General features: G+C 45.8%; 49 protein-coding genes and 4 tRNA genes. 13 read left to right on the forward strand and 40 right to left on the reverse strand.

The annotated features are described in order from the left end of the window. On the forward strand, window positions 1-292 hold a 292-nt coding region (locus ACE41H_RS20535; protein ID WP_375357430.1), incomplete at its 5' end, for a MerR family DNA-binding protein. Window positions 293-892: 600 nt separating this feature from the next. Here ACE41H_RS20535 and ACE41H_RS20540 read toward each other — a convergent pair. The 5 genes from ACE41H_RS20540 to ACE41H_RS20560 all read right to left on the reverse strand — a co-directional run bounded on the left by ACE41H_RS20540 (window position 893) and on the right by ACE41H_RS20560 (window position 4,928). Then, entirely contained in the window at window positions 893-1,552 is a 660-nt protein-coding gene (locus ACE41H_RS20540) for a nitroreductase family protein (protein ID WP_375357431.1), read from the reverse strand. Between the two features lie 161 nt (window positions 1,553-1,713). Continuing rightward, on the reverse strand, window positions 1,714-2,160 hold the full coding sequence (locus ACE41H_RS20545) for an RrF2 family transcriptional regulator (protein ID WP_375357432.1): 447 nt from the start codon (window positions 2,158-2,160) through the stop codon (window positions 1,714-1,716). Window positions 2,161-2,253: 93 nt separating this feature from the next. Next, a complete protein-coding gene (locus ACE41H_RS20550) occupies window positions 2,254-2,862 on the reverse strand; it encodes a flavin reductase family protein (protein ID WP_375357433.1) in 609 nt (202 codons plus the stop codon). 22 nt (window positions 2,863-2,884) lie between these two features. Next, window positions 2,885-3,823 carry a ring-cleaving dioxygenase gene (locus ACE41H_RS20555; protein WP_375357434.1) on the reverse strand — a complete coding sequence of 313 codons (939 nt, stop codon included), beginning with the start codon at window positions 3,821-3,823 and terminating at the stop codon, window positions 2,885-2,887. 385 nt (window positions 3,824-4,208) lie between these two features. Continuing rightward, window positions 4,209-4,928: an MBL fold metallo-hydrolase gene (locus tag ACE41H_RS20560; RefSeq protein ID WP_375357435.1), complete on the reverse strand. Its 720-nt coding sequence runs from the start codon at window positions 4,926-4,928 to the stop codon at window positions 4,209-4,211. 197 nt (window positions 4,929-5,125) lie between these two features. Between ACE41H_RS20560 and ACE41H_RS20565 the strand changes: the two genes are divergently transcribed. Continuing rightward, entirely contained in the window at window positions 5,126-6,010 is an 885-nt protein-coding gene (locus tag ACE41H_RS20565) for a TetR/AcrR family transcriptional regulator (protein WP_375357436.1), read from the forward strand. A gap of 7 nt (window positions 6,011-6,017) precedes the next feature. Here ACE41H_RS20565 and ACE41H_RS20570 read toward each other — a convergent pair whose 3' ends face one another. The 3 genes from ACE41H_RS20570 to ACE41H_RS20580 all read right to left on the reverse strand — a co-directional run bounded on the left by ACE41H_RS20570 (window position 6,018) and on the right by ACE41H_RS20580 (window position 7,979). Next, entirely contained in the window at window positions 6,018-6,593 is a 576-nt protein-coding gene (locus tag ACE41H_RS20570; RefSeq protein ID WP_375357437.1) for an NAD(P)H-dependent oxidoreductase, read from the reverse strand. Window positions 6,594-6,736: 143 nt separating this feature from the next. Then, the gene (locus tag ACE41H_RS20575; protein ID WP_375357478.1) at window positions 6,737-7,042 is read right to left on the reverse strand and encodes an ArsR/SmtB family transcription factor; all 306 of its coding nucleotides are present in this window, start codon (window positions 7,040-7,042) and stop codon (window positions 6,737-6,739) included. A 70-nt stretch (window positions 7,043-7,112) separates the two neighbouring features. Further along, window positions 7,113-7,979: an aldo/keto reductase gene (locus ACE41H_RS20580; protein ID WP_375357438.1), complete on the reverse strand. Its 867-nt coding sequence runs from the start codon at window positions 7,977-7,979 to the stop codon at window positions 7,113-7,115. Between the two features lie 357 nt (window positions 7,980-8,336). Here ACE41H_RS20580 and ACE41H_RS20585 point away from each other — a divergent pair, with 357 nt between their 5' ends. Further along, on the forward strand, window positions 8,337-9,260 hold the full coding sequence (locus ACE41H_RS20585) for an AraC family transcriptional regulator (protein WP_375357439.1): 924 nt from the start codon (window positions 8,337-8,339) through the stop codon (window positions 9,258-9,260). Between the two features lie 164 nt (window positions 9,261-9,424). On the opposite strand, the gene ACE41H_RS20590 is transcribed toward ACE41H_RS20585, so the two are convergent. The 3 genes from ACE41H_RS20590 to ACE41H_RS20600 form a co-directional block, all read right to left on the reverse strand. Beyond that, entirely contained in the window at window positions 9,425-10,450 is a 1,026-nt protein-coding gene (locus tag ACE41H_RS20590; protein ID WP_375357440.1) for a zinc-binding alcohol dehydrogenase family protein, read from the reverse strand. A gap of 38 nt (window positions 10,451-10,488) precedes the next feature. Beyond that, a complete protein-coding gene (locus ACE41H_RS20595; protein ID WP_375357441.1) occupies window positions 10,489-11,748 on the reverse strand; it encodes an MFS transporter in 1,260 nt (419 codons plus the stop codon). A gap of 305 nt (window positions 11,749-12,053) precedes the next feature. Continuing rightward, entirely contained in the window at window positions 12,054-12,755 is a 702-nt protein-coding gene (locus ACE41H_RS20600; RefSeq protein WP_375357442.1) for a GntR family transcriptional regulator, read from the reverse strand. Window positions 12,756-13,031: 276 nt separating this feature from the next. Here ACE41H_RS20600 and ACE41H_RS20605 point away from each other — a divergent pair, with 276 nt between their 5' ends. Continuing rightward, on the forward strand, window positions 13,032-13,337 hold the full coding sequence (locus ACE41H_RS20605; protein ID WP_375357443.1) for a hypothetical protein: 306 nt from the start codon (window positions 13,032-13,034) through the stop codon (window positions 13,335-13,337). 462 nt (window positions 13,338-13,799) lie between these two features. Here the strand turns inward: ACE41H_RS20605 and ACE41H_RS20610 are convergent, their stop codons facing one another. The 12 genes from ACE41H_RS20610 to ACE41H_RS20665 form a co-directional block, all read right to left on the reverse strand. Beyond that, entirely contained in the window at window positions 13,800-14,780 is a 981-nt protein-coding gene (locus ACE41H_RS20610; RefSeq protein WP_375357444.1) for an aldo/keto reductase, read from the reverse strand. Between the two features lie 237 nt (window positions 14,781-15,017). Continuing rightward, entirely contained in the window at window positions 15,018-15,779 is a 762-nt protein-coding gene (locus ACE41H_RS20615; protein ID WP_375357445.1) for a GTP cyclohydrolase II, read from the reverse strand. 203 nt (window positions 15,780-15,982) lie between these two features. Then, entirely contained in the window at window positions 15,983-17,026 is a 1,044-nt protein-coding gene (gene rhaS / locus ACE41H_RS20620; RefSeq protein WP_375357446.1) for a rhamnose ABC transporter substrate-binding protein, read from the reverse strand. Between the two features lie 105 nt (window positions 17,027-17,131). Beyond that, window positions 17,132-18,124, reverse strand: a complete 993-nt coding sequence (locus ACE41H_RS20625) for an ABC transporter permease (protein ID WP_375357447.1) — start codon at window positions 18,122-18,124, stop codon at window positions 17,132-17,134. A gap of 4 nt (window positions 18,125-18,128) precedes the next feature. Further along, window positions 18,129-19,181, reverse strand: a complete 1,053-nt coding sequence (locus ACE41H_RS20630; protein WP_375357448.1) for an ABC transporter permease — start codon at window positions 19,179-19,181, stop codon at window positions 18,129-18,131. Between the two features lie 23 nt (window positions 19,182-19,204). Then, window positions 19,205-20,713 carry a sugar ABC transporter ATP-binding protein gene (locus ACE41H_RS20635; protein WP_375357449.1) on the reverse strand — a complete coding sequence of 503 codons (1,509 nt, stop codon included), beginning with the start codon at window positions 20,711-20,713 and terminating at the stop codon, window positions 19,205-19,207. 111 nt (window positions 20,714-20,824) lie between these two features. After that, window positions 20,825-22,480, reverse strand: a complete 1,656-nt coding sequence (locus ACE41H_RS20640; RefSeq protein WP_375357450.1) for a response regulator transcription factor — start codon at window positions 22,478-22,480, stop codon at window positions 20,825-20,827. Continuing rightward, window positions 22,449-24,197, reverse strand: coding sequence for a cache domain-containing sensor histidine kinase (locus tag ACE41H_RS20645; protein ID WP_375357451.1), 1,749 nt, complete (start codon window positions 24,195-24,197; stop codon window positions 22,449-22,451). The genes ACE41H_RS20640 and ACE41H_RS20645 overlap by 32 nt, the downstream gene beginning before the upstream one ends. 109 nt (window positions 24,198-24,306) lie before the next feature. Then, complete coding sequence (locus ACE41H_RS20650; protein ID WP_375357452.1) at window positions 24,307-25,344, reverse strand: autoinducer 2 ABC transporter substrate-binding protein; 1,038 nt, start codon at window positions 25,342-25,344, stop codon at window positions 24,307-24,309. 361 nt (window positions 25,345-25,705) lie between these two features. Next, complete coding sequence (locus tag ACE41H_RS20655) at window positions 25,706-27,511, reverse strand: ABC transporter ATP-binding protein (RefSeq protein ID WP_375357453.1); 1,806 nt, start codon at window positions 27,509-27,511, stop codon at window positions 25,706-25,708. A 293-nt stretch (window positions 27,512-27,804) separates the two neighbouring features. Then, the gene (locus ACE41H_RS20660) at window positions 27,805-28,413 is read right to left on the reverse strand and encodes a hypothetical protein (protein WP_375357454.1); all 609 of its coding nucleotides are present in this window, start codon (window positions 28,411-28,413) and stop codon (window positions 27,805-27,807) included. Window positions 28,414-28,425: 12 nt separating this feature from the next. Beyond that, window positions 28,426-28,941, reverse strand: coding sequence for a MauE/DoxX family redox-associated membrane protein (locus ACE41H_RS20665; protein WP_375357455.1), 516 nt, complete (start codon window positions 28,939-28,941; stop codon window positions 28,426-28,428). A 284-nt stretch (window positions 28,942-29,225) separates the two neighbouring features. On the opposite strand from ACE41H_RS20665, the gene ACE41H_RS20670 reads away from it, so the two are divergent. The 3 genes from ACE41H_RS20670 (at window position 29,226) to secF (ending at window position 32,190) form a co-directional block, all read left to right on the forward strand. Next, window positions 29,226-29,891 (forward strand): winged helix-turn-helix domain-containing protein, encoded by a 666-nt coding sequence (locus ACE41H_RS20670; protein ID WP_375357456.1) that lies wholly within the window; start codon window positions 29,226-29,228, stop codon window positions 29,889-29,891. Between the two features lie 156 nt (window positions 29,892-30,047). Continuing rightward, window positions 30,048-31,298 (forward strand): protein translocase subunit SecD, encoded by a 1,251-nt coding sequence (gene secD / locus ACE41H_RS20675; protein WP_375357457.1) that lies wholly within the window; start codon window positions 30,048-30,050, stop codon window positions 31,296-31,298. Continuing rightward, window positions 31,288-32,190 (forward strand): protein translocase subunit SecF, encoded by a 903-nt coding sequence (gene secF / locus ACE41H_RS20680; protein WP_375357458.1) that lies wholly within the window; start codon window positions 31,288-31,290, stop codon window positions 32,188-32,190. Before secD ends, secF begins: the two co-directional genes overlap by 11 nt. Window positions 32,191-32,556: 366 nt before the next feature. On the opposite strand, the gene ACE41H_RS20685 is transcribed toward secF, so the two are convergent. After that, window positions 32,557-34,308 (reverse strand): SgrR family transcriptional regulator, encoded by a 1,752-nt coding sequence (locus tag ACE41H_RS20685; protein ID WP_375357459.1) that lies wholly within the window; start codon window positions 34,306-34,308, stop codon window positions 32,557-32,559. Window positions 34,309-34,524: 216 nt separating this feature from the next. On the opposite strand from ACE41H_RS20685, the gene ACE41H_RS20690 reads away from it, so the two are divergent. Further along, on the forward strand, window positions 34,525-34,722 hold the full coding sequence (locus tag ACE41H_RS20690) for a hypothetical protein (protein WP_375357460.1): 198 nt from the start codon (window positions 34,525-34,527) through the stop codon (window positions 34,720-34,722). Between the two features lie 148 nt (window positions 34,723-34,870). On the opposite strand, the gene ACE41H_RS20695 is transcribed toward ACE41H_RS20690, so the two are convergent. Then, the gene (locus ACE41H_RS20695) at window positions 34,871-35,776 is read right to left on the reverse strand and encodes a PhzF family isomerase (protein WP_375357461.1); all 906 of its coding nucleotides are present in this window, start codon (window positions 35,774-35,776) and stop codon (window positions 34,871-34,873) included. A 156-nt stretch (window positions 35,777-35,932) separates the two neighbouring features. On the opposite strand from ACE41H_RS20695, the gene ACE41H_RS20700 reads away from it, so the two are divergent. After that, window positions 35,933-36,523: a LysR family transcriptional regulator substrate-binding protein gene (locus ACE41H_RS20700; RefSeq protein WP_375357462.1), complete on the forward strand. Its 591-nt coding sequence runs from the start codon at window positions 35,933-35,935 to the stop codon at window positions 36,521-36,523. Between the two features lie 79 nt (window positions 36,524-36,602). Here ACE41H_RS20700 and ACE41H_RS20705 read toward each other — a convergent pair whose 3' ends face one another. Beyond that, window positions 36,603-37,643, reverse strand: coding sequence for an NAD(P)-dependent alcohol dehydrogenase (locus ACE41H_RS20705; RefSeq protein WP_375357463.1), 1,041 nt, complete (start codon window positions 37,641-37,643; stop codon window positions 36,603-36,605). Between the two features lie 186 nt (window positions 37,644-37,829). On the opposite strand from ACE41H_RS20705, the gene ACE41H_RS20710 reads away from it, so the two are divergent. After that, complete coding sequence (locus ACE41H_RS20710; protein WP_375357464.1) at window positions 37,830-38,375, forward strand: TetR/AcrR family transcriptional regulator C-terminal domain-containing protein; 546 nt, start codon at window positions 37,830-37,832, stop codon at window positions 38,373-38,375. Between the two features lie 174 nt (window positions 38,376-38,549). After that, window positions 38,550-38,774, forward strand: a complete 225-nt coding sequence (locus ACE41H_RS20715; protein ID WP_375357465.1) for an SDR family oxidoreductase — start codon at window positions 38,550-38,552, stop codon at window positions 38,772-38,774. A 30-nt stretch (window positions 38,775-38,804) separates the two neighbouring features. Here ACE41H_RS20715 and ACE41H_RS20720 read toward each other — a convergent pair whose 3' ends face one another. Together ACE41H_RS20720 and ACE41H_RS20725 are read right to left on the reverse strand one after the other, a co-directional pair. Continuing rightward, window positions 38,805-39,638: a helix-turn-helix transcriptional regulator gene (locus ACE41H_RS20720; RefSeq protein WP_375357466.1), complete on the reverse strand. Its 834-nt coding sequence runs from the start codon at window positions 39,636-39,638 to the stop codon at window positions 38,805-38,807. Window positions 39,639-39,814: 176 nt separating this feature from the next. After that, window positions 39,815-40,804, reverse strand: a complete 990-nt coding sequence (locus tag ACE41H_RS20725) for a quinone oxidoreductase family protein (protein ID WP_375357467.1) — start codon at window positions 40,802-40,804, stop codon at window positions 39,815-39,817. 313 nt (window positions 40,805-41,117) lie between these two features. Here ACE41H_RS20725 and ACE41H_RS20730 point away from each other — a divergent pair, with 313 nt between their 5' ends. After that, window positions 41,118-43,421 carry a glycosyl hydrolase gene (locus ACE41H_RS20730; protein ID WP_375357468.1) on the forward strand — a complete coding sequence of 768 codons (2,304 nt, stop codon included), beginning with the start codon at window positions 41,118-41,120 and terminating at the stop codon, window positions 43,419-43,421. 243 nt (window positions 43,422-43,664) lie between these two features. Here ACE41H_RS20730 and ACE41H_RS20735 read toward each other — a convergent pair whose 3' ends face one another. Next, window positions 43,665-44,093 (reverse strand): MerR family transcriptional regulator, encoded by a 429-nt coding sequence (locus ACE41H_RS20735; RefSeq protein ID WP_375357469.1) that lies wholly within the window; start codon window positions 44,091-44,093, stop codon window positions 43,665-43,667. A 169-nt stretch (window positions 44,094-44,262) separates the two neighbouring features. On the opposite strand from ACE41H_RS20735, the gene ACE41H_RS20740 reads away from it, so the two are divergent. Next, window positions 44,263-45,384 (forward strand): NADH-dependent flavin oxidoreductase, encoded by a 1,122-nt coding sequence (locus ACE41H_RS20740; RefSeq protein WP_375357470.1) that lies wholly within the window; start codon window positions 44,263-44,265, stop codon window positions 45,382-45,384. Window positions 45,385-45,882: 498 nt separating this feature from the next. Here the strand turns inward: ACE41H_RS20740 and glmS are convergent, their stop codons facing one another. From glmS to ACE41H_RS20795, 11 genes are all read right to left on the reverse strand, one after another. After that, the gene (gene glmS, locus ACE41H_RS20745) at window positions 45,883-47,715 is read right to left on the reverse strand and encodes a glutamine--fructose-6-phosphate transaminase (isomerizing) (protein ID WP_375357471.1); all 1,833 of its coding nucleotides are present in this window, start codon (window positions 47,713-47,715) and stop codon (window positions 45,883-45,885) included. Between the two features lie 578 nt (window positions 47,716-48,293). After that, window positions 48,294-49,634 carry a phosphoglucosamine mutase gene (gene glmM / locus ACE41H_RS20750; RefSeq protein WP_375357472.1) on the reverse strand — a complete coding sequence of 447 codons (1,341 nt, stop codon included), beginning with the start codon at window positions 49,632-49,634 and terminating at the stop codon, window positions 48,294-48,296. A gap of 41 nt (window positions 49,635-49,675) precedes the next feature. Beyond that, complete coding sequence (locus ACE41H_RS20755) at window positions 49,676-51,127, reverse strand: CdaR family protein (RefSeq protein WP_375357473.1); 1,452 nt, start codon at window positions 51,125-51,127, stop codon at window positions 49,676-49,678. Further along, window positions 51,124-51,957, reverse strand: coding sequence for a diadenylate cyclase CdaA (gene cdaA, locus ACE41H_RS20760; protein WP_375357474.1), 834 nt, complete (start codon window positions 51,955-51,957; stop codon window positions 51,124-51,126). The genes ACE41H_RS20755 and cdaA overlap by 4 nt, the downstream gene beginning before the upstream one ends. A gap of 227 nt (window positions 51,958-52,184) precedes the next feature. After that, the gene (locus ACE41H_RS20765; protein ID WP_375357475.1) at window positions 52,185-52,799 is read right to left on the reverse strand and encodes a zf-HC2 domain-containing protein; all 615 of its coding nucleotides are present in this window, start codon (window positions 52,797-52,799) and stop codon (window positions 52,185-52,187) included. 138 nt (window positions 52,800-52,937) lie between these two features. After that, window positions 52,938-53,504 carry an RNA polymerase sigma factor SigW gene (sigW, locus tag ACE41H_RS20770; protein ID WP_375357476.1) on the reverse strand — a complete coding sequence of 189 codons (567 nt, stop codon included), beginning with the start codon at window positions 53,502-53,504 and terminating at the stop codon, window positions 52,938-52,940. Window positions 53,505-53,626: 122 nt separating this feature from the next. After that, on the reverse strand, window positions 53,627-56,419 hold the full coding sequence (gene ppc, locus ACE41H_RS20775) for a phosphoenolpyruvate carboxylase (protein WP_375357477.1): 2,793 nt from the start codon (window positions 56,417-56,419) through the stop codon (window positions 53,627-53,629). A gap of 381 nt (window positions 56,420-56,800) precedes the next feature. Beyond that, window positions 56,801-56,874 (reverse strand) — tRNA-Gly (locus tag ACE41H_RS20780). 10 nt (window positions 56,875-56,884) lie between these two features. Further along, window positions 56,885-56,958: transfer RNA gene (locus ACE41H_RS20785), tRNA-Pro, on the reverse strand. A 17-nt stretch (window positions 56,959-56,975) separates the two neighbouring features. Next, a tRNA-Arg gene (locus ACE41H_RS20790) sits at window positions 56,976-57,052 on the reverse strand. 6 nt (window positions 57,053-57,058) lie between these two features. Next, window positions 57,059-57,133 (reverse strand) — tRNA-Gly (locus ACE41H_RS20795). Window position 57,134 lies beyond the last annotated feature (1 nt).

Consider the following 57,134-nt stretch of genomic DNA (forward strand, 5'->3'; position numbering starts at 1 on the left):
TTCGGAAGAGGCTGTCGAGCGGTTGAGGCTCATCAAGAATTTCCAGTCCATCGGCTGTTCGCTGGCCGAACTGAAGGTAGCTTTGCAGGATTGCGACACCAATATGAGCACCACTCTGCAGATTATAGATTGGATTCGCGGCAAGAAAAAGGAGATCGAAAGTAAGAAGGAAGAATACGACCACATGCTGGACACCCTTAACAAGATGCTGGAGTACAAGACTCTACTCATAGACGATCCGCAAAAAGCGCAAGAGATGCAAAGGACTTGGTATGCCAGCTCATCCAATTGAGCTGCTTTGAAGTTTCCCCATTAATCCATGCGGAACAACTGAAACAGGAATGCATACAATCGATTACGTTTGGCGACTCGGAATCGCAACATCGGAGGGTATGGTACGAAGCTGGGGTATTTCCCGGCTTCTGGGTAGGAAGGCCGGTGGATTGGGCTGCAGATCAACGTCCGCTGTCTTTGCACCATTATCCCGTTTGGTCAGGTCACAGAGAAACAGACAAACTTGGGAGAAGAACCATATTGGGTGAAGGAGCAGATCGGTTTGGGATCATGAGACGGGTTTAGGACAAATAAGAGGATTCGAGAGAAAGCATACTATCCAGGATAAAAAAACATATTTCGGATCCTTTATCCTATCCCCTGACCTTAGCCACCATCCCTGAACGAAAGGGATAATCGTACAAGGCATTGCGTAAGGACAGCAAGACACGTAACCCTGGCGACCCGCCGCTACTCCCTGATCAAAAGGGATCATCGTGCAAGGCATCGCGCAGGGCCACCTCAATCTGTCTAACTTATTTCGTCAAGCACTGATTTTAGTTTTGAGTCAGAAATATAAAACATTCAGAAATTTTCTTTGCATAATGTTCAATCACTCTTAGTTAGCAGGCATTTCGTTGAAGAAAGTGATGTCGTCGATCGGCAGCCGAGTTGTCGGATGGCCCGGTTTTGCCGCTTTGCCGAGTGCGATCAGCATGATCGGAACGTAGCGTTCACTAATGTTGAAGGCTTTCTTAAACTCGGCCTCGTCGTATCCAGCCATCGGAACGGTGTCATAGCCGTGAGCGCGTGCAACCAGCATGAGCTGTTGGGAAACGATACCGCCGTCAATATGGAGGACCTTGTGCATTCTTTCCTCCGGCAGCGAAGCATACGTATTAATCGATCTCTCTACGAACGGTTTAGCGGTGTCTTCCGTCATATAACCGCGTTTTACAGATTCGCCGAAAATCTCGCCGAGCTTCTTGTACCCTTCCATATCCCCCAGCACAGCGATCACCGCCGCAGCTTCAGTAACCTGAGATTGATTGTAGGCAATCGGCTGCAACTTCTCTTTCAATTCCTCCGTCTCGATCACCAGAAAACGCCAAGGCTGAACGTTGCTGGAGGAAGGAGCAAGCGTTGCTTCCTTCAGCATCTCCTTAATTTCCTCATGAGACAGACGAACCGACTTGTCATAAACACGCACAGAACGGCGTTCGCGGATGACATCGGCGAATAAAGCGGAACTTTGACCAATTTGAGTTGAAGTTGACATGATAAATCCTCCCTTGGATGAATACTGGTATAACTGTGTTCTTTCAAACACAGTAGATCTTAAAAAAATAACACCCATCGCGGCTTGAACTGAACTGTTTCTTATATTGCACAGTATAAAATCTAAGCAAGCCGCTGTCAACTGTTTTTTTCCAGGCTCACCTAAATCTTTGCTTCCAGTTGTTTGGCAATATCTGCAATCGTATATTTGCTTAATACGCCGCGCATGCTGTCTTCCATTTCTTGCGTAATATCCTTAAACGCGGATTTCATGCTTTTACCAAGCGGGTGTGTGCCTGCTGTCTCGATAATACCGCAGGAAATGCTGCTGCTTGCACGAAATACATCATATACATCAATCAGACGAATCGACTCTGCCGGTTTTCTGAGACAGTACCCGCCGTCACGGCCTTCCCGGGTCCCAATCAACCCTTCCTTGGCGAGAACGGAGAGTATACGACGCAGCAGAGAAGGCTCTGACTGAAGATATTTAGCAAGTTCAATGCTCGGACAAGTTCCTACGTCCTCCTGCGACAATATAACAAGTGCTTGAACAGCCAGTCCGAACCATTTTGGGTGCTGAGTCGGCGTACAATATTCATGCTTCATCCTTTGCTCCCCCCTTCAGTTTACTCTTGGATAGTATGAGTAAATTGTACCGAATTCCCTTGTACGCCGCAATAGAGGAGCTTTTAACCTTCTTTAGACAGGTCGCTCAATCGTGAAAATTTCTCCAATTTTCGCATAATCATGTCCGGCTAACCTGCTGACGGCCGCCAGGCGTCTTGGGTCAATTCTTCCCTGTTCATAAATGTCGTTCTGAATGTGAAAGTGAACTATTCTGCCTATAATAAGGTCGCATCCGTTTGAATCTGTCCCGCCCAGTTCAAGCGAATGCTCCAATACGCACTCCATACGGATTTTGGCCTCTGCTACACCTTGGACTTTGATTTTAACGCTATCTGTTGGAGTCAGATGAGCCAATTCAACTTCACTTTGATCAGGCGGCAGCTTTGCCGCTGTCTGATTGATTTGACGAACATTGTCCTCATCAACGATATGAACGATAAACTCTTTTAAGTCGCTGATGTTTCTGGCTGTGTCTTTTTGCATCCCCTCCGAGCGTTGAATAGACAACGAGATCATCGGAGGGTTGGCGGATACAATATTAAAATAACTGAAAGGCGCGCCGTTCAATACGCCATTCTTGGAGAGCGTCGTAACGAAAGCAATAGGTCTGGGAACAATGCTGCCTATAAGCAGCTTATAATTTTCCCGTTCCGTATTTGCTGCAGGATCTATGGAAAGCATACAGATCAACCTCTTTCGCAGTTTAGTCAAGCTCTCTTACTTCAAACGGAAGCAGAACTCCTTCAATGTCAGCTCTATGAGGCTCATACTGTGCAGGCAGCTTTAAAGCTTGCCCCATCGTTTCAAACGATTCATCATGAGCAAATCCCGGAGGATCCGTAGCGATTTCAAACAAAATTTCGCCATGCTCTCTAAAGTATATCGCATTAAAATAGTTCCGGTCCCGCACCGCTGTCACTCCATAGCCATTTTCTGCAATATATTTTTGCCATTCCAATTGATCCTGGTCATCTTTGGCCCGCCATGCAATATGATGAACCGTTCCGACCCCCATCTGACCATGACCTACTGAAGAAAGTTTAAGATCTACAATGTTGCCGATATCAGCGGAAGAGCGGTAACGGGCAATATCTCCTTCTTTTGCTATAAATTCAAGTCCCATTACTTTCTCCAATAATTCAGCCGTTTGTTCAGGGTGTGCAGATAACAGCGTTGCTCCCCCAAAACCCTTGATGGCCACATCGGAGGTGATGCCCCCGAAGTTCCACGAGTTTAGTTCTCCTTCTTCCCGTTCCACAATTTCCAGATGAAGTCCATGCGGATCATCAAATTCCAGATACTGCTCGTTAAAACGCTCCATTTTTGAAAACGGAACTTTAAAATGCTCAAGCCGCTCCTCCCAGAACTTCATTGCCCCTTTAGGCACAACAAAAGAGATAACTCCCACTTGGCCATCGCCAATGGTTCCCTTGTAAGCATTAGCCCAGGGGAAGAACGTAATAATCGTCCCAGGCTTACCACCTTCATTACCGAAATAAAGGTGATACGTACCCGGATCATCAAAATTGACGGTTTGTTTAACCAGACGCAGCCCCAATACTCCGGCATAAAAATCAACATTTTCCTGTGGATGTCCAACGATCGCTGTGATGTGGTGAATTCCCATTGTTTTTTTACTCATTTCAATTCACTCCCGTTTTTATTAGTGTTTGTGCGGAATTACATTTGTTCTTTATTACAACCTTCAATTTACTTATCTTTATTTAAAGTATTTTTAATATGAGATAATAATATTTCTTTATATCCATTTTGTCAATACTATTCTTTATTCGCGCATATGAATTGGGCAAACCGCAAGCTATTTGAAGCATTGCATCCGTCCGGGACATTTTGCTGCACGTCGCTCTGCACTTGGATTACATCCTGTACGCGCGACTCAGCGACAACGCCTGATCCCAATCGGCTGACTTCTATTATTCCTCAAGTTCCCGTTAGCGTATTCTATTACAAAAAACGACGCTGCCTCGATGTTTTCAATCAAGGTAGCGTCGATCCGGAAAAACAGATTACAGTCTTTCGGCCAATTCCGCGATCAGCTTATTGATGTCTCCTTGCATCAGTCCACCATGGTAACAGACGACCCTTTCGATTTCGAACGGTTTGAATTTCTCCAGCGAGCGGATCGCTTGCTCCATGTCGATGGTTGAGTAGGGAGACGAGCATTGTAGTTCACCGTTGTTGATCACCAGGGCGTCCCCGGCGATCAGTGTTTTGCTCGTTTGGTGGTAAAGGCTGACATGGCCCGGCGTATGGCCTGGCGTGTGAATGACCGTCAGACCACCGCCGATGGACAACGTCTCCCCATCCACCAACAGCCGCGTCACGTTCGGCTTTGACGGACGGAGGAAAATATTCTCGAACGCAATACGCACCTCGTCCTGCAGGGTTGCCAGCTCGGCCTGCAAGCTGTCCGCAGGAAATTTCAGCAGCGGCGCTTTGCCGTCGATCGTGTCCCTATCAGCTTCATGAGCGTATACCTCAAACGGTGCTGCGTTCGCTTTCTCCAGAAACTCCGGCAAGCTGCCGATGTGGTCGATGTCCTGATGCGTCAAAACGATAGCACGCAAAGGCCGACCGCTGATTCCCGCTTGCCCGGCATAAGCGAGAATCCGGCCTGATAAGCCCGGAGTGCCCGTATCGATCAACGTCCAATCCTCCTTGTCGGCAATGATGACCGGGTGAATCATCATTGAACGCCCGCCAAGCTTCATCTCCAGATCCAACATTTCTAATCCTTCCGCAATACGCATTATCACCGCCGTCCCCGGCACAAGGGCCGATCGCCGGCACACCTCCTTATATCGACATATCGACTTGTAAAAACTTATAAGTTCAATATAAAACTATATAGTTCCCACGTCAAATGGAGGTATGTTGACCTCATTTGCATCTCATGTCAATATAGGGTTGGGTGATCTGTTGAATGGAATACACGAAAAAAGATAAAATCCTCGACACGGCCATGGATTTATTCCGGAAGAAGGGCTTTAGCGCTGCTTCCATACAGGACATCGCCGAAGCCTGCGGAGTGGCAAAAGCGAGTATTTACAAATTTTATCCGTCCAAAGAGGAGTTGTTTACAGCGGCGTTCACAGCCTGTCATCAGACGCTGCTGGAGCAAGCATCTGAACTTAATCGTTCCGGTATGTCCCTTGGCTTGTCTCTGAAGAAGAAGCTGAGCCGCAAGATCGAATTCTATTTATACTATATCCTCGAGAATCATGCGCTGATGACCGCTTTTCATGAACCTCCCCTTATGCAGAATATGCCGTTCCTGGAGGCGCAGAGAAAAATGACAGGGGCCCTGCTAATCTGGCAAAAGGAAATGCTGATCGAGACATTCGGCGAAGGACTTGAGCCATATGTGTGGGATGCCGTCCTGATCTTTCAGGGCATCCTCCATGAATATATGAACGGTATTTTGCGAAAGGTGATTTCGCAGCCAATCGCGGAAATTGCGGACTTTATCGCGGATCGAATGGAGGCTGTCGCCCAGGATTTGATCCGGACAGCCCCCAGATCGATTGGCGGCGAAAGGATCGTCCGTTCTCATCCTGTGGAACGAAGCGATGAGGCGGCACGGAAAGGTACGGTTCGCGACTTCCTGGCGGCGATGGAGGAACGGATTCAAGCACTCCCCTTGCCGGAACCCTCTCGCATGGAATTGAGCGAGGTTGTAGCTCTGCTCCAGCAGGAAGTGCTTGCGGAGAAGCCGAACCTTACCCTGCTGCGCGTGCTGAAGTCCCATCTTGAGGCTGTTCCTGAGCTGCGCTCGTATTTGCGCCAGCTCAAGCTGCTGCTGACCTAGATTGCCGTTAACCTTTTGTACCTATGACGGCAGGCTGGCCCTCCACATAGCCGGCGTATTCCACAGCATATTTTTCAAGCTGTTCATCGGTCACTTCGCGAATTCCGCCTACTATAAAAGGGCTGTGGTAGATCATTCCGGTGTAATTGGCGGTTTGCTGGAACGGCCGCAGCAGCTCGCCGTAGGAATAATTGTGCAGTCCGCCAGCCTGGAACATGCTCGCAGTTCCTCCCGAAGAAATAGCAACAAGGAGTTCCTTGCCTTTCAGCTTATCGCCGCCTCTGCCGTGCGCAAAACCAAGTTCAAATACTTCATCCAGCCATTTCTTCAGCAAAGAGGGAGAACTATACCAGTGTAATGGAAATTGAAACACGATACGGTCATGGGCCAGCAACAGCGCCTGCTCATGGGCAACGTCGATCTTTTCGTCCGGATACGTCTCGTACAGCCGGTGCACGGTAACATTACCTCTGCGCTCAAGCTCGACCGCCAAACGCTGGTTAATCCGGGATGCTTCCAGATCAGGATGGGCAACGATGACGAGCGTTTTGACACTGTCGGATGCATTGGAATGATTGGACATTTAGAACAGCTCCTTTTTGTGGATGAATTTATGATAATTCGAAATATGTCGATTTGTTTGACAAAAAAATTAACATATCCCGAATTATCGATATATATAATCGATAAGAACTGAATTCATTGATAGAATCCAGTTCTTATCGCTTATAGGTCATGCTGAATATAGGAAGCAATTTGTTGTATTGCTTCTTCATCTCTTCTGTAATATGTCCATTTTCCCACCCGGGTCGCATGTACAAGCCCTGCCCGCTGCAGTATGGACAAATATTGAGATGTTGTCGATTGCGTCATCTTCAACTTGGCAGTGATCTGACTGACACATACCCCAACGTCGAGAAGGCCAACCCCTTCCTCGATTCCAGCAAAATGAGCTTGGGGATCTTTCAGCCATTCCAGGATTTGCAGACGAGCCTCATTAGATAGTGCCTTGAACACTTCAATTGGATCAATTGGTTTCATGTCACCATTATATCGATATTTTCCGATATGTCAACACAATGGCATAACAGTTGCGAAGAGATTAAACATCGAGTTTCAAACTGTCCAGCTTAATACTGCTTAGCATTTTCACCGTTTCCGGATCATGATAGGAGAGGAAGCTGCTTTGCTTCGTATCCAGCTTGGCGATTGTCTCCATATCCTCCTGGCTTAATTCAAAGTCGAAAATATTGAAGTTTTCGATAATTCTTTCTTTATGGACCGACTTTGGAATGACGACGACTTCTCTTTGTGTCAACCAGCGCAAAATCACCTGAGCTACGGATTTATGATGCTTTTCAGCCAGCGACAGCAGAACTTCGTTCTGGAACATATTATTTCTGCCTTCCGCAAAAGGTCCCCAGGACTCGATCTGCACATTGTATTGCTTCATAAGAGCAGCACTTTCAATTTGCTGACAGAAAGGATGTGTCTCCACCTGATTGACGGCAGGGGTGATTTCGTGATGAAGAATCAAATCTACGAGACGGTCCGGGTGGAAGTTGCTCACACCGATGGCTCTGATTTTCCCCTCATGATACAGCTCCTCCATGGCACGCCAGGAACCATACACATCACCAAATGGCTGGTGAATCAGATACAGATCCAAATAATCCAATTGCAATCTTTCCAGTGACTTCGCAAAGGCCTTCTTTGTGCTATCATAGCCCGTATTCTGTATCCAGAGCTTGGTCGTAACAAACAATTCTTCTCTCGGCACGCCGCTGCGCTTGATGGCTCTGCCGACGGCTTCTTCATTTTGATAACCGGAAGCGGTATCGATTAAACGGTAGCCTGCCATAATAGCGTCATAAACACTTTGTTCACATTCCTGCGCATCATTAATCTGATAAACGCCAAAACCAATGATCGGCATTTCAACACCATTGTTCAGCATTACTTTCTGCATTTGAAACCCTCCAATTTTAAATATGTTTTGGGTACAGCCTTATTATGCGGCAAATGAAAACAAGGCCGGTACCATGATTGTCTTGAATGATTGCCTTATTCTCTTATTACCACTAACTTTGCAGACCAGTAATACCTTATAATTAAAAAAGGATAAAGCTATAAGTGCGTGTTCAAAAAGTCAGGTTTTCAGCACCGAGAAGGTTGGATGAAATTAGGGACTGAGGAGCGGAGCGTACTTGGGGTACGTGAGCACCGGAAGGCCCGGTTGAATTCAAGATTCGATGTCGAGTCCGCTTCCTGACTTACTTCGTGATCAAAAGATGACTTTTTGAACTACCTCTATAAGGAGGATTCTATGCTTGAGGAAATGCTGAAACAGCAGGAGGAGCTCGCCAAATTGATTGAGCGTCATTCAGACCGGGACGGAGTTCATGAAACAGCTATCCCGTCTCTGTTTTTTATGCGTTTCACAGATGTAACCGAGCCGGTCTACAGGATTTACAATCCTGCATTCTGTGCCACTGCTCAAGGTATGAAAGAAATGCTGCTGGCGCAAGAGCGCTTTGAATATGGTGCTGCAAACTACCTCATTACATCCATGAAGCTGCCGCTGGTTAGCCAGGTGATCAAAGCTTCTCCCGACGTTCCCTATTTGGGCTTCAAGATTGAATTTACGCGGTCGCAAATTTTAGAAGTTTTAAATGATACAGCTATTCAAGTTAACCAGAAGGAAAATGCCAAGCTGGCTGTGTTTATTGGCCGAATGGAGTCATCTCTTATGGATGCGGTGCTCAGATTAGCCCGATTACTGGATAAGCCGCAAGATATCCCGTACCTTGCTCCCCTCTATACCAAGGAAATTCTGTACAAGCTTCTGCAGGGAGAGTTTGGAGTGACGCTGGGGCAAATTGCCATGGAGCGAAGCAGCACCTACCGCATCAGGGAAGCTATTGAAGAAATTATCCGTAATTACGATAAACCTTTGCGGATCGAGGAGCTTGCAGACATGGCCAAAATGAGTGTCTCGTCATTTCATAGAAACTTTAAAGAAGCAACTGCTATGAGCCCTATTCAGCTGCAAAAGCAGTTAAGATTGCAGGAAGCGCGCCGAATCCTGTTATCCGAGTCGGCAGAAGCCGCAGATGTCGCATTCCGGATGGGCTATGAGAGTGCATCCCAATTCAGCCGCGAATATTCACGAATGTTTGGTTCTCCACCCAGAGCAGACATTAAAGCATTGAAGGAAAAATACGACGAGACACTAAACCCGTCGTTCTAGGATCTTTTGGAAGCAGCGAGTAAAATCCAATGAACAGAAAAAGCCTCCTCGTGGTCATAAGAACAAACGGTTTGGTCCATAGACGTTCCAGCACTCCCCTATGAAAAAACGGGCTGGGGAGCGTCTGCCAACCCGTATGCATCAGTTTTGACTCCAGACATTCTCTAATTCGTATGAAGCTCCAGGACTACTTTCCGAACCTGGTCAGGGTTGGTTTCGATGAGCTTGATTGCTTCATGAAAATTCTCCAACGCAAAACGATGACTGACAAAAGCATTCACATCGATCTTCCCGCTGTTAAACCATTCTATCACTTCAGGAAATTTGCCCGATTGCAATCGGGATCCCGCTATCGTTAATTCCTTCTTGGTAATGAGGAACTGCGGTATTTGCGACGGGGTTACGCCAAAGCCGAGAACGACGACCCGTCCAGCTACAGAGGTCATTTCCACCGCCTGCTCGAAGGTTTTTTCCGTACAAACCGCATCAATCGTTACGTTCGGACCTAATCCGCCCGTAATGCGATTGATCTCGTCGGCTATATTATCCGTAAGCGGATTCAATGTATAGTCGGCACCAACTTTCTTGGCGTAAGCAAGCTTCTCATCGCTCAAGTCGGAAATCATGCATACCGCGCCTTTGATTTTGGCGACCTGCAGCGCACACAAGCCAATCGGGCCCGCTCCCATAATAAAAACATAATCTCCGGCCCGGACATCACCACGCCAGTTGGCTTGAGCGCCAATCGTGAACGGTTCGACCAAAACCGCCTCCTCCCAGGCCAAGCGATTGTCCACTTTATGCACTAAATGCTCGGGAAGAACAATATATTCCTGAAAGGAGCCATCTTTGTGAACTCCGTAAACCTGCAGCTTGACACACACATTTGGGCGCCCTGCTTTGCAGGCATAACATTGCCCGCAGGTTTCGATCGGCTCCATGACAACCTTATCTCCAGGTATCAGCCGGCTGACATCTGCGCCGATTTCTGCGATTTCCCCAACCATCTCGTGTCCGATGACGCGGGGGTAGGTAGCCACCGGAGAGGTCCCGTGATAAATGTGCATGTCGGAGCCGCATATGCCTACCATGCGAACCTTAATCAGCACCTCGTTACCGTGAACAATACGCGGCATTTCTTTCTCAATCAGTTCCATTTTCCCTGGTTCTACAACTTGTATCGCTTTCAATCCACTCACTCCATCATTTATGATTTAGGTTTATTTATTTAAGCCATCGTTTGTTCTGCGGCAGAATTCACTTTTTCAACCTTAATGGGCTTAACGAAGAAAGCAACACACAACGCCCCGATCACCGCCAAGCCTCCTGCCAAAATGAAAGCGCTTGTAAAATGGCCTGTCGTTTGAACGAGCAATCCCGTAGCCGTCGGCCCTATGATGCCGGATGTATTCGCCAGAAAATGCATGAAACCACCGACGCCGCCGACCCGTTCTTTTTCAACCGTATCTTGAATAATTGCCCAGTATGTAATGGCTGTAAGATACAGGAAGAATACTGCCGCTGCCATCAATGAAACCGCGGCGGCCGTTGTGTTAACAAGACCGGCAAAACCGATACTGAGCGCAGCGCCAAGCAAACAAGTGACCAATACGACCTTGCGGGAGAACATGGCATTTCCCGTCTTTTTGTAAAGAAAATCGATAATAAAACCACCCAGGGCAAAACCAAGAAAACCAACCGTCCACGGAATCATCGTGGCAAAGCTCATTTCCTTGATGTCAAGCCCTCTGGCCTGGATTAAGTAACTTGGAAACCAGGTCAAGAAGAAAAACAAGATATAGTTGTAGGCAAAAAACGCTACTGACGTGAACAAAACCGTCGGATGCTTCAAATAGTATGAGAGCGGTGTTTTAGTTTTGCCGGTCGGAGCATGCTGCACCTCTTCTTCATCGTCTGCAACGTTCTTTGGAGCATCCTTAACGCATTTGACCCAGAACACAGTCCAAATCAAGCCAATAATCGTAATCAGGACAAAAGATACTTTCCAGCCCCACGTCAAGGCTATGATCCCGACGATTGGACCCGAAATAGCTCCGCCCAGCGCGGTTCCGGCCATGGAGATCGATAAAGCTCTGGCCCGGTATTTCTTCGGAAACCAGTTATTGACCATTTTGCTTTGCGATGAGGAGAGCGGGCCTTCCCCCATCCCGAACAATACACGCGCAACAAACAAGGAGGAGAAGTTGAAGGTAGCGGCGGTTAAACCGGCAAAAAGCGACCATAATGTCATGGAATAACCGAGTACCTTTTTCGGGCCGAATTTGTCGGACAAGAAACCGCCTATAAAGTTAAAGAGAGCGTAACCAATAAAGAAGCTGCTGAATAATAGGCCCATTTGCGCCGCATCCAGCTGAAAATTTTCCTGAATTAATGGAGCTGCAACGGAGAAGGCCGAGCGATCCAGATAATTAATAACCCCCGCCAGAAACAGCAAAATCAGAACGATGCCACGCCCTTTAGATAACATGAGCTGTTAACTCCCTTCAATATGGATTTTGCGATAAAGTTCATCGACGTACAATGCAAACCGCAATTCGTTCAGCAATATCCTATTCTCCTCGATGATCCTCCTTGCAGTTTGTTATTGTTCTTTCCAATTAAAATAAAGCGCTTTCTTTTTCTGGAATTTTTCATCCGTTAAACCTTTGGGTCGACCACAAAAGAAATACTAGCATACATTATGCTAGTATACAAGATATAATTTGCTGTAATTTTGTTGCCGACGCATCTCTTCGCAAAACAAAAAATCGTAAAATGATTAGGGAAATCATTTTACGATTGGAAATACTGCGAGTACTTGTTAATTAAATCTGGCGTAAAATTTTCAAGTGATGTAATGTGCTCTCTGAGTAACCGTTCCGTTTCCTCTTCGTTATTAGCTGTTATGGCTTCGAATATAGACTCGTGTTCGTTTACAAGCTGATTCATATGCTTCGTTTCCAGCAACTCCAAATACCGCATACGGTTTAAATGACCGCGCATTTGATTGATGATCGACACCAGGGTGGAATTTCCCGTAAGCTCCAAAATTGTACTGTGGAAGCTCTCATCAAGCTGAAGGAACATATCGAAGTTATGTTGATCAATTATTTTTCGATGCTCCTCCAGAATACCCTTGATCTGCTGATACGGCTTCTCGAAGCTGGCATCGTTTGCTCTCCACTTCCGGGCCACTTCTTTAAAAACGCTCACCTCAAGACTCACACGTACAAAGCGAGCCTCCTCGATCTTCTTCTTAGACATATATGCGATGCGGGCCCCACGCTGCGGCAGGATCTCGATTAACTCTTCTGTCAACAAACGGCGGAAAGCCTCTCTTATCGGTGTGCGGCTTACCCCTAATGTATTGCCCAATTCCGATTCAAATACAAGCTGTCCTGGTTCCAACTGCAACGTAACAATAGCCCCCCGAATAACCTGATAGGCATGATCGGATAGGGTGTTCCTTTTTTTGGAGATGTTGGGTAAATTCATTTTCTCACCTTACCTAATGTGCTGCGAATAAGACCATTATACTTGTATGCAAGTGTTGGAATCAAACGTTTTATCCCAAGCCGGCGCTCCGTACAAGATATACTTTTTTAAAACCACCAAGTATGCCTGCCTTATTTCCCCCACTGAAAGAGGTTAGAAATTTAGAACAACCCACTCTGTGACACATTAACGTATTCAAGCTGCTTCATACGGTTGAGAAAAGTGGGCTTCCGCTTGATCAATGTTATAATGAATACCAGTAAATGGAGGTGTTTTATGGAAAACAGTAAAAATTACCTAGTTGTTTTTAGAAATACAATAAGAGTAATTATTGTATTATCGATTTTAGGAACACTTTATTATTTTAGCGGTTCCAATACTTACGAAAGCGCAAAGTTAGTTGATATCAAAAGTGATCACTTGATTATTGAAAGAAACAATACAACAAGAGAAAGAAGAACTATTTATATTCATTCACATTCCGAAATTCCCGTTCTAAAAGTTGGAGAAGAATATTTTTTCTCGTACGGGAATAGGCTTTTCCAAAGACCAGCTATTAAATCAGTAGAATCAAAATATTAACATGGAAAAAGAGACGAAGATTTTATCTACTTCGTCTCTTTTGTTTAAACGCTCTCGCAAAAATAAAAGACCCAGGTCCTCGTTGCCGCTTTAATCTAAATATTTCCGATGTCCTCGTTCATACTGACCTACACCGATCCAGCCACCACTCATCTCACTCTGGCTACTAGACCCTGATGAGGCCGAATCCCCTTCTTGCAAGAAAGCTAGCAAAAAGCGGTCTGCTTTGATTCAGCGTCAACCCCAGCAGCGCAGCCAGACGCTCTGATAGCTTTGGCTGGCTACCGCAATGCGCCTTACTTTTCATCCAGTTTCAAACATAGCGTAGGTTTGTCTCCCCTGCAGTTTCGCAAGCAATATATGAATTGACGCAGCGTGTACACACGCAAGAAAGCCTTTAGCCATCCATAAAAGGGGGCTAAAGGCAATCGTCATGGACATGCCGTCCACCGTCCCTCAAGATTACAGAGCGCCTACTACGGGGTGAGGAATATATGGCTCCTCCAGCAAAGCGATTTCTTCCGCAGTTAACTTAACCGACAGGGCAGCTGCCGCGTCTTCGAGATGGGATATTTTCGTAGCACCGATAATAGGAGCAGTGACCGGCTCTTTCTGCAGCAGCCAGGCAATGGCGATATGGGCACGCGGCACGCCGCGTTTTTCTGCAATTTCTGCAACTCTTTCCACGATCAATCGGTCAGTATCGGCGGTGGCATCGTATTTCGATTTCTGAACCTGATCGGTTTCGGAACGATGCGTTTTTTCCGACCAATCCCGTGTCAATCTTCCGGATGCGAGCGGGCTGTAAGGAATCACGCCGATTTTTTCGGCCTTGCAGAGCGGCATCATCTCGCGCTCTTCTTCACGGTAGATGAGGTTATAATGATTCTGCATCGATACGAACCGGGTCCATCCGTTTTTCTCCGCTACATGAAGCGCCTTCAGGAATTGCCAAGCATACATGGCGGAAGCTCCGATGTATCTTGCTTTGCCAGCCTTCACCACATCATGCAAGGCTTCCATCGTTTCTTCAATGGGCGTATTGTAATCCCAGCGGTGAATCTGGTACAGATCCACATAATCGGTCCCCAGTCTCTGCAAGCTCTTATCAATTTCACTCATAATGGCCTTGCGCGAAAGCCCTGCACCGTTTGGACCTTCATGCATAGGGAAATAGACCTTTGTCGCGAGCACAATTTCATCCCGGTTGGCAAAATCCTTTAATGCGCGTCCAACGATCTCTTCGCTCGTTCCGTCGGAATAAACATTCGCCGTATCAAAAAAGTTGATGCCCAGCTCCAGCGCTTTTTGGATGATGGGCCGGCTGTTCTCTTCATTAAGCACCCATGGATGCACCCACCGCTCTGCTACACCGAAGCCCATACAGCCAAGACAAAGCCGTGATACGTCCAAGCCTGTATTACCGAGTTTTACATATTCCATTCTTCGATTCGCTCCTTTGCTTAAATGGGGTCACCTTACACCAAGAGTCTAATGTCTGGAGTTAACTCCAAGTCAATACAAATTTTGATGAACAAATAATGCCTGAGCTTATTAAAACATCATGAATCTCATGACGCTAAAATAAACTCAGGCATTGCCCGCTTCATCGGTCACAATCCTTCGAACACAGTTATTGTAAACTTGAAATAAAGCGATTACAATCACTTTTTTTTAATATTAGTCATTATTACAACAGCCTTCACCTTCATTCAAGTGTCCGGACCGTTCGATTTTCGTTTTCAAATACTTCTCGTTATACTCGGAGACATCACCCCACAGCTGCCCCCGTTCTTCTACATCCAGCCCCGCCTGACTAAGCGCCTCTAATTTTCTTGGATTGTTGGTCATTAGTGTGATCGGCTTAGTCCGCAGTGCCTTTAACACCTTTGTCGCATCACTATAATCCCGGGAATCATCAACAAATCCAAGTTTAAGATTAGCATCGACCGTATCATATCCGTTTTCCTGTAGAATATAGGCAAGAGCTTTACTAAAGAGCCCGATACCTCTTCCTTCATGGTTTGCCAAATAAAATAACGCTCCGTTGCCATACTCGGCAATATGCTTCATTGACTGTTTGAGCTGGTATCCGCAGTCACATCGCTTGCTGCCGAAGATATCACCGGTGTGACAGATAGAATGGAACCGGATCAACGCATGATCCGCATTTTGAAAATCTCCATGGACGAGTACACTTGATTGTTGAAATTCCGCCAAGTTGGCAGACGATAATTTACCGATAATACGCTCAAAATCTTCTGTCACCTCGTCGCAATTAAGCCAACAGTACCACTTGAATTCAGCGGTTTCCCCAAGTAAGTTGACCGGCAGTTTAATGGGGCCGACAAGATATATGCCCCCTTCGTCCGTTTTGATCATTTTTATTTTCTTTTGTAAAAGCGAAATCATTCCAGGATCAAAGTTCTGTACCATCGGCATGACAATACTCCTTTGTTAGTCTGAATTGGATTTTCCAACAACCAACTTATGTAGTAGTATATTGCACAAAAAACGCCCTGGTATGCAGTTTATTTTACAACTAGAAGAAAAACGTCTAACGACGTACATCCACAGCAGACAACCGCCATTAAGCCCCCGGTTGCAACCGGGGGCTAACACTTTTTCTGTTTTTTTCGGTGATTCTAATACACATCTTTCCATTCTCCAATATTCGATGCGTCAAACTTAAACGGATCGCCAAGCATGATTTGTGTGCCATCTCCATCTGCTACGATTTCCTTCTCGCCAAGGTCGCCTGCTGTAAACTTCTCGCCAACCGCTCCCGTAATTTCGCCGTTTACAAGTGCATTTGCCGTATAACCCGCCATGTACCCGACATCAATCGGGTTCCACAGGTACATCCATTGGCTAACGCCGCTTTCGATATACTCGGCCATTTCGCTTGGCAGACCAAGACCTGTAAGCTGTACTTTACCTTGGAGTCCTTTATCCGTTAATACTTTACCGGCTGCAGCAATACCTACAGTTGTTGGGGCGATAATGCCTTTCAAATTCGGGTACGATTTCAGCAGTGCCTCCGTCTCGGATACGCTCTTGTCGCGAAGATCGTCGCCATAGGCTACTTTCACCAGCTCAATTTTGCTGTATTTGGGGTCCTCCAGCTCTTTCTTCATCCACTCAATCCAGGTGTTCTGGTTTGTCGCCTGGCTGGTTGCGCTCAGAATCGCAATTTGGCCTTCACCCCCGATCATTTCGGAAATTCCTTGAATCAGTGTCCGGCCGATACGCTCCGGGTCGGCTTGGTTAACATGTACCTTACGGCTCGCCGCGTTCAAGGCGGAGTCAACGGACAGTACCTGAATGCCGGAATTCATTGCCTTCATCAAAGCAGGCTGAAGCGCATCCTGATCGTTTGCGGCAATCGTTATACTATTCACCTTTTGCGAAATGAGTTCTTCAATCATTTGAATCTGTGCCTCAGCCGTTGGTTGGTCTGGCGCCTTTACAATAGCTTCGTTGCCCTGAGCCTCTACTGCGTTTTTGAATCCCTCCATTAATTTCTCGCCGTACGGGTTACCCGTATTTTTGAAAATAATTGCATGTCTCTTATTCCCTGAACTGGTATTAGACTGAGCGCTTTCGCCTGCTCCGTTTCCTCCCCCGCATGCAGCAAGCATTGTGATCATTAGAGCCGTTACCAAACAAATTTGAAATAGCTTCTTCATGTCTTGTTTCCTCCTTTAATCGATACCTTCTCATATATACAATCCGGCAGTTAGTGCCGGGATGTGCCGGATTCACCTCACGGTTACTGGAATGTGTTTGCAATTCTACGCCGTCTTATTTAATTTCCCTTGACCCAGCTTAAGCTTCGGAACAGCGACAGCGAAGATCAGCAGCAGACCGATAATAATGAGCAAAGCCTGCGCCTGCACATTGACAAGCCCTAACCCGTATCGCAGAAACCCGATGAGGAAGATCGCCAGAACCGCGCCAATCATTCTTCCTTTACCGCCAGCTGTACTGATACCGCCAAGCACGACCATGGCGATGACATCCAGTTCATACCCGTTAGCCATATTCGGTCTCGTGCTTCCCATTCGTGAAGTCAGAAACAGCGCGGCTACAGCAGACATCAGCCCGGCGAGTGTGAATACAATGATTTTGATTTTATCCACCTGTACGCCGGAGAAACGGCTTGCCGTAATGTTGCTGCCTGTCGCGTACACCCTGCGACCGAACATCGTTTTGTGCAGCAGAAGCCCGAACAGAACGGCAAAGACAATGAATACAACCAGAATGAAAGGTATGCTGCCGACATAGCCCCATCCCAGATAGTTGAACCACTGCGGGAACGAGCCTGATGCCTGATCCTCCAGAATGATGTACGCGATGCCACGATAAATAATCATGGTCGCCAGGGTAATGATAACCGACGATAATTCTTTGTATTTGACGATGAGCAGGCCGTTAATAAATCCGCAAATGATGCCCACAGCCAAACAGATGAGGACTGCGACCGGCATCGGTACTCCCAAGTTATACAGGTCAGCCATGACGACCGACGACAGAGCCACAATCGATGCGACGGAAATGTCGATATCGCCCAAAATGATGATGAAAACCATCGGCAGAACAATGAATGCTTTATCCAGAAAACCCATCGTCGCATCGCGCAGATTGACCGGGTCCCAGTAGTACTCCGACAAGTTCATATTTATAACATTTATGGAGATAAAGAGGACAACCAGCATCCACTCCCATTGGAGAAAAAAACGTTTCAGTGAGAAACCCTGTTTGTTCGTAATGATTCGTGTCTCCATAGTCTCAGACGTTCCTCCTCATCAGATTACTGCGGTCAACTCCGCGTTTCACAATCGCATTTACCAGAACGGCGAAGAGGATAATCCCTCCCTGAATGCCCATTTGCCAGAACGGGGAGACGTTGATTAGCGGCAGTGCGTTATTCAGAATTCCAAGCAGTATGGACCCGAGAATAATTCCCGAAATTTTGCCTGAACCGCCTGCGATGCTGACCCCGCCGAGTACACAGGCCGCGATAACGCTCAGTTCATAGCCTGACGCCGTATCTCCTTGGGCTGAAGCGTACTTGGCTACCCACAGGACACCCGCGAGACCAGACAACGCTCCCATAATCGAGTAAACCAGCCATAAAATTCTATCTGTGTTTATGCCGCTGATCTTCGCCGACTCAGGATTACTGCCTACTGCATAAATCTGCCTTCCGGTCCGTGTATGCTGTACGAAGCAGTATGCTAAGGCATAAATAATAACCGCGATGAGAATCAGGTTATTAACACCAAGTATCGATCCTGTCGCCATGTTCTTAAAACTTTCCGGCATCTGATGGGCGCTCACCCATTTGCCACCGCTTACCATATACGTAAGCCCTCGGAATACGTTCATCATCCCAAGAGTCGCTATAATTGGCAGAATACCGATCTTGGCTACAAGAAAGCCCAGCACGAGTCCGCTGACAAGCCCGGCCGCCGTACCGAGCAAAACAACTGCGACAGGATGCAACTCCGGATACGCGCCAACCGTCAGAGCCGCGATCATCCCCGACAGTGCGAGTGTCGCCCCGATGGACAAATCGATTCCGCGTGTCACAATGACGAGCATCATGCCAACAGCCAGAATGCTTAAGATTGCGGTATTCGTGGCCAAATCGCTGATGTTCTCCAGCGTTAGAAAACTTGGATTGCGCAGCTGAACGGCAACAGACAACAGAATAATAAACCCGAGCAGCCCAATCTCTCTGAATTTGGCGAAGCTGGCAGCTAACGAGCGCTGCTTGAGCGCTGCGCCTTTCAATGCTTCACCGGCCACTGCGGGCGTGTTAAATCCTCTATCCTCCATGTGTATCCACCTTCTAAACTTGTTTAATAAAGGAGAGCTTCCTCACTCATAGACGCCTGGAGAATGGCTTCCTGCGTCATCGACTGGCGGTCGAGAAATGCCGTAATCCTTCCTTCACGCATAACGGCAACACGGTCGCACATCCCGATGATTTCGGGCATTTCCGACGATACCATGATAATTCCGTAGCCCTGAGAGGCCAGTTCGCTAATGATTTCATAGATCGCTGACTTTGCGCCGACATCAACCCCTTTTGTCGGCTCATCGAGTATAATTACTTCTAAATTAGCAGTAAGCAGCTTCGCAAAAACGACCTTCTGCTGATTTCCGCCCGACAGTGAGCTGGCCAAATCAAAGATACTTTTCGCCTTGACGCCGACCTTCTCCGCCAGCCGCTTGGAAATTTCCGCTTCTGCCGAAGCACGGATTGCGCCTTTCTTCGTGATAAGTTCCAGGGCTGGAAGCGTAATATTGCGGCCGATGCTCCAATCGAGCACCAGTCCCTGCTTCTGGCGGTCCTCCGGCAAGTAGCCGATCCCTTGCCGCATGGCATCAAGCGGAGAGCGTATCCGTATTTTCTTCCCCTTGTAGGTCACTTTCCCCTTATCGTACGACTCGATACCAAACAGTGTCTGACATGCTTCCGTCCGACCTGCACCGACAAGCCCGGTCAAACCAAGAATCTCACCCCTGCGAAGCGTGAAGCTGACGTCGGCAAAATAACCGGTTTTCCCCAAGCCTTCCACCCGCAGCAGTTCTTCTCCCAACACAACCTTCTTCTTTGGGAACAGCTGTGTAATTTCACGGCCGACCATGGCGACAATAAGATCGGCATTCGAAATAGCATTTACATCCCATGTCCCGATATATTGGGAGTCCCGGAATACCGTGACCTTACTGGCAAGCCGGTACATATCTTCGAAACGGTGTGAGATGAAAATAATTGCCGTGCCTTTGTCACGGAGCTGCTCCGCAATCCGGTACAGCTCTTCGCTTTCACGGTTCGTCAGGGCAGCCGTCGGTTCATCCATAATGATAATATTCGCATCCGTCGAAAGCGCCTTGGCGATTTCGACGATTTGCTGCTCGGCAACGCTCAGCGCACCCATTTGCGTCTTCGGACTGAAGCCTGCCCCGAGCTCCTTCAGCAATCTGTCGGCCTCTTCATGCATCTCCTTCCAAAGAATCCGCTTGGTGGCCTTGTGAATCTTTTCATGGCCCATGAATATATTTTCCGTTACACTCAAATCCGGAAAACAGGTCACATGCTGATAGATTGCTGCGATCCCTCTATGCTTTGCATCATTCGGAGTTTTGAAATCAACACGCTGGCCATTCAGCAGAATTTCTCCCCCGTCCGGCTTGTAAACGCCAGTAATCACTTTAATGAATGTCGACTTGCCTGCGCCGTTCTCGCCCATCAACGCATGAATTTCTCCCGGCTTTAGCTTGAAGTACACGTTGTCCAGTGCTTTGATTCCAGGGAAAATCTTTGTAATCCCGTTTAGCTCCAGGATGTACTCCGTCTCCATCAGCTTCCCTCCGATCCTGTGATCGATTTAACGGCAGCGCCGTTCTGTATTCACAGCTTACTAATTAAAACGCTTTCATAATAGGGTACAATAATGACTTGAAGGGGGGTATTAATGACTTTTGGGGGTTGTTTCTTCAATATTCTTTAGAACTTTATCACGATACTTAGCAGGTGTGCAGCCAAAGCGTTGTTTAAATTGGCGGCTGAAATATTTTACGTTTTGGTAACCAGCCTGTTCGCTAACATGCTGTACCCTCATGTTCGTATTAACCAAGAGTTCCTTAGCCTTCTCCATTCGGAGTTTCGTCACATAATCAAGTATGGTCAGCCCGGTGTGCATCTTGAAATATCTCATAAAATAGGAAGGATTCATATAAACATGGTCCGCAATGGCCTGGATTGTCAAGTCTTTGCTCAAATTCTCGGCAATCCATGCTTTAGCCAGCTCTACAGGCTTCACTCTTCCACTTTGCCGAGTATGACGAATCAATTCGATGACAGATTGGATGAGTGCACTCACCTCACTCTTCAACTCATGAAGATTGGCCGCACGGTGTAGGGCCTGCAGCCCCTTTTCCAGGGAGATGGGTTCAAATACGCCGCTCATGTATTCTATTCCAACGGAGTGAATCTGAATGAATACATTCTGTACAGCAAGCTGTATGGGTTGCGGCGAATGAATATGCTCCAGTTGTTGAAACAGTTGTTTCAACAGATCATTCGCTTCTTGACTGTTCGCTTGTTCAACGGCCCTCCGCAGACGGTGGGCAAATTTTGCAAGATCAATGTCCATCTTTTCTACAAACCGTTCTGCCGTATCATCATGAAATGTTTGATTGCTGCCGTACAACAAACGATAATTCATTAAGGATAATGCTCTTTGCTTTGCCTCAGGCAATGTGTAGAGATTTTGCATCCAATTCCCAAAGGATACCGATACGGTGAATGGCGTATGAAACTGGATAACTGAGCGAATTCGCGTTGATAATTCATTTGCGATAGCCTCCATCGTTGTTCCCGATGACTCTCCCGGAGCATAAATCAGTACCCAAAAGTCGGCATTTCCCCCTTTCCAGCACCAAGTCTGCTTCACCTGCGCAATGTCTAAATTGCCTGTCACCTCGGAAATCATATTTTCCAAAGCATAATCGAACGCTTCCCAATCCTTCTTGGTATAATTTCTAGCTTTAACTGGCGGTGGATCCAAACTAATATAAAGCAGCAGATAATGGCCTTTCGGAAAATCATTTACCCAATACCCCAGTCTGGATATATCGAGCCCCGCGGAAGTAATATAGCTAAGTGTTTGCGTCTGACGGGATCGTTTCAGTTCCAATTCTTTACGGTGCATTTCATTCCATCGTTGATGCTCATGTCTGTTTTTTTCGATAATGTTCCTTACTTCTGCCATTCGTTGGCGAAATTGTTCACGGTCTATCGGTTTTAAAATATAGTCAACGGCGCCTTCCCGAATCGCTGTCTGAGCAAAGACAAAATCATTATGTCCACTGATAACTATAGGGTAAAAGGAACCGTGCTGTCTGGCTTTCTTAATGAGCGTTAAACCATCCATCTCTGGCATCTTAACATCCGTTAGAAGTAAATCAATGGCTCCTTGTGTCTGGCGGATGTATTCCAACGCATCTTTACCATTGGAAAGAACCGCTGCCACCTGCCAATTACCTTCGCATGAAGCAAGCATGCGTTCAATTCCTCGCCGAATACGAGCCTCATCATCCACAATTAACGTCCGTATTGCTTGCATGGTTTTCCTCCTCGCCCTGCTCCAAATTGAGCCTATCCATCATTGCAATTAGCGGTATGCGTATTGTAACCTCAGTACCTTTGCCATCAACACTATGCAGCTGCAAACCATATTCGGGACCATGAATCATAACGATCCGGGCATTCACGTTTCCAAGTCCGAATTGCGATTTTCTACCTGACAACGTCCCTGTTTTCAAAGACTTCTCCACTTCCTCGAGACGTTCCCGCTTCATTCCTGGTCCGTTATCCCGTACCCTGAAGACGATAGCCGTATCGCCTGAGCGTGCGTCGAATTCTTTGCTGATACTGATCTCTATGTCAAGTCTCTCACGTGATTCCAATCCATATTTAATTGCATTTTCTACGACCGGCTGCAGAATAAATTTTGGCATATAAAAGAAACCTGGATCAGATTTCCGTATAATTTCAAAAACCAGACGGTCTTCAAAACGGAATTTCTGAATAGTCAAATAATCCATAACATGCTGGAGCTCTTCAGAAAAGGGTACAAAATTAGATTTATTCTCTACCGAATATCTGAGCATTCGGCCAAGCTGGGTGACCATATCAACGGCCATGTCCGCCTCCCCTTCTTCGATCGCCATACTGATCGTCTCCAGGGTATTGTACATAAAATGCGGATTGATTTGAGACTGCAGGGCATATAGCTCCGCCTCCTGCTGGCGAATCTTGATATCGTAATTCTTCTCGATCAAATCTCGTATCGTTGTCATCATGGAGTTAAAGCTGCGTGCCAGCGTACCCACCTCATCAAGGCTGTGGGTTTTCAGATCAAGTTGGAATTTGCCCCTCTCTGCCTCTTTCATCAGCCGGATCAGTCTCTTAATCGGACGTGTTACACGCAGAACAAACACAACCGCGAATAGGGTTGTGATCATAACAAAACAGATAAAAATAATGATCGTGATTTTTCGAGTCATATCTGTTCGTGCAGTTAAATCCTGCAGGGGAATACTGTGTACGAGTATCCCATCGAAGCTTTTAGACTCCGTTACACTAATAAGCTGTAATTCCTTCCCTTTTCTAACCCGGAAGCTCCCATTCCAAATGGGGTAATCCCGGACTGAAGGATCTGTCGTGCCGATAGCGTTAGGGTCAGTATGATAAATAATGTTGCCCCTACGATTTGCAATCCACATTTTCGCATTGTTGTTCTGTTCGAAATCCATGAGGATTCGGTCAATAAACGTCAGCTTCACCGCGATAAACATCGTGCCCAAATCCTTTCGGTTATCAACGTCCTGGATCTGCTTCATGAATAGCACATACGGTACACCCCCTTCAAAACGAAGTTTGGTTTCATTCGGAAGAGTTATTTTCTCTTTCCCGCGAAGATCCATGTCTTGACCATAGGGGATGAGCATCTTTTCCCAATCCAGACCGGTAAACTTGATTTTGGAACTATAAAACAGCCGGTTTTTAGACAAGACAAACACACCGATAACATCTTCATTCATGCCGTTCAAATATGTTCGTGCCAAATAATTGTTCACCGTGAACCTGTCTTTATTTTGGTCCGCACGGCTTTGATAAGAATCCTTCCGCAAAATGGCTAAAGTACTCTCCGAATTGAGAAGCAGCTTAGGCAGTGCCATCACTTCTTCAACCTGCTTTTCAATATTTGCATTGGCTTGCCTTAAAAATCGCGGCATATATTCACCAATTTGTTCTTCAATAGATTTTTTATATTGCACAAATGAGAAATATCCCAGGAACGCCATCGGTATGACAGTTAAAATAATATAAGCTATGATCAGCTTTGAGCTTAGCCGGTAATTGATGTACTGAAATCGCCTAAGCAGCTTAGAAATCATATTGGTCAACATTTTCCTTAGTGAAATCAACAGGTTCCCCCATAATAACTACATCCCCCGCCACCCTGATATTCCCGACATTATCTATTTCTTGACCGTCAAAGGGCATATGGCCTTCCAGCATGTTTTTGGCCAGAACAACCGTTAAATAGCCTAGTTTCTTGGGACTCCAAAGCGTAGCCATCTGTGCAGAACCATTATGCAGGTAGGCTTTCATGAGGTTCGGAGTGGATAACCCAACCACCTTAATGTCACCGCTTTTGCCTGCTTCTCTCACGGCCTGGGCTGCCGCTGGTGGTCCTACAGATGAATTTCCGATAATTCCTTTTAAATTGGGGTGCGCTTCCATTAATCCTTGTGCAACCTCAAAAGCTTTTTGAGGGTTATCATCAGTTGTGACGATATCCACTAATTTTAATTTTGGATAAAATTGTTCCTGCTGATATTGTATCCAGTTGATCCACTCGTTTAAGTTTGCTGCCGACCGTGATCCCGTCATAATCGCATACTCGCCTTTTTCTCCCATCGTCCACGCCAGTGTATCCAAAAGATGACGGCCAAGTGTCTCCGCATCGACCATATTTACGAACATCTCTCTAGCCTCCGGCAGAGTGTCAGCGTCCCATGTTATCACTCGAATTCCCTGCTGCTTTGCCTTTGTTAAAACAGGAATCAACTTCAAGGGATCATTAGCGGAGACCGCAATAACATCAACTTTGCGCTCAATCAATTCTTTAATCACATGAATTTGCTGTTCTGCATCAGCGATCGGCGGACCATCATAAATGATATTCACATTTAAATCTTGTGCGGCTTCCATGGCCCCATCTTTTGCTACATTGAAATATGGAATTTCCATCACTTTGGGAACGATACCGATCGTATACTGACGCTGCATTTCTTCTATTTCCATTGGAGCCTTCGCTTCCTCCATCCGATAAATGATGTCATATTGAATTCTGTCCTCATCTTGGCAAGCGCTTACAAAAATAAAGACTAAAATGGGGAACAACAATTTTCGAAGCATATTTACCCCCTTACATAAAAGTTATGATGTTTTGATCTTATAAGATCATTCCTTTTTTTGGAAGGTAACATTTTGCATGCCACGGGTAAAAAATGATAAGCAATCTACATTAAATATATGCACAGCCAATGTACTACCGCTTCTGGAGCAAGTCGATGCCGATAGCTGAACCGCTTTATGAAAAAGGGGCTCCTCCTCCGCTCGAAGAGGTGAAGGAGGGGCGGGACAGGAACGCATTCAGCAGACCCTCCGGGAGCGATCGAAGGCCTCGTCTGGTTACCCAACATCCATGTTTACCTATAACCCAAATTATTCGCTCCAAGCAGGCTGCGTCTGATATGGACGCGGATTTCCTGGCTTCTTAAAGCTGCTGCCCAGTTTTTACAACCGTAATTTTTTGTTCTGCAATATACCATTCAGACTGTGCTAAAAACATTTCTCTATACAAGGACTCCTTATTTAAAAGTTCATTGTGTGTACCAATTTCTTTTATTTGCCCTTTATCTAAAACTATGATCTTATCCACCCATTTACACATCCCTAATCTATGTGTGAGGATAATAGATGTTTTTCCTTTTGTAATTTCAAAAAAATGTTTATATATCTCATTTTCCGAAATAGGATCTATTGCAGATGTGGGTTCATCTAAAAAAACAATATCAGCATCTCGGAAATATACTCTAGCTAGAGCAGTCTTCTGCCATTGTCCTCCTGACATATCAATACCTTTATTAAACTCAGGACCAAGGCTGGTGTTTGATCCATTTGGAAGTGAATTAACTATGCTCCGAGAGTTGCTTGAATTTAACGCTTGGTTGTAGAGCTCCTCATTATCTATATTTTTTAAATCACCTATTATTACATTCTCTTTAAAACTAAATGGATATTTTCCGTAATTTTGAAATAAAACAGCAATCTTATTTCTTAACGTATCTTTATTATAATCGCTTATTGATAACCCATCATAATATATCGATCCTTCAAGAAATTCATCATATAAACCAAGCAAACATTTAACGATTGTTGTCTTTCCGGAACCGTTATGCCCGACTATTGCGACTCTCTCCCCCTTTTTTATAGAGAAGGTGACGTCTTTTAATATCTTAGAACTTGAATTTATATATTTAAAAGATAGATTGCTTACCACAATTCCCTCCTTTAGCCCACTAAATTCTTCCCCTTGAACCTGTTCCTCTTCTGGCAAATTAAGAACTTCAAAGTAAAGCGGAAGAAACATAAATGTTTGATGTATATGGCTTAAAGAGGCTACGAGCTCGTTAGCACGTCCCTGAATCTGTAGTACAGCCTGTGTTAATAACATAAAAGTACCTACTGATAAGGCTGAACCAGAAGTATTAACTAATATAATGAGCATGATCAATTGAAGCAAATTGATTGATATTTGAATTGAGGATGCAAGCACACTCCTCTTATTCATCAAGTTCACATTCGGTGTTTCTACCCTCCAGAAAACAGCCTTCCATTTTTCCAAGAAAAATTTGTGAAGCTGGAACATTCTGCTTTCGGACATTAACTCACGATTAAAAAACAGCTGAGAATAGTATTCTTTTAATCTCATGTCTTCACTTGTAGTGTTATAAATATTCATCTGTACTTTGTTAAATATATTCGAAATAAAAATGTTTGCGAGGCTAAATAAAACCAGCAAAATAAGGATAGAAAAATGAAGATTTCTTAGTATATAGATCATACCTAAAATAGCTAAGATTGCTTGAAATAAGGTAAGTATACTCGATAATAAAGACACACCAATTTGTGGGATAATATGTCGAACAGTTACGATTTTATTATGAGTTTCCGTATCATCAAGTAAATGAATTTTAATTTTAGATAACTTCTCTTTTAATGAAGTATTTAAGTAGAGACTGTATTTGAGATTCAACTTATTCTCTAGCATATTGTTAGCTAGCATACATATCTGTGCTGAGCAATATAAAACACTTTGAATAAATAAAAGCAAAATAATCACATTAGCTTGTCCACCAGCGAGAGAATTACCCACTTTTTCAGTGTAAACCAACATTAAACTTTGTAGTAGCGGCATAGAAATCGACAAGAGAGTTATCCACAATAAACCAACAAGAGAAACCGCTCTGTAGATTCCTATTATTTTTATAGCAAAAGCTAAATTTTCTCTGATTTTCATTAAATATACGCCTCGATCCTAATGAGACTTGAGTAAATGAGGAGCCTGTAAAGGATATGCTAAAAGAACTCAATTATGCAATTGAGTTCTTTTAGCATATTCACTAAATATGTCTGTCTTTCATCAGCAACCACACTTAGGTGACGGAATAATATACGAGCAACCAGACGGACAGCTAGAGCAGTCAGTCCAAGCTTCGTATCCAAGGCAACTAAGCTTAAATGTACATCTACGTACACAGCAATCAGTAGGACAATTCATATGTTTCACCTCCTCTCATGAAATACGGATATCTAAGAAATCAAGGATTTTGATCGGAATTGCAAATGGTTGACTATAGACTGATAGTGACCTGAATAAGTTCCCATTACCTGTCCTTCTGGCGTTACACGGATTAGGGTTGGAAAGGTATTGACTTTTAAATCATCTAGTACTTTTTCTCCAACTACTAATTGAAATCCAGAAATTTTTTGGACTAACATTAGGTGCTTCTCACGAACACTCTCAGGGACTATTTGAGGAGGATCAAACGATAAAAGAACAATATTTTGCTCAATTTGACTGGAATCATAGTGCGATAATCTAATAAGAGCCTCTTCGCAAGGTTGGCAGCCAATTCCTGTAATCAATATCAGGCTTTCTCTAGTATCACTTAATTTATACGGATAAGTAGTTCCTGCAAGGATGTCCGTTACTATTACACTAGGAAATTCATCATTCTTTTGTAAACCATAATCCAGCGAAAATAGGTTGTTATCCGAATCATTTGGAGTTTGAGCTTTTAATCCATTCATTCTCTCTAATATTTTGTTGTTCACTTTCATTATCTGTAACTGATAATACCCAAAAATTACAATCATAGTAACTAGTAAAAGTGACAATAGTAAAATCATGGTTTCCAATACTATCACCTCCTATTCTATACTTCGAAGAACCATATTGGCCTCTTTAACAAAAAAGTAGGAAAATAATATAGAAATTGATGTTATTTCCATAAGAACTACCTGTTGCAATGAAACTGAAATTGAAGTTGGATAGGCGAAAAGTAAGTAAACTAGCCCCAAGGATAATACAGAGTTTCTTATTGGTATTTCTTTGCTTATGACGTGATTCCCCAAAAGACCCCCGCAATTGCACTTTATCACCATTTTATTTTTGAGTTTTTTTACAATCAATATGCTAAAAATATTTAACATCGAGATAATTGCAATAGATGATACCAGACTATACTTCGGAATAAACAACATGATTGGAAATACTACTTCAGATACAACAACCACTAATGACACAGTGGATAGTATTCTTTTGTCGCGGATGGGTGCGAACTGACCTACAGTATTTACGAATGATTGAAAATTTTTGATCTTAGATAAAAAAGTACTTAAAAAAATTGTTGCAATCATTAATTTAATAAAAAGAACTAAGTCCAACTCCTTCGCCTCACTTCATATAAATTTTTCTCAAATCATCGTAGGCTATATCGTCGCTTTCTGACTATAAGTCTATCACTCAGTTAGGAAACTATCTTCCAAATAAATTTAAGGTTAAGTTAAAATTATTTTTAGTATCGGGAATTGGAAATCAAATTTCGACCTATAAGTTCATCAAGTTTGAATTTTTTACAAAAGTATGGAATAATTAAGCCATACCATTCTATTTTATTCCTTTTTATAGAAAAATTTATATATAAACCTGAACGAAAGGATGATGGTAAATGGAAGTTCTAATGTTTTCAAATAAAATTTCGAATGAGGATCCTATTTTAAAAAGCATTTTTAAAATGTCGGAAATTAACTTAACTCAAATCAACAATCGTGGGAAGCTAAAAGAACTTATTCTAGAACAGCACAGAAAATACATAGCGGTTATTTTAGATTTACAAATTTGCTCAAATGATGATCTTAGTTTCTGGAAGCAACTATTGGATTTATCGCCACTCCCTATCCTTATTTTAAGTTCAGACACCTCAAAGTCATATCATGACATACGACAGCAGAAAGCAACAATACATCTAGCAAAACCTATCACAGATTTTTGTCGGCACATTCATGATGAAGAAAAACAAAAGCAGATTGATGAGTTAGAATTTATCCCGCTTACGAAGGAGGTTTTCTTTAATATCACTGGACATTGCATAAGGAAAGACAATAGATGTACTTCACTATCGAGCACTGAATTTAAATTACTATTTTTATTAGTCAGAAATCGAGGGCAAATATTTAGTTCTCATAAACTTCTAGATCAATTAGATCTTCCAGGACTATCGACATTGTATGTACATATCCAAAATATCAGGTCAAAAATTGAAAAAGATCCACACAATCCAGTAATTTTAATAAATCACAGAGGACGTGGATATTCAGTAAAGACAGAAGCGTAAATAAATACGTAGGGGTTGGTCATAGGGACAAAGATTTCTTTGTATGTTTCGTGGATTATTGCTATCATCATTAAGATATAAGTTGTCCCGTACCTTACATGTATGGCTAGTGTAAGTAATTTGTTCGCCAAAAATTAAAGGAGGATTTTTGAACGTATGAAAAGGATAATAAGCTTCTTCGTAGTTGTTCTCGTTACTAGTGGTATTATAATTGGAACTAGTCCTGGGCTTCTAAAAAGTTTGAAATTAGGCTTAGATCTAAAAGGAGGATTTGAAGTTTTATATGAAGCAGAACCTTTAGATCATGGACAGGAAGTGACTGGGCAATCATTAATTCAAACTGCTCAAAGCCTGGAGCGACGAATAAATATACTGGGGACGTCCGAACCAGAAATCACCACTGAGGGGAACAATCGTATACGTGTCCGTATTGCCGATGTTGCAAACGAAACCGAAGTACGTGAAATGCTAAAAAAACCTGCTGAACTTACTTTCCGAAGTTCAGTTGAAGGCGATAAACCTGATGAATACTCAAAAATAGAACTAAGAGGTAATGACTTTGTAGAAAATGGTGCCCAGGTAGGTTTTGATACTCTAAATCAACCAGAAGTTAGTATTAAAGTTAAGGATAAAGAGAAATTTGCTGAAATCACTAAACGGTTATTGGGGAAAAAAATGGCTATTTACCTGGATGACCGGTTACTGTCGGCTCCCGAGGTAAGGCAAACAATTAGTGATGGTAATGCTTCAATAAGTGGAAATTACACCCGAGAAGAAGCGAATGAGTTAGCCGAAACTATAAATTTAGGCTCTATCCCCTTGAAGCTTACTGAAAAATATTCTCAGAGTGTAGGTGCAAGTCTTGGACAACTCTCCTTAAACCAAACAATAAAGGCTGGCTTGATTGGTTCTTTCATCATTTTAATTTTTATGGTTTTTATGTTTCAGGCTCCTGGCCTTATCGCAAGTTTTTGTTTAATTGTTCATACTTGGCTTGTCTTAGCAATATTCTATCTCGGTGATTTTGTGCTTACTCTTCCAGGCATTGCAGCTTTTGTGCTTGGAATTGGAATGGCTGTCGACGCAAATATCATTACATATGAAAGAATCAAGGAAGAAATGCGTTCCGGTAAGACTATACGATCTTCAGTCGTAGCTGGCAGCAAGACCTCCTTCCGCACCGTAATGGATGCGAACGTTACAACCATTATTGCTGGTGGCGTAATGTTCTTCTTAGGAACAGGTGGGGTTAGAGGCTTTGCCTTGGTATTGATTATTGATATTGTTGTAAGTATCCTAACCAATATTGTATTTTCTCGTTATTTATTGAACCTACTAGTTAAAGCCAATGTACTTAACAAAGCCAAGTATTTCGGAGTTAAGGAGAGTGACATACGTGCGCTTTAACTGGGAGTGGAATTACATGAAGGCTAGCAAATATTTTTACGGATTTTCAATTTTGTTGGCTATGGTGGGGGTTATTTGTTTATCTATTTTTGGTCCAAATTATGGCGTGGATTTTCGCTCTGGATCAAATGTTGAGGTGAATTTGACTAAAGAGGTAAGTCAAGAACAGATTCATTCTCTACTGGTTGCACAAGGGATCGGAGAAAATATAGATTTAACGCAGGGGAATGAACGTTTTAGCATTCGTTTTTCCAAAGTGTTAACCGACCAACAGATCAATGGATTAAAGAACTCCTTTAATGAACAATTAGATAATGGAGCTTCTTTTGAAGTGAATACCGTAGATACAGAAATGGCTAAAGAACTAGAACGCAATGCCATCTACGCTGTCCTTGCTGCCTGTGTAGTGATCGCAGTATTTGTGTCCATTCGTTTTGAATGGCGTTTTGCAATAGCCGCTATAATATCACTGCTGCACGATGCAATATTAGTAATCAGTATATTCACAATTTTCAGGCTGGAAATTGATCTAACCTTTATTACAGCCGTATTGACTATCGTAGGTTTTTCAATCAATGATACAATCGTTATATTTGATCGTATTCGCGAAAATCTCCGCTTTTCGAAAAATAAATCAAAAAATAACTTAACTCGAATCGTCAACCTTAGTATTGAACAGACTATGACACGTTCGTTGGCAACTGTCTTCACAGTTTTTATAGCGTCTGTATGCTTGCTAATATTCGGTGGTGCCTCTATTCGCATGTTTTCGTTCGCTATGGTAATAGGCTTAGTTTTTGGTGCTTATTCTTCAATTTTTATTGCTAGCCCCATATGGCTGTTTTTGAAATCAAAGCAAAAACCAAAGATTCCAGCGGTAAATACGAAGTAAGCAGCTTCTGACCTGAACTTCCGTACTTGTATTAGGCTCGTTTCATATAACCATAAGCAACCGGTAAGAAACTGCACCCTATTTGTTAGAAATAACTAACAATAGGATGCAGTTTTTTTCCTAAAATATACGTGCATACCACCGTTCGCAGTCCTGTTCTTGTCGGGCTTTGGAAACCTGTCATTTATCTTCCTATGAGAATCCTGCGGATATGGACATGAGCATGGTGCCGACCATGAGCTGATCCATCTGAAACGGAAAGATTTATGGCATTATTTTTGATTGCGGCAACCGGCACATTATCGAAATACCCACTTCATGTCACTGTTATTTTTACATTGTAAATGGTTCCCACAAAAAATCATGCTACTCCAGCCAAACATTCTGGAAGTCGATCCAGCCGAGCGGATTCAGGCTTACGCCTCGGACGGAAGGATGCATATAGGTACTGGTCCGACGATGGTGCAGGAAGATGACCGTTGCCTCATCCCGAACGTAGTCTTCAATTTCCTTTAAATGCATGCGTCTTTGATCCGTGGATTCGGCCGCAACCGCCTCATCAATCCGGCCGGTGATCCATTTTTTTCGCTCTTCGTCGAAATAAGAATGCATAATGTAATCCCGATGCTCGTAAGCCTCGACTTCGCATACTTCGTCTTCCTGGAAGACAAGCCCCGAAACACAGAAGTCCGCGTCGGACCACGATTCATAATCCACCACTTTGGCAGAGATCCCCCATTCGGTGAGCCTGTTCATGATCCACAAGCCGTCTTCGCTATATTTGGGGTGGAAAGCTAAACGAAGAACCTCCCCGGCGTAGCCCGACTCTTCCAATGCCCTGCGAATACGTTCGGGCCTCATGGGTTCAACCGTATGGGAACGGCTGGTTTCGGGACGGAACCCAAAAGCAGGCAGCACCCGTTCGCCGCCGAGATCTGCAACCATTTCTCCGGGATGAAGGATCATCTTCACCACTCTCCGCAAGGCTTCGGACTGCTGGAGACCGTCGCGGGAAACGTTCCAGATCAACATGGTGCAGCCCTGGCACAACTTCTCGATTTCCTGCCAGGCCTCCTCCTTAGCATAGGAGTACATTCGCAGCGTATCCATGCTGTGATGAAGCTTTGCATTTCCCTCCATTTCCTGGACGCAGTCCCCCGGTATGATCACGATATCTACACGATCCAGGTAAGGCCGGCCCTGAAAATAAGCATCAAAGGCGGCAAGCTCAATTCGTTCTGTTGTCGAGGAAATCAACCTGAAGGCCCCCGTTCCCAGCGGGAGGCTCCAATAATCCCCCTCCTCCATGCCGGCAAATCCGTAGGGAAGAATGGAGGCTGCCGCCGAGCACATGAAGCGGTCAAAGACCCGGTTAGGCCGGCTAAGCTTCACACGCAGTGCCCGGGGACCCATCGTCTCAATACCTTCGACTCCTCGCATCAGCCAGCTATTGGCCGTTCCGTTCTGAAGCCGCTCAAGCGTAAATTGCACATCCCGGGAGGTAAGTTCCTGGCCATTATGGAAACGCACCCCTTTGCGCAGATGAAACGTCCATTCCGTTGCACAGTCATTGGAGCTCCAGGCATGGGCTAACATGGGCACAATCGTGCCCTGCTGCACATCAAACCTGAGTAATCGGTCAAAAGTTTGGCGGATCAAATGCGAATCAAACGAATACAAAAGCTCGGCGGGATCAAGCGTCAACGGCGGTTTCAATACCGGAAACATGAGTATATCCTGAGAATGCTGCCCTTCTTCCGCTTCCCCTTTTTTATAACCGAATTGCTTATCCAGCCATTCCAGAAACTTTGGCTTGGCCAACGTTCCGGTGGCATGGGTTCCGATCAGATCAAATGCCCGCTTATAATTCCCCTGTTCAGCCAGGTTTTGTGAGAACTCGATCAAGTAGGCCTCTTTGTCCACCTTAAAGGCAATTCTGGACCGGTTCCCCCTTCCTCGACCAGGTAACCAAACGATAAGCTGCTCACTCTGGAGCTTTGCAAGAATGAGTTTGGCATTACGCGGGGTGCAATAAAGTGCTTCGGACAGCTGCTCCAGCTTTACTTCTACAGGGTCTCCCAGTTCCGTATTTTTACCGAAATGCTCGAACAGCAGCAAATATCTCTCATCCAGCAGCGTGCTCCCCCCTTTCGTTCACATGTAAAAACGTCTATCGATGTACTTTCACAGAAGAAAAACCGCATCTTCAATAAAAGAGGAAATCCATTGGAGCAAGTATACGCTTTTTATCCCCTTTTGAATAGAGCATAATGGAGTTAGACAAAAACAAACAAAAAAAACCATCATGAGAACTGGTGTTTGAGGAGGATAAACATGCTGGAACAAGATTATATAAACGAAAAGTTGATGGAATACCGGCAAGCCCGGCAGACGCGGAAATACGGTTTAACCGGGGAACCGGCGCCGAGCACAGCCGAGCCAAATAAGCTTTTCCCCGCCAAACAAACTTCATGGGTTTTATCGGTATGGGTGAGCCTGGGGAAACGGAAAAGCGGAAAACCGTCCCTTTGAGGAGACGGTTTTTTTCGTTAAAGGAATGTTTAACAACCAAACCAACTAAGCCAATTCCTGCGAATAGCAGGAAACCCGCTAGGCACCCTCTCGATATAGAACGTCACAAGGCATTATTCATCGGTTGAGTCTCTATCACTTATCGCGGTCAAAATACGAACTTCGCTTGATACACGATGACGGCTTGGCCCGCCACTCGGACGGAAACAGGTCTGCCAGCATGAAGCAGAACCTCCACCTCGACTATCCCAGGTCTCCCCATAGTCTCTCCCTGCATACTCCGAAAACGAAAAGAGGACCCGGAAGGTCTGATGAGCTGATGCAAGGCCAAATAAGGGCCTAACGGACCGTTGGCATTGCCGGTCACGGGATCCTCGTTGATACCAATTGCCGGCGCGAACATCCTACCTTCCACCAGAACATCGTTGTTTCCCTCAGCCATTGTAAACACATAGTACCCGTTGCAGCTGATGGATTTGCTTAGCTGCGATAGTGCTTCGTAGTTAGGTGCGATTTGATTCAGGTTGTCCTTGCATTTTAATGGGATCATTACTTTCGAGTGCCCTGTAGAAACGATTTGTACTGGAGCATCAGCTATTAGATCCTCTTCCGATAATTTCAGAGCACCTAAAAGCTGCGCTTTGTTCTCTCCCTCTATGACCGGGCCAAAATCAATGGCCCCTTGTTCCATCACGATTTTATAATCGTGATTCTCGCGAACGATGTCGACCGGCAAAATCCCTGCCCCTGTCTTGTGCAATACCCTTGTCGATTCCAGCTGCAGTTCGGTCGCCCGAGCATAATGAGCCGCTATGGTTGCATGGCCGCAGATCGGCACCTCCACTATGGGTGTAAAGAAACGAATATGAACGTCATAATCGGGACGGTCGGATGCAAATATAAACGCCGTTTCCGAATTGTTCACTTCTCTTGCGATGTGCTGCATTTCAGCTTCCGACAGACCGTCCGCGTTGACGACAACCCCTGCTGGATTCCCGGTAAACTTATCCTTGGTGAACGAATCGATCTGATAATAACGATATTCTCTCTTCACGCCGCTCCGCTCCTCTCTGCCTTCAACCGCTTCGGTCTCAGATTAACTAGAACAATACTGGCAACAACCAATACAAATCCGGCTATAAACTCTGGCGTCACGGCTTCTCCTGAAAATAGGATACTGGTTATTGTTGCGGTCATCAGGATTAGAAATGTGAATGCACTCATCTCCCATTGTTTATCGATTTACACTCATGATACAATTTCGTTAATCATAAATGAAATGAATGTAAATGAGATTAAGGACTGGTTAACGTCTAGGGTCATTGATGTCGGATGGATTATCCCCCCTAACGAACAGTACGATGTCATTCCGTTTTATAAAGATGAGATGTGTTTGCTTATAAGAGACGACCACCCGCTTCAACTTCGCAGCCAAATTGGTATAACAGATTTACACAACGAACCGTTAATATTGTGCAAGGGCGAATTTGACCCTCCTGTTTATGAGCTGTTTCAACGTTACGATACTTCTCTTAACGCAGCATTCGATCTGCACAATGTAAATGCCGCGTTACGCATGGTACAGGAGGGGCTTGGCACGGCCATCGTCTCCAGGATTTCGTTGTCGTTGTCGATATTACCGCCCAATGTACGAATTCGTCCGCTTGAACCCAAACCCGTTCGTGACATTCAGCTCGCGGTCCCCTTGTTGGCCAACGCGCCGAAAGCGGTTAAGCTTTTTATCCAGGTTGCTCAAGAACTCCATACTTCAAAACCATTGCCAACAATCTTCAATAGGTGAGCATCCCGGCAAAGCTAAATTCACTTTTGACTTGTTATGGAAAGTTGTTGAGAAGGAGCAGACATGTAATTCTAATATCTCAGATCGTGCTAGTGTCAATTACGAATCGATACTTCACATCTGAAGCTAATACGCGTTCGTAGGCTTCGTCAATTTGGTCGGCTGAAATCACTTCGATTTTAGGGGAAATGTTGTGTTTTGCACAGAACTCCAACATCTCCTGCGTCTCGCGGATGCCTCCTATCATTGAACCTGCAAATGAACGGCGATGTCCGATAAGGGACATCACATTTAATGACAACGGCTCCCCTGGAGCACCAACATTAACCAAAGTGCCGTCAAGAGTGAGCAGTGAAAAATAAGCATCCATGTCGATTTTTGCGCTTACTGTGTTAATAATCAAGTCAAAGGAGCCAGCAAGTCTCTCGAATGTCTCTGGGTCGCTTGTGGCATAGTAGTGGTCTGCGCCCAATTGCAAGCCATCGTCTTTTTTCTTTAATGATTGTGACAGAACGGTGACCTCCGCACCCATGGCATGTGCAATTTGGACAGCCATATGACCAAGTCCGCCCATACCAACAACCGCCACTTTTTTGCCTGGACCCGCTCCCCAATGGTTTAATGGTGAAAATGTCGTAATGCCGGCGCAAAGCAATGGTGCTGCTGCGTCAAGCTCAATGTTGTCAGGAATTCTGACTACGAAGTTCTCGGTTACGACAATGTGAGTGGAATAGCCACCTTGAGTAGGCTCTCCGTATTTGTCAACACCAGCGTATGTTGGGATATTTCCTTTAAGACAGTATTGTTCTTCTCCTTTACGGCAGTTCTCACATTCGCCACAGGAATCAACCATACATCCGACCCCTACCCGGTCACCTACCTTGTACTTTGTCACCTCTGCCCCTACATCCGCGACAATTCCCGCAATCTCATGTCCAGGTACGAGCGGATAGTTCACAGGTCCCCATTCGCCGTGCGCAGTATGGATGTCAGAATGGCATATGCCGGCATATTTAATTTCAATCAGCACATCATGCGAATCAAGATCACGTCTATTAATTTCTGCAGCTCGAAACGGTTTGTCCGGACCATCAACAGCTCTTGCTTTGGCAGTTATCATTATATAAATCCTCCTACATGGTAGAATAAAAGCTACGATTGATGCATTCTCGACATCTGTCTATAATTTATAATATAAAGATGAGTGAATCAAGGCATATAAATCGTTAATTAAATCAATTTTATTGTTTAAACAACAAATCAAGAAAAATTGTCGACTAACTCAGGGAAGGTAGGGTTTAACAACATGGCCAAAGTGGATAGAAGAATAGTTAGAACTCAGGAAGCCATTAAAAAAGCATTTCTTGAATTGATGTCAGAAAAAAGCTTTGACAGCATGACCATTCAGGATATTTCTTACAGGGCCAATATTAACCGTGCAACAGTTTATCTTCATTATTTGGATAAATTTGATCTGTTGGATAAGATCATTGAAGAACATATCAAGAATATGAGTGATTTGTGTGAGGCAGAAGCCGATATGGATTGGATCGAATCGACTGTACACTGTATGGAATATCTGGCAAATAACTATTTGTTTTTTTCGACGATGCTGGCGAGTGGAGGAGCTCCCTATTTTCGCAGCCGGTTTGTTCAGCATAATATCGAAGAGTTCAAAAAAGACGTGGACGTAACGAAAGGTAAAAACTCAGGTCAAAATGAAGATGTCGTTGTTGAATTTGTAGCAAATGCTTATGTTGGTGTAGTGGAATGGTGGCTAAAAAATGGGATGCCTTATCCCCCGCAGGAAATAGCGCAAAAAGTGGGGGAACTTTTAGAAAGGAACTTATAATATTAGGAAGTTTTCCGTTTCAACGCAGATTGCAACTTCCTGCAGCACCTTGATCAGGATCTGATATTGCCGATCTACCGCGATATGATTGCCGATAGACGCATAAATACTTATGAAGGCAAAGTGTGCTTCTTCCGCCTGTGTTCCCGACTACATATCTCCTGATACCACCCTTTGCCAGCCGCTGTCAGAACGGAATGGGTCTTGCAGCAGCTAGCCGATTTAGCCAGAGAGGACGGGATCACGGAGGAGGAAGCTCTCCATAAACACCTTTTGGGCAGACAACCTCTGCAGCGTTTTGTGGAGACGTCTGAGGTTGCTGCAGCTGCCATCTATCTTGCCTCCGATGCAGCCGCTTCTATAACCGGTCAAACGCTGAGCGTATCCGCGGGTGTGTAATATTTGCGGAGTTTTTCAAAGTACCTATGCTTATGTCGTCGCACATTTCGCCAGCTTCTCCTCAGTTCCGGTACCGGCCATCGGCGTATAGACACAGCAGTGAAAGTCCTCGTTGCCGTTGATATGGCCAAAGGTGTTGATTTCAAAGGATAATGCACCAAAGTCCGGGTGATTCAGCAGAAAAGGCTGCGCCTTCTTCTCTTTGACATCTTGACGATCCCATAGCGCCGAAAATTCCGTACTTTTCTCGGAAAGCCTTTGGGCAAACTCCTCATACCACGCGTCCCCCTTCGATTGCCCATAATACGAGCGGAGGATGGCAGCACTGTATCCGGCAAACTCTTCCCAGTTCAAGACGCGGTCCCGCAAATACGGGTTCATGAAGAGAGACCAGGTCATGTTGCGGCCCATCGCAGGGTCTTCCAGAAAGTCATACAGAAGGCGGGGCGCCTGGCGATTCCAGGCGATGATTTCGGTACGGCGATTGACAATGATGGCGGGATACAGCAGTTGGTCAATGATCTTCTGCAATCCCGGTTCAATCGGTGAGGGAAGCACTTGTTCGGGCCAGTCCGGCAGATCGCCAAATCCCGATAGCCGCATGACATGCAGCTTCTCGTCGGGGGACAGGAGCAGCGCTCTGGCGATATTCTCCATTACTTCCCTGGAAGCAGTCACGTCTCTTCCCTGCTCCAGCCACGTGTACCACGTGGTGCTGACATTCGCGATTTCCGCCACTTCCTCCCTGCGAAGTCCGGGCGTTCTCCTTCTGCCGTATCCCCCGCTGATGCCGACATCCGCCGGCTGAAGCCTTTCCCTGCGCGATTTTAAAAATTCCCCGAGCAAATTCCGGGTTTGTGTCATAAAAAAGCTGCACCTCCGAGATGGCGTTCATCAAATATTTAAATGTTACCATCCATACCGCTCAAAAGAAAGCCTCTCGTCCGCCTGATGGCGGACAAGAGGCTTTAAATCGTGGCAGATACACATTTTGATGGGTTCTGATGTTACCTGTTGTTCATACTGTTCTCCGTTATTCGTTATCCCATCTGCAGCACCAGCTTGCCCGACGTCTGCCGGCTCTCGAGCAGTCGGTGCGCATCAGATGCGTACTCCATTGGATATATACCGTACACCTCCGAGCGGACATCCCCGCTGGCGAGCAGCTGCAGCGCTTCTCTCGCCGCCTGTCCCACCGACTCCGGATCATATACGGCATATGCCCCCAGGTTAAATCCGGCGATGTTCATGTTGCCCAGCCAAATATCATTCGTAGCATGCATCAATTCGCCGCCGCTGGCATTGCCCAAGGCGATCATTTGCCCCAGCGGCTTCAGGAGCTCCAGGCTGCGAGACCTTGTCTCCCCGCCGACCGGGTCAAAAACGGCGTCAACTCCCTGCACTCCCACAATCTGTTTGATTACATCCACAAAATCCGAACGCAGCAGCAGTTCGTCATATCCAAGTGAGGCAGCCAGCTTGATCTTATCCGATGAGCCAACCGTTCCCAGCACTGTACCTGCACCAAACCGCTTGGCGATTTGCCCAAGAAAGCTGCCCAATCCGCCTGCAGCAGCATGAACCAGAACGGTGTCTCCTTCCTTCATCCGGTTCACATGCTTGACTGCCATATAGGCCGTAGTCAGGTTGACAATGGAGGCAGCAGCCTCGGGCATCTTCACATCACCTCCAAGCTCATCAAGTGGTACCGTAAGTTGCGGCGTTACTCTAGCCTGAGTGGCGTAACCACCAAGCTCAAGCAGCTTCATGGAAGCGACCGGCTGGCCGATCCTAAATCCCTGAACGCCCTCTCCTATTGAACGGACATATCCGGACACTTCAAGTCCAGGGATCACCGGAAATGGAAACAACTCCGTAAACTCGCCTTTGCGGATCAATATATCCACAAGCCCGACGCCTGCATACGCCACATCTACAATCATCTCCCCGTATCTTGGCGCAAGATCCGGCATTTCCTTTATCTGCAGTACCTCGGCTCCGCCTGCTCTTTCAATAACAATCGATTTCATCTTGAGAACCTCCTCGATAGATTAACTATGGGGTTATCTTACCAAGGGGGTGCGGAGTCAGACAGGTTTGGGTTATACGGGTATAAAAGGTAACAGGCTACTCCTGCGGTTTTAATTAATTAGTAAAGACACTCCCTATTCATTCAGATCTATATGTATATCGTTTTCAAGGCACAAGGAAGGACTGAATATTTTCTTTGTCGAAATATTTACAAAATTTGGTTTGTGTGCTATGTTTGTTTTGTAAGCGCTACCATGAGTTGATACATGATGTTATTGTTCATCCTATTTCAGATGGAAAGGAAAGATGGTAATGAAACATTGGCTCAAAAAGGCAAGCGCAATGATGGTGGCATGTACTCTGCTGTTTGGATGGTTTGGATTGATGGCAGCGCCTGTTCATGCAGACACCGCACTTTTCACGATTGAAAGCGAAGATGCACAGCTCTCCTCCGATCTCCAAGTGGTGACTGAAATTTACGGACAACCCAAGCCCGGCTACTCCGGGAGCGGGTTTGTCTGGATGCAGAATTCCGGCACAATCACTTTTACTGTGACCGTCCCGGAAACCGGCATGTATGCGATCTCCACCCGCTATATGCAGGAGTTGAGTCCTGACGGCAGGCTTCAATATTTAACAGTTAACGGTGTTACCAAGGGTTCGTATATGCTGCCCTACACAACCGAGTGGTCGAATTTCGATTTTGGCTTTCATAAGCTGAAGCAAGGAAGCAACACCATCCAACTGAAGGCCGGTTGGGGATTCGCTTATTTTGACACCTTCACTGTGGATTATGCCGATCTTGATCCCCTGGATGTGCAGCCTGTCCTCACCGATTCTCAAGCTACACCGGAAACGCAGACTTTGATGAATTATTTAACAGAGGTTTACGGCAACCATATGATCTCCGGCCAGCAGGAGATTTATGGTGGCGGAAATAACGGCAATTATGAGCTGGAGTTTGATTGGATCCACAATTTAACCGGAAAGTACCCGGCAATCCGCGGATTCGATTTGATGAACTATAATCCGTTGTACGGTTGGGAGGACGGCACAACTGACCGGATGATCGATTGGGTGAATAACCGGGGCGGGATCGCGACTGCCAGCTGGCATATCAATGTGCCCCGAGATTTCAACGCCTATCAGCTCGGGGAGTTTGTAGATTGGAAGAACGCCACCTACAAGCCGACGGAAACCAATTTTAATACAGCCAATGCGGTGGTTCCCGGTACGAAAGAGTATCAATACGTAATGATGACCATTGAGGATTTGGCGGAACAGCTGCAGATTCTGCAAAACAACAATGTGCCGGTTATTTTCCGTCCCTATCATGAGGCGGAGGGCAACGGCGGGTTGAATGGGGAAGGCGCCTGGTTCTGGTGGGCTTCGGCAGGTGCGGAGGTGTACAAACAGCTGTGGGATCTGCTCTATACCGAACTTACGGAGACGTATGGCCTGCATAACTTGATCTGGACCTACAACAGCTACGTGTATAACACTTCCCCCGCATGGTATCCCGGCGACGATCAGGTAGATATTGTCGGTTATGATAAATACAATACGATCTACAACCGCCATGACGGTTTGTCCGGCGTGCCCAATGAGGATGCCATTACTTCGATTTTCTATCAGCTTGTTGATTTAACCGACGGCACGAAAATGGTAGCCATGACGGAGAATGACACCGTCCCAAGCGTACAGAATCTGACAGAGGAAAAAGCGGGCTGGCTCTACTTCTGCCCCTGGTATGGCGAGCATCTCATGAGCTCTGCCTTTAATTATCCGGACACTCTGAAAACGCTTTATCAAAGTAATTATGTAATCACGTTGGATGAGTTGCCCGATTTAAAGGGGGACAATCCTACCCCAAGTGCTGCGATTACGCCTGTGAATGCAACATATGATAAAGTGGAGAATCCAGGGCAGGATATTTCCGTATCCCTTACTTTAAACGGACACCAGCTTGCAAGCATAACGAATGGAAATTATACGCTTGCATCGGGCCAGGATTATACGAAATCAAGCGCTGCTGTCGTTCTGAGCAAATCCTATCTTTCCACGCTGCCGCTGGGCCAGAATGCGCTAACCTTTCATTTCAGCGGAGGAAAAAACGCTGTTCTTACAGTAAATGTAGTGGACGGCGGTGTTCATCTACCTGCGGGAGACCTGACGGTCCAATCCTTTAACGGCAACACGAGTGCCTCCACCAACGGAATTTCACCCAAATTCAAAGTAGTCAACACCGGTGATTCGGCGATTCAGTTAAGTGACGTAAAACTCCGTTATTACTACACGATTGACGGGGAAAATGCACAGAGTTTCTGGTGCGACTGGGCCAGCATCGGGAGTGCGAATGTAACCAGCAAATTCGTTAAACTGGCGACTCCAGTTGCCGGAGCCGATTATGTTCTGGAAATGGGCTTTACGGGTTCGGCTGGAACGCTGAATCCCGGCGAGAGCGCAGAAATTCAAGCACGGTTCTCCAAAAGCAACTGGTCCAATTACAACCAGGCTGACGATTACTCATTTAAGGCTTCCAACAGTCAATACGTGAACAATGAACAGGTTACCGGGTATATGAACGGTCAGCTTGCATGGGGGATTGAGCCGTAAAGAGGTAAGAAAAAAGGGTTGGATCGGGGGTTATCCCCTGCTCCAACCCTTTTGTTGTGTTAGGCAAGACAATGTGTCAGGTAATTAAAAACTCTGGAACCCGTTTTGTTGATTTTATTGGGTTTGTCGTAGCGAAACTTTTAGATTAGCCGAACATCCCATGATATCATGGGAGTAATAAACGCAAGTTGTTTGGGAATCGTTGCAAAGTATGCTGCAAAATAAGAGTGTAAGTACATTACATTAATTCACCGTCTTAATCTCCAGGCCGTGACCGTGACATTTAAAGTTATAGTTGGGGTTTTTCATAACCTCTTCTTTCTGAAGTTCATACATGGCTAGTTTATAGTTTATTTCTTCCAAGTGTTTTTGACTTTCGTCAATTTTCTTCTGAACTTCCAATTTATGCTGCCTCAACATCTCCTCTCTTTGCAAATAGGTGCTATTTCCCGATTCATAAAGTTCCTTGTAATCCTTGATTTTTGAAAGAGGCATTCCTGTCTCTTTGAGACAACGAATAAAAGAAATCCAATCTATTTGTTGTTGGTTATAAACTCTACGGCCTTTTTCGTCACGAGATATACTTGGTAATATCCCCTGCTCTTCATAAAATCGAAGTGTCTTTGCAGATACATTTAAATTTTCCACTACATATGTCATTGAATACAACATCTATTTGTCCCACCTTTAGTTACAGTTACTGTAACTAAATATATATCATAAAGAGAATGAAAGCACAACAATTCTATATATAATCATATAAAAATTAATCCTGGACATACTGTAACGGTAACCAAGTACACTGAAATAGAAAAGAAAATATGATAGCGAGGTTACAGAAATGAATCAAAAATACAGTAAGTTATTTGAATCCTTCACATTCAGAAGTGGAATAACAATGAAGAATAGAATTGTTATGGCACCTATGACCACCTGGTCAAGTAATGACGATCTTACCATTTCGGATGACGAAGTAAAGTATTACAAACAAAGAGTGAATGGAGTAGGACTCGTCATTACAGGGTGTACTCATGTTACACCTAATGGGCAGGGTTTTACGAATGAATTCGCTGGGTACAATGATGAATTCACTCCAAGTTTACGAAAATTAGCTGAAGCTGCGAAAAGTGGAGGCTCTCCTGCGATCCTACAGATTTTTCATGCTGGCAATAAAGCTTTGCCCGATTTGGATGCAGTTAGTGCGAGTGCATTGCAACCCGAAATTACTAATTTAGGTTCAACGCCAGAAACAAGAGAACTATCACATGAGGAGATTTTGTCGATTGTACGTGCTTTTGGAGATACAACAAGACGAGCGATTGAAGCCGGATTTGATGGCGTCGAAATTCATGGGGCACATGGATTTTTAATTCAAAACTTCTGGTCGCCAGCAACGAATCAACGGACGGACCAATGGGGAGGATCACTTGAAAATCGCTTGCGTTTTCCATTGGCGATTATTAACGAAATCAAAAATGTCATTGAAAAACATGCTGCAAAACCATTTATGATTGGTTTCCGGCTTTCCCCTGAAGAATCCCACAAAGTGGACGGATTACGTATGAAAGACACGTATGAATTAATTGATTTCCTTGTTGAACAGGATTTAGATTATATTCATGCTTCATTAGATAATGTGTCTTCAAAACCAGTAGACAGTCAAGATGAAAAAACACGGCTTGAATTAATTCTTGAAAGAGCAAACGGTAAAGTACCTGTGCTGGCTGCTGGTTCCATACTAACACCGGATGATGCTCTTCAAGCTGCGGAATTAGGATTGCCGCTAGTTGCCATTGGGCATGCGTTAATTATGGATCCTACTTGGGTTGAAAAGGTCGCAAATGGTCGTGAAGCCGAGATAGATTCTGAGTTGAACGTTTCGAAACTCAACCAGCTTAATATTCCAGAAAAACTTTGGAATGTCATTCAAACAATGCCAGGCTGGTTTAATATCGGAAAATAAAAAAGTAGCCCTAAAGGCTACTCAGATTGACGAAAAACCCGAGTCTTTTATGAGACTTCGGGTTTCTTTTGCTGATTCTAAGGTGCCCCGCCCATCCGTAGTTCGGTAGGGCAATTCTTGCTGTTGCGGACACACATACCGCGTATATTTCGATCTTGAAGGCCTTTGCAAATAGGGGTCGTTAAATAACCTGAATTAGGCTACTGCTCCAGAATATTGTTGCGTTAAACTGCCCATTAGCTTAACCAAGGGGCGCCAGTCTAACACTTTATTTTCTTCGGACAAGGACGTATTGAGCGAAAATAAAGTCGTATCAAAAGACAGGGACAAGATCAGGCTAAAGGGTCAGAAATAGCCTGGGTAAAAGCCGAGTAAATGTCAGGAAATAATCCTGCATTCGCTCGACTCTGATACTACTTTTAATGGCTCGCTACAAGTTTAATTTGCTCGGAACGACTTTATTTCCGTTGCACAGGACGGTTTCGCTACTTAAAATAATTACTCTACCGTCACGCTCTTCGCCAGGTTACGAGGTTTATCCACGTCATGACCCAACGCGAGAGAAGCGTAGTATGCCAGCAGTTGAAGCGTTACGACCGAAAGCGCAGCCGTTAGAACTGGCAGAGTTTTCGGAATCACAATCACATGGTCTACGGATTTCAGCAGCTCGGCAGCGTGCTCTTCATAGGAGATTGCGAGCACCTCGGCACCGCGTGCTTTTACTTCCTTGATGTTGCTCAATGTTTTCTCCATCACAGCTTCCTGGGTGATCAGAGAAATGACAGGAACGCCATCTTCAATCAATGCCAGCGTGCCGTGTTTCAGTTCGCCAGCAGCATAAGCCTCGGAATGAATGTAGGAGATCTCCTTCAGCTTCAGAGAGCCCTCCTGCACTACAGCGTAGTCCTGGCCACGGCCGATAAAGAACAAATGCTTGTGCTTCGCAATTTGCTCAGCATAAGACTTAATCGTATCGGCTTGGCCCAGCATCGCTTCCACCTGTTCAGGCAGAGCTTCCATTGCCGCCAGTACATGAGCAACTTCTTCTTTAGTCATCGTACCGCGAACTTGCGCAAGGTACAGGCCAAACAGATAGAAAGCAATGAGCTGGGAAGTATATGCTTTCGTCGACGCTACCGCAATTTCAGGACCTGCCAGCGTGACAAGCACGTCGTCCGCATCGCGGGCGATGGAGCTGCCAACCACATTAGTTATAGCGAGCACATGCGCTCCGTTCGCCTGCGCTTCACGCAGTGCTGCCAACGTATCAGCGGTTTCGCCCGATTGGCTGACCACAATCACAAGTGTTTCCGGCGTGATGATTGGCGAACGGTAACGGTATTCGGAAGCCACATCATTCTCAACAGGAATGCGGGCGAACTGCTCGATTACCGTACGGCCGATCAGACCGGCATTATACGCTGTACCACAGGCAACAATCTGGATGTTGCGGATATTTTTGATCTGCTCGGCAGACAGCTTCAGCTCCGGCAGAACGGCTTGATGATTGGCATGATCGATACGTCCAAGCATCGTGTCCCGGTAAGCTCGTGGCTGCTCATGAATTTCCTTCAGCATGAAATGCTCATAACCGCCTTTTTCAGCAGTCACGGCATCCCAATCGACATGAATCATTTCCCGAGCAATAAAGTTTCCTTCGATCGTCAACAGTTCGACAGCATCCTTTGTAAGCACAGCCATCTCACCGTCTTCGAGAATGTATACATTACGTGTATATTTCAAAATAGCGGGAATATCAGAACCAATGAAATTTTCGCCTTCCCCTACACCGATGACCAGCGGGCTAGCCTGACGAACCGCAACCAGTTTGTCCGGCTCATATTCAGTCAATACCCCCAGTGCAAATGCTCCCCGCATATGGGTGATAGCTTTCTGTACCGCTTTGATGATGTCACCCTGGTATTCACGTGCGATCAGGTGAGATACGATTTCCGTATCCGTTTCGGACAGGAACGTGTGTCCTTCCTTCATCAGTTCCTCTTTGAGCTCCAGGTAATTCTCGATAATCCCGTTATGAACAACCGAGAATTTCCGGCTTTCATCCATATGCGGATGGGAGTTGACGTCAGAAGGCTTACCGTGTGTAGCCCAGCGTGTGTGTCCGATACCGGCGCTGCCGATCAGCGGAGTTCCTTCCAGCTTGGCTTCCAGGTTGGCGAGGCGCCCTTTGGACTTGGCAACTTTGAGACCTTCATTCGTAAATACGGCGATTCCCGCCGAATCATACCCACGGTATTCCAGCTTGCTCAAGCCATCCAGCAAAATTTCCTGTGTATTCTTATCCCCAATATACCCTACAATACCACACATGTTCGATTTCCTCCGATCATCATTTCAACAGAACGGGACCTGGAAAAAGAGCATACGGTGCATGCGGGAAAAAAGTTCATTATGAAGTTGTCAAAGAAAATCGGCATCGACAAATAAAAATCTTCACGAATGTCACGTTTTCCCGTGCTGCACAGCTGCTGATGGCCGCACATTCATGAAATGAATTCATAATTTTATAATTTAGTGGCATCTTACCGGTTCGTTGTAAAAATGGTCGCCCATCTCTTTTCCGAAAACCGATTTACGGTTGGATGCATCACCGGGAGGTCCCCGCCGAACATTTCGAACACCTCCACCTCGTCAGCTTGTTATGCCGTGAACCTCAGTTCCCCCGCGCATAAATGCAAGCTCTGGCGCTTAGTGGTTGTAAACCTCACTGCCCTCGCTTTCTATTCTTAAGTCAAAATACTAATACATTATATGCATGTCTATGTCGATTTGGCAATGGTTTTTGTACCCTTCCCAAACCGAATTTCTTTCACATGGATACCCGTGCCCGTAGCGTTCGAATCAAAAGGATGCTCTGCAGCGCTCCGGGCACAGGTTTGCTTGCACCTTTACACGAGCTCTTTTTTCACAACTTCGGCAATTTCTTCAACATAACGCTCAAGTTCTGCCTTGTCAGGGCCCTCTGCCATAACGCGAATCAACGATTCCGTGCCGGAGGGACGAACAAGCACGCGCCCATTGTCGCCGAGCTTCTGCTCAACCTTCTGAATCGCTTCCGCGATGGCCGCATTGCCCGGGTAATTGCTTTTATCCTGCACACGGACGTTAACCAGCACCTGAGGATATTGCTTCATCAAGGATTTCAGCTCACTGAGCTTCTTGCCTGACGCCACAAGGGTACCCACCAGTTGAATGGCAGTCAGCATTCCGTCGCCTGTCGTATTATAATCCAGGAAAATCACGTGCCCGGACTGCTCTCCACCCAGATTGTAGCCGCCGCGACGCATTTCCTCCATGACATAGCGGTCGCCAACGGCCGTTTTCGCCGTTTTCAGAGAAAGCTTCTCAGCCGCTTTATAGAAGCCGATATTGCTCATGACCGTAGATACGATCGTGCTATCCTTCAGCTTGCCGGCACGGTTCATGGCATCTCCACAAATGCAAAGAATGAAGTCCCCGTCTACCTCTGCCCCATTTTCATCAATGGCGATCAGTCGGTCCGCGTCCCCGTCAAAAGCAAGCCCGATATCCGCTTTCTGGCGGAGAACCTCTTCCTTTAGCTTCTCCGGATGCGTGGACCCGCAGTGGTCGTTAATATTCAAGCCGTCTGGCTCCGCTCCGATTGCGATGACCTCCGCGCCCAGTTCTGCAAAAAGCTTGGGAGCAAGCTCGTAAGCCGCACCGTTGGCACAGTCTAGAACAACTTTAAGCCCTTTAAAGGAGTTGGAAACCGTCGTCTTCAGGTAATCCAGATACAGGTAACGGGATTTATCATCCACTGTAACTGCCCCCAAACCACTTCCTACAGGACGAGGCAGTCGGTCTTCGTCAGCATCCATCAGTGCTTCGATCTTCAGCTCCGTCTCATCCGACAGTTTGAAGCCATCCCCTCCAAAAAACTTGATCCCATTATCCTCCACCGGATTATGGGAAGCGGAAATCATCACGCCCGCATCCGCCTTAAGCATGCGTGTTAAATAAGCAACTCCTGGTGTAGAAACCACCCCGAGCCGGATGACATTCGCTCCAATGGACAGCAGGCCGGCCACCAGTGCCGATTCCAGCATCAAACCCGAAATCCGGGTGTCCATGCCGATCACCACCGTAGGCTTCTCTACATTTCCTGCCAGCACATATCCGCCGCAGCGTCCGATGCTGTAAGCGAGTTCCGCCGTCAGCTCTTTATTTGCTATACCTCTGACGCCGTCTGTTCCAAAGTATTTTCCCATTATGATGACTCCCTCTTTAATATATATCTGCTTTATTTATTTTAAGGCTGACTTGCATCTGGTATATCATCCTGGCTGCCCTGCTGACTGGCATCCTGTCCACCCTCCGGCGCATCCCCTGTTGCAGGGCCATCCGCAGGCTCCGACTCCTGAACGCTTCCGGCAGCATTAGGCGGCTCGTTGCTCTGCCCCGCAGAATTCGTCCCCGTGTCCCCTTCCGGGTCTGTAGCAGCAGGTTCCGATCCCTCTTGCACTTGTACAGTAATCGTTAACGGCTCGCCTCCGTCTGCAAGTGAAATGTACTTCGGCAGCGTTACCTGGAGTGGGACATCATGCTGCCCAGGGGCCAGGCCTGCAACGTCAGCCACCAATATAATATCGTTATTCGTCAATTCATTCACTAGATCCTCAGGTCCATTTATATTGATATTCATAGTCTGGCTATCCGGATTGACTATCGTAATGCTGGCTGAATTGCCAGCTCCGTTGACCTGGATCGGAACGTTCTCAATCGTCCTTTGTATAGTGCGTACTTCCCCATCCGGGGCCACCGTAACCTCCAGCTCAATCGACGCCGGAGCTACGCTCTTCGCCCCGACAGGCACAGTCAGATTGGCCTGAACCTTCTTGGTCCCCGCTTCTGTCAGCGTGCTGAGATCCAGCGTCGCAGTAACATTTCCTGTTAATCCTGACAATGCAGAGGTTGGACCATACACACTTGCCTCTGTCACGCTTGGCTTAACACTGGCAAGAACCAGGCCGTCAGGCAGGTCGCCTGTGTAGCTTACTTTTATGGGCAGTGTTTTGTAGCCCTGAACAACCGGTACTTCGGCGGACACCGTAGCCGGTTCAATCACAGCTTCCTCAATTTCCTGGCCATTCTTATCATATGCCTTAAGCCGTACTCTGCGTTCGGTCACATTTTCTTTCGCTCCGCTTACATCCACGGTACCGCGTACAAAAGCCACCGCTTCAAGGCGGCTCTCCGCCAAAGTGACATCCACAGCTGCCGGGTCCAAGGAAGGAACGCCAAGCCTCATGCCTGCCGCAGGCTCACCGTCCGTGGCAATGGTTACATTGAAGGACTTTGTTTTCTTCTCTTCCACCGTTACCGTAACCATAGACGGATTAATGGACATCACCTCAACGCCGGAGGGAAGATCAGCTCTCAGCGGCAGTGTCTCCGTCCCCGCCTTCACATTAGATAAATCAATGGTTACTTTATAGTCGTCCGTAAAAAATGAAGTCAACAATGAGCGTTGTCCCCTAACCTGAAGCGTCACCCTGTCCGTACTCATGGCGGTGAGCACATAATTGTCATCCAGTCCCGCTGCCTGGACCGCTACATCTTTAATTGTTTTATTATCATAAGCCGTTGTAATTCCCGGTGAAGTCGTACTGCTGTCCAGATGGACCATTGCCCAAAGCAGGATGCTGATCAACAAAGCCAGTATTTTGGAAAAAGTTGCATTATTAAACCATCTGTCCATCATGAATTGGTGGCGCCTCCCCCCCGCTTCCAGAACGGCTTGCGCTTTTCCTTGATCAATGCGGCCGGGCGCAGCTCCTCATACAATTTGGAGATCAGCGATTCTTCCTTAATGTCCCTTACAACCTGACCGTTAATAGCAAGTGAAATTTGGCCCGTTTCCTCGGACACGACAATGGATACCGCATCAGCCATCTCACTGACGCCGATCGCGGCCCGGTGTCTCGTTCCAAGCTCCTTGCTGATAAAGGGATTCTCCGATAGAGGAAGATAACATGCTGCCGCTGCGATTTGGTTGTTCTGAATAATGACCGCCCCGTCATGCAGAGGCGTATTCGGAATAAAGATATTGATAAGCAGCTCCGAGCTCACTACTGCCTGGGTTCTTATCCCGGATTCAGTATATTCGTTCAGACCAGTCTCGCGTTCAAAGACAATCAAGGCACCGATTTTCCTGCGGGAAAGATAGTTCAACGCCTTGATAATCTCGCCGATCAGTTTATTCAGCTCTTCATCCTCGGCAGTCGAGCGGCCAAACAGCTTTCCTCTGCCCAACTGCTCAAGTCCCCGTCTGAGCTCAGGCTGAAAGATAATAAAGACCGCCAGCACCCCAAAGGTGAACATCTGGTTCATGAGCCATTTCAGCGTATACAAATCAAACCAGGTGCTGAGCGCCCATATGACAACCAGCACAAGGATCCCTTTTAACAGCTGAACTGCCCTGGTGCCCCGCACCAGTAAAATAATCTGATATATAATGTACGTTACAATTAAAATATCGACTAAGTCCTTAATTGACTCTTTCCAGGTCATATCCGTAAAATATTCCAGCATGCGCATGCCCCCGCAGTGTCAGTAATAAGTGGGTTGTTTTTAAGCGTCGGTATGTATATAGTATGGTCTCTTTATCTAGGTTATAACGATCGCGGTCAGGTTGCAAGCCGAACTCCGCTTTTAATGGTGTATTTCAGTTATTATCGCAAAATTCTGGAACATTTAGACTCAAAAAAGCGCCCTTTTCGAAGAAAAAGGCGCTTTAAATAGATCCTTCCGGCCGAGCTTTAGCGGTATGCCACTTCAGTGAACAAATTCGAAATTTTATACCATACCCAATCCAAAGCCCGATCAATGCTCTTTACCTGTCCCGATATATGTGCGGTTGACGCCTGGTAATAGGAGCCGTCAATCACTGTCAAATTTCCTTCTACATCCCCGTACACCTGAGCAATTCCATTCTCCACTGTCAGATCCCCATCAATCGCCTTGCCTTCAGGCACAATAACCGTGCTGCCATGGATGACTACCTGATCCAGATTGTCTCCACGGACCACTAGCTGACTGTTCTGGCCCCAATTACTTAAAATACTGGCTAGGATGACAACGAGAAAGAAAGCCGCAGCAGTTGCAGCCGGATGCCTTTTTATCCATTTGACCCATGGCTGTTGCCGCTTCGGTGTGGGCATAACGCTCAAAATCCGATCAGTCAGCTCATCCGTTACAAAAGGCAGGGGATGCTGGATTCCGAACAGCATCATTTCGGTCCGCTCCAGCTCTTTAAACCGCATCCGGCAATCCTGGCATTCCAGCAGATGTTCCTGCAGCTTACTCTTTTCCAGCTTGGACAGATCGCCATCCAGGTATAGGTGCATCAAAGAGACGGCCTCTTTGCATTCCATATGAGCCAATCCTTTCTTGTAGTCTTCCGACTTGCAGCCAACCGATGCAGACACATCATTGTCCACGCATCCCATGGCGCAAGGTCCGTCCGTACAACATTACATACGCTGCCGCAGCAGATACGTTTCATAAAAACGCTACAGTTTGTGTTCAAGCTTTTTCCGTAAAAATTCACGCCCCCGGTGTACCCGAGTCTTAATTGTCGTGACCGGTAAATTAAGCACATCGCTGATCTCCTGGAGGGACATATCCTGTAAATAGCGGAGCACCATAATGGATTTGTATTTAGCCGGCAGGCCGTCTATGGCTTCCCGGATTTGAGTCTGCGTCTCCTGCAGCAGAGTTTCGCCTTCAGGTGTGCGTTCATCGCTTGCAAGCATCGCATACCCATCGCCTCCCTCTTGCTCATTGATTTCCGCATCCAGTGAATATGTAGGTTTTCTTCTTCGCAACCGGTCAATACACAAATTGGTAGCAATCCGGTATATCCATGTAGAGAATTTTTGATTAGGATCGTACTTATCCAAATTGCGGTAGACGCGTAAAAATGTCTCCTGCACCATATCTTCAGCTTCATGGCGATTGCCCAGCATCCGGTATGTCAGATGAAATATTTTATCTTTGTAAAGCTCCACTAGCTCCGCAAAAGCCCACTGATCCCCTTTAAGAATCAGCCTGACCAAGCGGCTGTCCATGTTTTCCACCGTTATTCCCCCAGACTTGCTGATGGGCTGATATGATTATGATCCTGTCAACAATAACAGAGCAGCCGGGTCCTCCCTAGAGCACCCGACTGTGTATTTTAAAGCATCCTCTGCTTAACGCATCAACCAGTATTCCTTAGCCCTGCCGCAATACCGTTAATAGTAAGCAATACTTCCCGCAGCAGCTCTGCGTCTTCGCCGATTTGTTCTCTCGGTGCCCGCAGCTCAGTCAGCAGTTGTACCTGCAGGTAGCTAAGCGGATCGACATAAGGGTTCCGCAGCCTGATAGACTCCTGAATAACAGGAACATTATCCAGAATTTCCTTTTGCCCTGTAATTTTCAGGATCAGGCTGGAAGTCAGCTCATACTCTTGAGTGATGAGTCCGAGTATACGCTGGCGCGCTTCATCGTTCTCCGTCATGCTGGCGTACTCCTTGGCGATCAGCAGATCCGCTTTGGCGATCGCCATTTGCAGCGTATCAATCAAGGAACGGAAGAACGGAAACTCCTGGTACATCGTCTGCAACACCTGCATATTCTCTTCCTTGTCCTGATAGAAGCTCTGCAGTCCGGAGCCCGCAGCATACCAGGCAGGCAGTAAATAACGGCTCTGCGTCCATGCAAATACCCAAGGAATGGCGCGTAGATCCTCGAAGCGGTCGCTATTTTTGCGCTTCGACGGCCTGGAGCCGATGTTCAGCTCTCCAATTTCCGGAAGCGGTGTCGACTCTTTAAAAAAGGTAAAGAAATCCGGATCCCGGAAAATCAGGTCCTGATATTTTTCCAGCGAAACTGCAGAAATCTGCGTGATGATCTCTTCCCACTCTTCATTCATTTTTTCTTCCTTGCCGGAGCGGCGGTACATGGCCGAGATCAGCAGCGCTGATGTCGCCTGTTCAAGACTGCGATAGGCGATACCTTTTAAAGAATAACGGGACGAAAGCACTTCTCCCTGCTCCGTAATCTTGATTCCTCCACCTACCGTTCCCGGCGGCTGAGCCAGAATGCTGCGGTTAAGCGGCATGCCCCCTCGTCCGAGCGCTCCTCCTCGTCCATGGAAGAATTTCAGCCTGATATCGAACTCGCCCGCCACCTTGGTCAACTCGTTCATGGCTACGCGAAGCTCATAATTCGCCGTTACGACCCCGCCATCCTTATTGCTGTCCGAATAGCCAAGCATGATTTCCTGCATATGGTTCATCGCTGCCACTGACTGACGATACACCGGAAGCTTCAGCAGCCTTCTCATAATTTCCGGAGCCGCATGCAGGTCATCGATGGTCTCAAAAAGCGGAACAGACTGAATGCTGCAGATGATCGTGCCGTCCACTTCCTTGCGGAACAAGCCGGCTTCTTTGGCCAGTACCATCACTTCCAGCATATCGCTCGCGCCCTGTGTCATACTGATCAGGTAACTGGTGATGCATTGTTTACCATATTCCTGCTGCGCCTTATAGATGGTCTGGTAGACGCTCAGGCATTCCCGTGTGCTTTCACTGTAATCCAGGTAACGGGAGGTGATCGGGCGCGGATCATTCATCAAGGTGCCCAGAAGCTCAATCTTCTCTTCTTCGGAAAGTGCTTTGTAGTCAGGCGTGATGTTCATTTTCGCCAAAATCTCGGTCATCGCATTTTCATGCTCCTGGCTGTGCTGGCGGATATCCAGAGTTGCCGTATGGAAACCAAACAGCTCGACCTGACGTATTATTTTTTGAATATAAGTATCCGCCACATAATCAGCAAAGTGTATACGCAGACTGCTGTCAATGATATTTAGGTCTGCAATAAGCTCAGCAGCGCTTGCATACTGCTCTTTGGTGCCCTTTTTGGTATCATCAAGCACGTTGTTCACTTTGGCGATCATGTAGGCTAATTTAATCCGGTACGGCTCTTTTTCATTATGCCAGATTTCCATCTTCTTCAGAGTGACATTGGTTTTGTCCTGCTCAATGGAAGCCATAAGCTCGTCGGACACAGTCACAATGCTTGTGCTAAAGCTCAGCGAGCCCATCAGGTCAAACAGAATGCGCTGATACTCCCGCACAGCCAGCCTGCGCTGCATCTGAAGCGTATCCCACGTAATATCAGAGGTAACGGAAGGATTACCGTCTCTGTCCCCGCCAATCCAGGAACCAAAGCGGAGATATGTCGGAATATGCCATCTTGTGTCCGGATAATATTTATTCAGACACCGTTCAAGCTCCTGATACACATCAGGGAGTACATGGAACAGCGTCTCATGGAAAAAATACATGCCATTGCGGACTTCGTCCAATACTGTTGGCTTGCGGTCCCGCAGTTCGTCGGTCTGCCATAGTGTAATGACCTCATTCAACAGATTCTGACGAAGCTGTTCACGCTCACGGAAGGTCAGCGTCGGATCATCCGATTGCATCACATAATCAGATATGCGCTTGTGAATATCCAGAATGGCACGCCGCACGGCCTCTGTCGGATGGGCGGTCATCACGAGCTCCAGGGAAAGCTCCCCCAGTATAGAATGTACATCCTCTGCAGTGAATCCTTGCTCCTTCAACTCCTGCACAGATTTTTCGATAGAGCCTGGCTGAATCTCCTCACCGGCAGACCGTTCATAATCACGCTTTCTGCGAATACGGTGATTCTGCTCCGCAATGTTCACCAATTGAAAATATATGGCGAAGGCCCGGATAACCTGATGTCGGATTTCCGGCTCCAGATTCCCAATCATGGATTTGAAATCATCGAAAAGCTCAGGCAAAAATTCGGCCCGTAAGGATTTGCTCGTTTCTCTTATTCTCTCTACGATGTCAAGAAGCTCATTACCTCCCTGATGTACAAGGACCTCCCCGAGAATCGTACCCAAAAAACGAACGTCACGCCGCAGTAGATTGTTGGATTGGCTTTTATTTGCGGTCAACGTAACCTCAGTCATGCTTTTCCTCCCATCTTATCCGATATTCACACCACGAAAAATTGACACTTTCTTAACATCATACAATAAAAATCGGTGAAAAGCTTTAATTTTAAACGGAAAATTTCGAGGAAAAAGAACTTTATTATTTATAACTGGGATGATTTTTTATTCAGAAAAGAAAATAATTATGCCCAAGGTAATTTCATCTACATTATAAATGATTTTCCTTAATCTTCAATATTTAGTTTGTACTTTTTTATGGATACATATTCCGGGGCTTAAAACAGGGATATATAAATGGATACAGAAAAAAGGAGAACGCAAAACAGACCGAATGCTTTCTCCAGCTTATTTCTTAGTGAAATACAAAAAAAGCCTTACGGCTTTGTATGTACACAATGGAGCGGGTGATGGGAATCGAACCCACGCTACCAGCTTGGAAGGCTGGAGTTCTACCATTGAACTACACCCGCATATGAAGTATCGGGACGACACGATTTGAACATGCGACCCCCTGGTCCCAAACCAGGTGCTCTACCAAGCTGAGCTACGTCCCGATAACTTGAAGTAAATATGGCGTCCCCTGAGAGATTCGAACTCCCGACCTTTTGATTCGTAGTCAAACGCTCTATCCAGCTGAGCTAAGGGGACAAATGATGGAGCGGACGACGGGAATCGAACCCGCGACCCTCGCCTTGGCAAGGCGATGCTCTACCGCTGAGCCACGTCCGCA

It is taken from the genome of Paenibacillus enshidis (genome assembly GCF_042136365.1).
Classification (GTDB): domain Bacteria; phylum Bacillota; class Bacilli; order Paenibacillales; family Paenibacillaceae; genus Paenibacillus; species Paenibacillus enshidis.

What these genes read in the sequence shown, in the direction of transcription:
- ACE41H_RS20570 (WP_375357437.1), bottom strand. Translation starts at nt 6,593, where the DNA reads ATGTCCAATCATTCCAATGCATCCGACAGTGTCAAAACGCTCGTCATC.
- ACE41H_RS20720 (WP_375357466.1), bottom strand. Translation starts at nt 39,638, where the DNA reads ATGACACAAACCCGGAATTTGCTCGGGGAATTTTTAAAATCGCGCAGG.
- ACE41H_RS20705 (WP_375357463.1), bottom strand. Translation starts at nt 37,643, where the DNA reads ATGATAACTGCCAAAGCAAGAGCTGTTGATGGTCCGGACAAACCGTTT.
- ACE41H_RS20605 (WP_375357443.1), top strand. Translation starts at nt 13,032, where the DNA reads ATGGAAAACAGTAAAAATTACCTAGTTGTTTTTAGAAATACAATAAGA.
- ACE41H_RS20615 (WP_375357445.1), bottom strand. Translation starts at nt 15,779, where the DNA reads ATGCCGATGGTACAGAACTTTGATCCTGGAATGATTTCGCTTTTACAA.
- glmM (WP_375357472.1), bottom strand. Translation starts at nt 49,634, where the DNA reads ATGGGAAAATACTTTGGAACAGACGGCGTCAGAGGTATAGCAAATAAA.
- ACE41H_RS20600 (WP_375357442.1), bottom strand. Translation starts at nt 12,755, where the DNA reads ATGAATTTACCCAACATCTCCAAAAAAAGGAACACCCTATCCGATCAT.
- ACE41H_RS20625 (WP_375357447.1), bottom strand. Translation starts at nt 18,124, where the DNA reads ATGGAGACACGAATCATTACGAACAAACAGGGTTTCTCACTGAAACGT.
- ACE41H_RS20690 (WP_375357460.1), top strand. Translation starts at nt 34,525, where the DNA reads ATGCTGGAACAAGATTATATAAACGAAAAGTTGATGGAATACCGGCAA.
- ACE41H_RS20730 (WP_375357468.1), top strand. Translation starts at nt 41,118, where the DNA reads ATGAAACATTGGCTCAAAAAGGCAAGCGCAATGATGGTGGCATGTACT.
- ACE41H_RS20545 (WP_375357432.1), bottom strand. Translation starts at nt 2,160, where the DNA reads ATGAAGCATGAATATTGTACGCCGACTCAGCACCCAAAATGGTTCGGA.
- ACE41H_RS20725 (WP_375357467.1), bottom strand. Translation starts at nt 40,804, where the DNA reads ATGAAATCGATTGTTATTGAAAGAGCAGGCGGAGCCGAGGTACTGCAG.
- ACE41H_RS20630 (WP_375357448.1), bottom strand. Translation starts at nt 19,181, where the DNA reads ATGGAGGATAGAGGATTTAACACGCCCGCAGTGGCCGGTGAAGCATTG.
- ACE41H_RS20635 (WP_375357449.1), bottom strand. Translation starts at nt 20,713, where the DNA reads ATGGAGACGGAGTACATCCTGGAGCTAAACGGGATTACAAAGATTTTC.
- ACE41H_RS20595 (WP_375357441.1), bottom strand. Translation starts at nt 11,748, where the DNA reads ATGTTATCTAAAGGGCGTGGCATCGTTCTGATTTTGCTGTTTCTGGCG.
- ACE41H_RS20710 (WP_375357464.1), top strand. Translation starts at nt 37,830, where the DNA reads ATGGCCAAAGTGGATAGAAGAATAGTTAGAACTCAGGAAGCCATTAAA.
- ACE41H_RS20650 (WP_375357452.1), bottom strand. Translation starts at nt 25,344, where the DNA reads ATGCTTCGAAAATTGTTGTTCCCCATTTTAGTCTTTATTTTTGTAAGC.
- rhaS (WP_375357446.1), bottom strand. Translation starts at nt 17,026, where the DNA reads ATGAAGAAGCTATTTCAAATTTGTTTGGTAACGGCTCTAATGATCACA.
- ACE41H_RS20670 (WP_375357456.1), top strand. Translation starts at nt 29,226, where the DNA reads ATGGAAGTTCTAATGTTTTCAAATAAAATTTCGAATGAGGATCCTATT.
- secD (WP_375357457.1), top strand. Translation starts at nt 30,048, where the DNA reads ATGAAAAGGATAATAAGCTTCTTCGTAGTTGTTCTCGTTACTAGTGGT.
- ACE41H_RS20765 (WP_375357475.1), bottom strand. Translation starts at nt 52,799, where the DNA reads ATGGAATGCAAAGAGGCCGTCTCTTTGATGCACCTATACCTGGATGGC.
- ACE41H_RS20580 (WP_375357438.1), bottom strand. Translation starts at nt 7,979, where the DNA reads ATGCAGAAAGTAATGCTGAACAATGGTGTTGAAATGCCGATCATTGGT.
- ACE41H_RS20585 (WP_375357439.1), top strand. Translation starts at nt 8,337, where the DNA reads ATGCTTGAGGAAATGCTGAAACAGCAGGAGGAGCTCGCCAAATTGATT.
- ACE41H_RS20550 (WP_375357433.1), bottom strand. Translation starts at nt 2,862, where the DNA reads ATGCTTTCCATAGATCCTGCAGCAAATACGGAACGGGAAAATTATAAG.
- glmS (WP_375357471.1), bottom strand. Translation starts at nt 47,715, where the DNA reads ATGTGTGGTATTGTAGGGTATATTGGGGATAAGAATACACAGGAAATT.
- ACE41H_RS20735 (WP_375357469.1), bottom strand. Translation starts at nt 44,093, where the DNA reads ATGTTGTATTCAATGACATATGTAGTGGAAAATTTAAATGTATCTGCA.
- ACE41H_RS20565 (WP_375357436.1), top strand. Translation starts at nt 5,126, where the DNA reads ATGGAATACACGAAAAAAGATAAAATCCTCGACACGGCCATGGATTTA.
- ACE41H_RS20640 (WP_375357450.1), bottom strand. Translation starts at nt 22,480, where the DNA reads ATGCAAGCAATACGGACGTTAATTGTGGATGATGAGGCTCGTATTCGG.
- ACE41H_RS20655 (WP_375357453.1), bottom strand. Translation starts at nt 27,511, where the DNA reads ATGAAAATCAGAGAAAATTTAGCTTTTGCTATAAAAATAATAGGAATC.
- ACE41H_RS20540 (WP_375357431.1), bottom strand. Translation starts at nt 1,552, where the DNA reads ATGTCAACTTCAACTCAAATTGGTCAAAGTTCCGCTTTATTCGCCGAT.
- ACE41H_RS20610 (WP_375357444.1), bottom strand. Translation starts at nt 14,780, where the DNA reads ATGGAATATGTAAAACTCGGTAATACAGGCTTGGACGTATCACGGCTT.
- ACE41H_RS20740 (WP_375357470.1), top strand. Translation starts at nt 44,263, where the DNA reads ATGAATCAAAAATACAGTAAGTTATTTGAATCCTTCACATTCAGAAGT.
- ACE41H_RS20560 (WP_375357435.1), bottom strand. Translation starts at nt 4,928, where the DNA reads ATGTTGGATCTGGAGATGAAGCTTGGCGGGCGTTCAATGATGATTCAC.
- ppc (WP_375357477.1), bottom strand. Translation starts at nt 56,419, where the DNA reads ATGACTGAGGTTACGTTGACCGCAAATAAAAGCCAATCCAACAATCTA.
- cdaA (WP_375357474.1), bottom strand. Translation starts at nt 51,957, where the DNA reads ATGCTGGAATATTTTACGGATATGACCTGGAAAGAGTCAATTAAGGAC.
- ACE41H_RS20555 (WP_375357434.1), bottom strand. Translation starts at nt 3,823, where the DNA reads ATGAGTAAAAAAACAATGGGAATTCACCACATCACAGCGATCGTTGGA.
- ACE41H_RS20755 (WP_375357473.1), bottom strand. Translation starts at nt 51,127, where the DNA reads ATGATGGACAGATGGTTTAATAATGCAACTTTTTCCAAAATACTGGCT.